Here is a 57,671-nt window from a genome sequence, read left to right as displayed (position 1 = left end):
CCTATTCCTACATTTCCATTATCGAGAATACGGAACAGCTCTGCATTACCATTGTTGTTTACCAGGAAAGAGCTGCTCGTGCCTGTGATTCCATCCCCCTTTATATGCAATTTGGCCAATGGGTTGTTAACATTAACCCCGATTGACAGATTGGATTGCTGGATGGTGAGGGGATCGGAAGATGAAGTACCTGCAGCTGAAGAGGGATTAAACCCAAAAGTAATAAACCCGGAAGTACTGCAGTCATTGAATACATGCGTAGAAAGGCAGGTCTGCGTAATACCCGAAAAGGGAGCCATATTTGACAAAGGTTCCAAAGAAACTGTTAGGGAAGGCTGAATCCAAGGTGGAACCGTCATACCGGAAGGAAAGTTCGTCTCGGCCTTCACCAGGTCTCTTTTCCATTTGATCTCCGTTCCTGTTCCATCACCGTTTTTAAGAGACTGACCATAGCTGACTACACTGAGCAATACAGCACAGCCTATAAACATAAAAGCTTTATGCATAGCAATTTTATTTCCTGATTTAGAAAGTATAATACCGGGGGAGCCTTATCCGTTAACCATTTGGGGGATCGGAAAGGGAAAAATCAAAGTTGTAGGTATAAAACGGGGAGAGTCTTGCAATTCCCTTATAAGATGGGGATAGCCCAGCATTACGCAAGGCAGATAATAATGTACGGTTCATACTAATGGTCAATTAGGTGTTAGAGGTATGGGTTACAAACAGGGCAGGATTATTTTGCAATGATAGATTTTTATTTTGATTCACCAATTTTCTATGATCGTAATACTGCGTTCCGGGATGAATCACCGAACACATTCTTATTTTTTTATTTCATTTGTAATCGTTTCATCCTAAGCATTTACAGGAATGTTTTTAAAAATAATTCGCTTACTATTTATCTTATAAAAAATTTCTAATATTTTTTTTTGCTTTTTAATTCTTGCCCTGTTCAATACCCCGGCATTTTCAACAAGCACCCCTATCCGACATTTTTAAGTATTTATTCCACGACTCAGCCGTAAGCTCACGGTTAGTGATACATGTTGCGTAGTAAAAAAAATGGATAAGTGGAAACACTTACAAATACTTAGTAAAAAAGTGCATTTTTGGATTGATTATTCATTTTTCAGGACCGTACGCCATTTGTATCAAAAACGGACAACCGATCCCCTAAATGTTACTTACCCTATTGATTATTAGCTCAATAACTTATTGGCATTTTATTAGCCATTTATAGGTATCCAACTACCTGAGACCCTCACGCGGACCAATATAAAAATTAGTTATGCTAAAGAACAATCTGAAGATCGCCTGGAGAATCTTATGGAAAAATAAAACATTTTCCTTTATAAATATAGGAGGTCTCGCCATCGGAATTGCCAGCTCGCTGTTATTGCTCAGTTATACCGCCTTCCAGCTCAGCTTTGATAATTTCCATGACAAAAAAGAAAACCTTTACCGGGTCGATCTGACTCATTTTCAAAATAGTAAATTAATCTTCCAAAGCGCAGAAAATTATGCCGGCCTGGGACCTGCTTTAAACAAAGAATTCCCCGAAGTCATTGGACAAGCCAGGCTTTATAATATGGGGTACAAAAACAATTGTGTATTCACTTATAATAATACCTTTTTTCGGGAACAGAAATTTTTATATGCCGATCCTTCTTTTCTTACCCTGTTTACGTTCCCCTTTATTGAAGGCGATCCGAAAACTGCCCTGACACAACCATACACAGCCGTCATTTCCGAATCCTTTGCGAAGAAATTTTTCGGAGAGCAAAACGGCATGGGTAAATTCATCCGCATGACGGACGATGACCGTAATTCGGAATTATGTCAGATTACCGGAATATTTAAAGACATCCCGCAAAACTCTCATCTGAAATTTAATGTCCTGATCTCCTATCCCACTCTCTATAAGCGAGGAATAAACCGTTTCGAGAATGCCTGGAGCTATAAAGATTTCTATACCTACGTATTGCTTCGCCCGGGCACCGATCCTAAAATGCTCGAAACCAAATTCCCCGCATTCATCGCCCGGCATATCCCGGAACAAAAAGCTACACATTCAGAAAACATTCTTTCTTTAGAACCCATCGAAAAGACACATTTCAGTACAAACCTGATCGACGAACCGGAACCTACTGTAAATGAAAAAGCCATATTTTTTCTCATCCTCATTTCTATTTTTATCATAACGATCGCCTGGGTGAATTATATAAATTTAGCAACCGCCGGTTCCATCAACCGGGCAAAAGAAATTGGTATTCGAAAAGTGCTTGGATCACAACGTTCGCAATTAATAAAACAGTTTCTCGCCGAATCGCTGAGCCTTAACCTGATAAGCTTTCTCCTGGCCATAATCCTGGTTTCCGTATCCCAGCCCCTGCTCGACAAGGTATTTCCGGTGGACTTCAGATTGTCTGGTTTTCTAAGCAGCAGGTATGGCCTTCTTTTTCTTGGCTTTCTGTGTATGGGAGGTTTTGTGTCAGGATTATACCCGGCTTTTGTTTTGTCTTCTTTTAAACCGGCTACCGTCCTTAAAGGAAAAATAAAGAACTCGGTAAGGGGATTAAATCTGCGCAAATCATTGGTCGTTTTTCAATTCTCCTTATCCATTCTCCTTATTATAGGAACGTTTACCGTATACCAGCAGGTGCATTATATGCTCAACCAGAACCTGGGTATAAAAGTGAACCAGGTCATGGTACTGGACAGGCCAGGTCGCTGGGATACAGCCCGTAGAGCACATAGTCGGTATGTGGAACGATTTAAAGAGGCTTTAAAAAGAGACCCTTCGGTCGAGGCGATCGGGATGTCGGACGAACTCCCCGGAAAAGAAATAAGATATCCCTCTACGTATACCGTGCGGCAAACCGGCGAAGGAAACGCTATACCCATTAATACCACCGGGATCGATGAGGATTATTTATCCGTGCTGGGATTTAAGGTATTGGCAGGCCGTAATTTCTCCAAAAACTTTAAGACCGATCAACGGGCATTGATCATCTCGAAATCCGCGGTTTCTGTACTGGGTTTTAAAAACCCGGAAGACGCAGTCGGAAAGCAGGTAACCAGTGATAACAATCTCTTTACTATAGTCGGCGTAGTTAACGATTTTCACCAGGTATCGCTTCAGAAAAAAGAGGAACCTACGGCCTTTCAATTTACAGCTGATTCGAGGGAGTTTGAATATTACCTGGTAAAGGTAAAGACCTCCAATCTAAACCAAACAATCGGCCAGATCCAAACCACCTGGAATGACGCATTTAAAGAAAATCCCTTTGACTTTACCTTCCTGGATGCCTATTTTAACCGGCAATACAAAAATGAAATACAGTTCGGTTTACTATTCGGCACTTTTTCTTTTATAGCCATTATCATCGCCTGTATTGGCCTTTTTGCCTTAGCGGCATTCATGACGGAACAACGCAGAAAAGAGATAGGTGTAAGAAAAGTATTAGGCGCCAGTCTGAAAGATCTTTTAGTCCTGTTAACGAAGGATTTTGTCAGACTGGTACTCCTGGCTAACCTGATCGCCTGGCCTTTGGGATGGTTAATCATGAACAATTGGCTTAAGGATTTTGCCTATCGCATTCATATCAGCTGGCTGGTTTTCCTGCTGTCCGGATTAACAGCCCTTCTAATTGCCCTGTCAACGATTAGTTTCAAGGCGTTTAAAGCTGCACTGGCCAATCCGGTAAAGAGTTTAAAAACAGAATAAGGGGGAATTACTTCCCCCTTATTCTGTTTTTTTATTCCTTAAAATCTCTGGCTTATTATTCAGCCTTTCGATTCAGGTTATCCATTCAGATTAATTACTCAGTCAATTTATTCAGGTCATCCACTCAGCCAATCTATTCAGGTTTCGAAAATGAATAGGGCCATGCCGATTGATTTACGCCCAATTGTTTGTCCGGGACCGGTGACATGGAAAAATTAATGGTCGCACCCTCCATCATCGCTTTATGGCTTAGCCAGTTCTTTTGATAAGGCTGTCCGTTGAATTCGATCTTATTGACATACCGGTTTGCCTCACTGTTGGCAGGAGCATTGATAACGACTGTCTTTCCATTTTCTAACTGAAGGGTAACTTTTTTAAATAAGGGAGCCCCGAGGATATATTGGTCAGTTCCCGGGCAGACCGGGTAGAAACCCATAGAAGACCAGATATACCAGGCCGAAGTCTGTCCATTATCTTCATCCCCGCAATAGCCGTCAGACGTAGGTTTGTAGAGACGGTTCATGGCTTCACGGACCCAATACTGGGTTTTCCAGGGTTGCCCGGCATATTGATATAAATAGATCATGTGCTGGATAGGCTGGTTACCATGCGCGTAATTGCCCATATTCATAATCTGCATTTCGCGGATCTCATGTATGACCGAGGTATAATAGGACGCATCAAAAACAGGAGGAACGATGAATACGGAATCCAGCATAGTAGTGAACTCTTTTTTGCCGCCCATCAGGTTCATCAATCCCTGTACGTCCTGGAATACGCCCCAGGTGTAATGCCAGCTGTTCCCTTCGGTGAAGGCATCGCCCCATTTGAATGGATTAAAATTGGCGGAGAAAGTGCCGTCTGCATTTTTACCATGCATCAGCTTATGCGCGGGATCAAAAAGGTTCCGATAGTTCTGGCTGCGTTTGGCGAAAAGATCGATCTCCGCCTGCGGCCTTTTCAGGGCCTTGGCCAGTAAATAGATACAATGATCGTCATACGCATATTCCAGTGTACGGGCGGCATTTTCATTGATGCCTACATCATAGGGCACATAACCCAGCTCATTATAATATTTATATCCTTTGCGGCCTACTGACTGAAAAGGTCCTTCATGATCTGTATTTTTCAGTACGGCTTCATAAAGCGTGTTGATATCATACCCACGCAACCCCTGCAGATAAGCATCTGCTACCAGGGAGGCGGAATTTGAACCGATCATACAGTCCCTGTGCCCCGGGCTTGCCCATTCCGGCAGGAAACCGCTCTCCTTATAGGCATTCACTAATCCTGCCTGTATATGTTCGTTCAATTCACGATGCAGGAAATTAAAGAGAGGAAATACCGCACGGAACGTGTCCCAGAATCCATTGTCGGTAAACATATAACCAGGGAGCACCTGTCCGTTATAAGGACTGTAATGCATGATCTTTCCCGCAGCATCCAGTTCATAAAATTTCCTGGGGAAAAGCATCGTCCGGTAAATACAGGAATAAAAGGTCCTGGTCTGATCCACAGAGCCGCCCTCGGCTTTCACGCGGTTCAATTCTTTGTTCCAGATGGCTTTGGCCTTGGCTTTTACGGTCTCGAAATCGTCTTTACCGATCTCTTTGAGATTAATCTCCGCTTGTTCGGCGCTGATAAAGGAAGAAGCTACCCGCGCATAGGCCTTATCTCCTCTTTTGGTTATTTTAAACCCAACTACTGCACCTACATGGTCGTCCTTGTATTCGAGTTTGTCTCCGTCCAGCTGATCACCATGAAAAACTGCCGTATTGGCGAAAGGCCGATCGAACACGATCACAAAATAGTTCTTAAAATTATCCGGCACGCCGCCGCTGTTCTTTGTTGTATATCCTATGATCTTATTTTCCGAGGGAATGATCTTTATATAGGACCCTTTATCCAAGGCATCGATAACCACATAGGCACTGTCGGTCTTTGGGAACGTAAACCGAAGACCGGCTGCCCTTTCTGTAGGGGTTATCTCTGTTGTCACATCCGGATCCGCCAGGTAAACACTATAATAATAGGGTTTGGCCACTTCCGCTTTGTGGGAGAACCAGCTTGCGCGGTCATCTTCTTTAAAGACGGGTTTGCCCGTAACGGGCATGATCGCGAATTGCCCGTAATCATTAATCCATGGGCTTGGCTGATGAGTTTGTTTGAACCCGCGTATTTTTATCGCATCGTAAGTATAGGCCCATCCATCACCCATTTTTCCGGTCTGCGGCATCCAGCAATTCATTCCCCAGGGAAGGGAAATGGAAGGATAGGTGTTCCCCGTTGACAGTGTAAAATTGGACGCTGTTCCCATTAAGGGATTAATCCATTCGACCGGATCGGTTAAATGGTCTACGGTCTGTGCCTTAAGACCGGCGAAAGAAAACAGGAATAAAAACAAGGGCCAGCAATTCTTTTTCATTTCATTTATGGTTTGGTTATTTATTTTATTTACTTCAAATCCATTAATTTCAACCTTCATTCCAAAAGCTCCCGACCATTAAAAATAGCGAACGATCATGAATCGAAACAATTTGAACAGATCAATTTTAAAAAGTATTCCTGCCCTTTTGGTCATCCTCCTCTTCGTTTTCCTGACCGTAAGTTTTTTCATTCCCGTCAAGGCAGATAAACAGGTATTTGTCGCCAACACCTTTCAAAATATCAGTTCCTCGATAATGCAGCCAAAGACCTGGGTCAAATGGGATGCAGCGGTTCGAAGTGCCTGGCAAAAAGACTCTTCCGCCTTCCATTACGATCAGGATTCAGCGCGACAGACCCTAACTATCGACATTCCCGGGAAAAAGATCCGCGTCACCCAAATTTCCTACCTGCTTTACCAATTGGAAGAAATTAAAAAAAAGGGCGATCATTCTGTTTTCGGCCTATCGATCGTTCCCTATGTGGGCAACGGTCAAAAAAGATCCGAACACAATTCCTATATTGTTTATTCCCGGTCTTCTAATCTGTTCTATAAGCTCTTTCCTTTCCTGGAAAAAATTTCCTTTGCCAAAAGAACGGTTTCCGATCTCACGGCTTTCCTGGAAGACAACACCCGTTATTATGGTTTCCCGATAGGGATCAAACAAACCACCGATAGCTTCTTTCTCACTAAAAAGGAAGACCTGTCCCCACAAACTCTTTTCTCCAGGATTCCTACGTTATTCCGGGAGATCGATCAGTATGCCCGTGAGAACAACTGCAAACCCGGAATCAAAAATATTTCCTACAGTCCGCTTGGCCATGACAGTCTCACCCTTATGGCGGGTTACAATATCGACAAACCGGTCAAAGGCGACTACCTCTACATTTTCAGACAGTTTCCCGGAGACCAGGTACTGGCCGTCGGTGCCTTCAAAGGTCCCTACCGCGACAGAATTCTGGTTTATTCCGCTATGCAGAAATATCTGTCGGACCATCAACTGATCAGTATCGGACTACCCTATGAACGGTTTTTGTCAGCCTTGCCTATTGCGGATAGCTCTTTGGTAGACCTCGAACTTTGTTACCCGCTTCGCTCTTTTTAATTTTCCCTAATACTGCAATAACCGCAAAGGTGCATTGTTAAAACCCACAATCAATGCTTTTTTTCCACCGGCCAACCGGATAGACTTAATGCTCCTTACTTCACCGGATAAGGTATCCAATGGGGCTGGCAAAGGAAATGATCCTTTGAACCCCCCTTTTCCATCACCCATATACATTTCCATTGTCATTGCATCATAACGCCCCTCGAAGGGGGTGGTTCCATAAAAATTGCCGCCAGCCAGGAAATCCAGTTTTCCATCCCCGTCAAAATCATAAGGCGCAAAATCGAATATCGGGGACCATTGTGCAGATGCAGGAAGCAAAGAAGCACTAAAGCTCCCCTTACCATCGTTGATCAGCACCTGCGAAGCCATGGTATAGATCTTAAACTGCGCAGCGCTGTCCAATTTGTCCCCGAATATTTCTTCTACTGTCAATCCTGCCATCTCTCCATAACTCAGGTATTTTTTCTTCAGATATGGTAATTGTTTTTCCAGGTTCTCCTTGTTGAGAAATGTAAAATATTTCCCGTTTTTTTGAAGGGCGACGATCTGCGCCATCCGCCGGTTGCCCATCATGTCCCCTACGTACATTTTAAGAGGGTTCGTCACACTGGCTGTCAATTTACTGTTAAGACCAAAATTTCCCAGCAACAGATCCTCAAAACCATCACCGTTGATATCGGCGGTTTTTATACTGCACCACCAGCCCGAAAGTTCTACATCGCTGCCTGTAAGTTCCTGCCGGGTAAAATAGCCATGATTATTTTTAAACAGGACAGGCGGCATCCACTCTCCGGTGACGATAAGGTCCTTCCATCCGTCATGATCGATATCGGTCCAGACCGCATCTGTGATCATGCCGGCTTTTTCCAGCCCCGGCGCTATTTTACCGGTAACTACGATAAAGTTGCCCTTACCGTCATTCTGCAATAAATAGCTGGAAGGAGGCATCCCATATATTCCCGCGCTGGCTCTTCCTCCAACAAATATATCCAAGTCACCGTCGTTGTCGAAGTCCGCCACCCGCACTACTGATTTATTCTCGAATAAGGGTGAAAGACCGGCGGACCGATTGAAATGCCCTTTGCCATCGTTCAGATACAACCGGTCTTTCAACTCCTCCGCATTGCCTGTGTATTCATTTCCCCCGCTGACTACATACAGATCCGGCGAACCATCACCATTGGCATCGAAAAATACGGCGTCCACTTCTTCGCATTTAAGATCGCTACGGAATATCATCGAATCGGCCGAAACCTTAAAACGACCATCAGGTTGTTGTATAAACAGGGAACCGCCCTGCCCTTTGGCTCCGCATACATAAAAATCTTCCAGCCCATCCCCGTTCACATCACTTACCGCCACTTTGGGCCCCAGAACGGACAGCTCGTGGGGCAGGAACCATTGGTGGTCAAAGTCAAGAAAGGAGGTATTTTCATGATGGGAATACCGGATACCTGCCTGAAGGGTGATGTCCTTAAAAACCGCTACCGGTGATCGTTTGTTCAGCATGTTCTCTATAAAAACTGCCTGATTGAACAGGGTATCGTTTCGTTTCCGATCATAGGTCAGCAATAATTTTTGATCGGCGGCTATTCCCTTTAGACGTTGAAAGGTATTATCAGGCCAGATGATGACGATGCTGTCTATGGAAGCCTTTTCACCCAGACCAAAATGTAATAGCGGCTCGCAACTGCTCATAAAACCCCTTTCCGGCTGGAGTTCCTGAAAATGGATCTTACCTCCGGTAAACAGAAAAACTTTCGTACCGATGCCAAAGGTATTCGGGGAACGTCCCTTACACTGAATAGTGAGATAATGTGTGGAGGGATGTAGTTGCCTGCTGTTATTTCTATAAATGCCGGCTTCCTGGTTCATATCATTCGTGATCAGGTCCAGGCTGCCATCTCCATCCAGGTCGGCGTAGGCCGCACCCTGTGATAGCGTTGCCTTTCCAAAGCCCCAGTCCGTTGAACGGTCTTTAAAGGTAAGGGTCGAGTCTCCTTCGTATATATAATTATGCCAGGCGCCGGAAGGCAGGTGTTTTAAGATCTCTTTATCATGAACCCTTTTGCCGGTACCGGATTGCTGTTGCGGCAAACCGGAAATAAATTTTACATAGTCCAGATCGTTGGGGCGGTTCTTTATCCCATTGGAGATAAAAATATCGTTCTGACCGTCCAGGTTAAAATCTGCGATCAGCGGGCCCCAGCTCCAGTCCGTCGCTGCAACGCCACTATAAAGAGCTATATCCGAGAATTTTTTACCCTTCCCGGTATTGAGTTGTAAACAATTACGGGCATATTGGTAGTTATAACCGAAACTTCGCTGATAGAGATAAAGACTTAAAGGATCGTCACCCAGGGAAGATTTTAATACTTTTTCGTCTTCCGGCAGCATATCCACGGTCATGATGTCCAGCCATCCGTCATGATTGATGTCCGCAATATCATTGCCCATCGAAAATTTGGATTCATGTCCGAATGCCTGGCCATTCATTTCTTTAAAGGTTCCATTTCCCTGGTTGACATAATAATAGTCGTTCTCATGAAAATCATTGCTGACATAAATATCATCGAAACCGTCGTTATTGAGGTCTGCTACGGCAACACCAAGTCCATAACCAAGGGCACTGGTGTAAATACCCGACTGCCTGGTAACATCCGTAAAATGACCGCCGTCATTGCGGTATAATTTTCCCCCGCTCTCCGGACTATATTTTTCCCGAAGGGATACAGGGCCATAAGCATCTGTCTGGTGAGTGGAATGCTGCAAAAGGAACATATCCAGATCCCCGTCTTTATCATAGTCGAAAAAGACAGCCTGGGTATTATAGCCTACTATATCGAGCCCCCATTTAGCGGCGCTTTCGGTAAAGGTATTATTGCCATTGTTGATAAATAGCTGATTCCTGGAGTGTTGAAAATAGATATGCCCACTACCGTTATGATCCCGGGGATCATAGTTACCCACTGCACAAACATAAATATCCAGGAATCCATCTCCATTAACATCCGCCATTGTGACACCAGTGGTCCAATCGGCCTGTCCACTAACGCCGGCACGACTGGTGATATCTTCGAATGTAAAATTTCCCTTGTTGAGGTATAATTTGTTGCCTCGTTCGTTGGACGCGAAATATATATCCGGCAACCCGTCGTTATTAATATCCCCGATCGTCACACCGGCACCATTATAAAAATATAAATAATCGAGAATGCTCAGGGTATCCCTGTCCACATTCTCATTTATAAAGGTAATGCCGGTCTTTGAAGCCGGTAAAGACGTAAACAAGGTGGGTGACCGATGGGAACAGCCTTCCAAAAGGATAACCAGGAGAAACATGGCAACGGCAAGTCTTTCGGATATTTTCACTTAGGTCGATTAGTTGACAATAAATGGAAACTAAAATATAAGTCTATCAATAAGTCAGGAGTAGCTGCACTGGCCGCTACTCCTGACTGAAGAAAAAATTCAACAAATTAAAATTACTGTATTATAGGCGCTAACCGATCATTTATTACTGATAACCCGGGTTTTGTTTCAGGTTGGTGTTGGTACTCAATTGGGTCTGAGGGATCGGCATGATCAGGGTATGGTTGTCCGCATCATCCGCCGGTTTGGGAGGATAATTCCGGGCCGCGGTATATTTACCAAAACGGATCAGGTCATCTCTCCTTACATCTTCCCAGGCCATTTCCCGGCCTCTTTCAGCCAGGATATTGTCCAGGGTCAGATCGGATAGCTGCCAGTTATCAGCGACATTGCCGGAATAAGCGCGGGTGCGGATTACATTGAAGTCCGCCAGGGCAGGACCCATATTTCCCAACCTGAATTCGCTCTCTGCTCTCATCAGATAGATATCCGCAAGACGGTAGACCACCCAGGCATTGCTCATATTGCCGTTACTGGCACCTGGCTGTGGCCAGTATTTGATGTTGCGCAGACCTGCATGACGGAAGTTGGCGTCCGTTGACGCAGCCGTGAACTGGGTCATTTTATCGTAATAGATCACCGGTGATTTGATACTGTTGTAATCATCTCCAATCCTGATGGTTTGACTTACGCTGGCATCACCATCATAGGTGCAGCAAACATCCGAGCTTTCCACGATCCAGTTCCGGTTTGGCGGATAATTCGTTATACCATCACCCTGGAATTGCTGTCCGATCAGATATTGGGCGGTACGCTGGTCATTGAAGGTCCGCAGTTTGTTCGTCACGGTACGTCCTTTTATGGTAACGGTGGTATCTATGTAACTGGAGGTTGTGTCGAAAAACTGGTAAAAATCATGGGTGGTCGAACCGCCATTATTTCCATATCCGCAACAGGGAATACCGAAAGTAAGGGCCGAGTTGAATTCGAGCGTTACCTGGATGATTCCGTTCCCGGAGATCAATCCATTAGAGGAAAGAGGAACTACGAAAATATTTTCCGGGCTTTGGTTATTCGCACCGTGAAAAGGATCGAAATAATTTTGTTCAAGGCTATAGGTTTTATTGGCAATCACCGAATCGCACATAGCTATACAGTCCGCCCAGCGGGGAGTTCCCGTATAAACTTCCGCATTAAGATACAATCTGGCCAACATACTAAATGCCATATATCGCGTCACCTTTCCATAGGTGGACGCATCCACGGTGGTATTTAGATAAGGAAGAGACGATTTGATATGTAATTCCAGCGAATCAAATACCTGTTTGCGGGAAAGGTTAACGACAGTGGCGGGATCCACTTTAAAATTGGTCACATAAGGGATATTACCCCAAAGATCCATGGCTTTAAAATAATAGAAGCTACGAAGCGCAACCATTTCAGCCAGATCGGCCTGAAGATTGACATCGGTGCCTGGAGGCAGGTTCTGCAGGGTATAAATGACAAAATTACAATCACCGGCGCCGTTAAAAAGATCATTCCAGGTACCGTTCAGATTACCATCCACATCGCTCTGCGCACCCTGGTGATAATACATGCGGGCCCACTGTCCTCCATCATACCAATCCGTACCCCGTGTCGGGAACACCATTTCATCGGAGGTGATCTCATTCTGGCGGCCCGTATTCGTCGGACCGACTACCTGGGTGAGCTGTGCATAAGAAGGCCCTTTCCCTGCTGCAATTTCGGCAGCGTTCTTCCAGAAATCGGCACTGGGAATAACACTGTAGGTCTTAACGTCCAATTTTGTGCAGGCTGCTCCCGAGATCCACAATAGGGCGATTACCGGAGCCCATTTTTTTATACTTGCTAATCGTTTCATTTTTAAAATTTTCTTAAATTAAGAATTAACAGGGTTTAATAACAGGAGCCCGGTTATTTAACGGATATGGATACACCAAGGGTAAAAGAACGGGCCCTTGGGTAAAATCCATTACCGGCATAGTTATTATCCAGATATCCCTGACCGGAACCAGCGCCGCCTTGGGCTCCGTAAGTGCCGGATAAACTGGTTGCCAGGTTGCTGATCCCGGCACGACTGCCATTTGCACCGCTATAGCCTGTCGTATTCGGAGCGCCATAGGGAGAAATTTCCGGATCCAGGCCTTTATATTTGGTGATCACGAACAGGTTATTACCGGCAAAGTATACCCGCATATTTTCAATACCCTTAATCCTGGGAACGTTATAAGATATTGTCAGGGTCTGCAAACGCAAGTAAGACGCCTTTTCCAGCCAATAATCCGAAGTTGTCGGTTTGTCGGTCAATCCATTCGTAAAAGTTTCCTTTAAGACGTTCAAGCCCGGGAAACGTCCGTAACTAGCCAGATTCAGCCTGGAATTGTCATAAATTTTCTGTCCATAGTTGCCATTGAAGGCACCAGTCAGGCTCAGACTCCGGTAACGCACGTTAAAATTAAATCCATAAGTGAACTTTGGTGAAGGATCCGTATAATAATAAGTAGGGTTCCCGTCGATGGATACACCTTTTACACCTGCGGAATCCAATAATTGATTGCCGCTCTGGTCCTTACCCACATAATGCGGCAGGAAAAAGACGGAAGGGTAATAACCTACCTGCAGATAGGTCAGGGGATTAAAGCTCAACCCCTGGCCACCTGCGGAAGTAAGTTGTATATGATTGGACGCCACGGCGTTTCCATTCCATGTTCCGGACAGGCTCGTCACACGGGTATGCACCGTCGTGATCTGGCCTCCCAGGGTCAGGCCAAAGTCCTTATGCCGGATGATATCGACATTTATACCGAGTTCCACGCCTTTATTGGTCATACTGCCCACATTGGCCAGTACGCTGCTGATAAAATTGGGAGGCACCTGTACCCCGTAATTAAACAGCATGTCCTTGGTCTTATCATTGAATACGGAGAGGCTACCCGTTATCCTGTGCTGAAGGAAGGAATATTCCAGACCGAGATTCTGGCCTATTCTTTTTTCCCACTTCAAGTCGGGGTTAGGGTTCTGGGAAGCGCCGTAACCTACGGGGTATGGGTTGTTGGTGCTGGTAGGATCAAAAGTATGCACTGTTCCACCCAGCAATAACTGCGTATTATAAGCGCCGATAGGGTCAGAGTTACCGGTGATACCATAACCGACATTGATCTTCAATTCATCGATCCAGGTGACATCTTTCAGGAAATTTTCCTTACTGATGCGCCAGGCTGCAGATGCGGCGGGGAAATATCCCCTCTGGTTATTTATCCCGAATTTGGAAGAACCATCCTGACGGATGCTTCCAGTCAGATAATACTTATTGTCAAAATTGTAGGTAACCCTGGCAAGAAAGGAGATCAGCTTGAATTCCTCCTTGTTGGAACTGATCGAATTAAAACTGGATATGCCGGATTGCAAGGCATTGTTCTGATTGGGATCTACCAGGTAGCCGTTACCTCTTGCATAAAAATTATCATCCTGGTAATAATTATATTCGTAAACACCGGTAGCAGTGATATTATTCTTGCCGAAACTACCCGCATAATTGATATGAATATCTCCTTTATAGGAGTTAAAATTCGAGTTGTATTTAAACCCCTGGGAGAGCAATCCGCCGGCAGATCCGGGAATCTGCGGAAGATAATAATCGTACTGGGTGTTAAACCGGCTTAAGTTACCACCGGCGCCCACCTTCAACCCTTTCAGCACATCATAATTTACGATCAGGTTCTGTTGTTTCAAATTGTCCACCGAATTTTTCACTTCATTATTCTGTACCCAGACCGGATTTACATAGTTGTAATTGTATATTGGGTTATCCACGCCATTTATTTTCTCCGGCACAGTTGGAGAAATATTATAGGCCCAATAAAAAATATTGGCATCGACATTCTGATGTTTGGTCTCGGTGTTCAATATGTTTAACTGGATATCCAGTTTATCATTCAGGGCTTTTTGCTCTGCATTGATACGAAGCCCAAGCTGCTGTCTTCCTGTATTGATGACGATCCCCTGTTGATTCTGATAATCCAGGGAGGCATGATAGGTAAAACCACCGGTACCTCCTGAAAGACCCAGGTTATGGGAATGGGTATAACCGGTCCGGGTAATCGCCCTCTGCCAGTCGGTATTACCACCCTGATCAACGGCCTGGGCTGTCGAATCTCCAAAGATTTTTTTAGTCTGGCTCAAAAAATCGTTCCGGTTCAGCAGGTCATAATATTTGGCGTCTTTGGCTACCGATACGGAGCCGTTGTATTCCAGCAAAAATGTCCCGCTGCGCCCCCTTTTCGTAGTGATAAGGATCACGCCGTTCGCACCGCGTGAACCATAAATAGATGCTGCGGAAGCATCCTTCAAAAAGTCGAAGGTGACGATATCCGCAGTAGGAATGGAAGACAATACTTCATAATTATCCAGGATCACCCCATCCACTACCAGCAGAGGAGTCTGACTGCCTAATAACGAAGTTTGCCCCCGCAGCCGGATGATCGGGTTGGAATTCGGATCGCCATCCGGTTTGGTAATTACCAGACCCGGTACTTTTCCCTGGACCGCATCCATCGGGGTAGTGATAATACCCTGGTTGAAATCTTTTGCTGAAATACTGGAGACGGAACCGGTGACATCCTTTCTCCGTGCAGTACCATATCCCACGACTACGACGTCATTCAGGCTGGTTCCCTCAAATTTGAGGGTCACTGAAATATTGGTACCGGAGCCGATATTCACCTCGGTGCCTGTAAAGCCTATACTGGAAATCTGGAGGGCTTTTGCTCCGGCGGGTGCTGTAATCGAAAAATTACCGCTTGAATCGGTTGAAGTCCCACCTTTAGATCCTCTGACGGTTACCGTGGCCCCGAAAACAGGATTACCCTTGTCATCGTTGACCCTCCCCGTAACCGTCTTTGTTTGTGCAATGGATTGATGAAAAATTAATAAGAAGAAAAGACTCAGAAGCGTGAGTTTTTTGTAGACATGCTGGTACATAAGCAAACGTTTTTGGATATTTAAATATAGAGACATCAATAAAATGCGTCTGTTATATTTTTAAGAAAACAAGGCTAAATGGCATTAAATTAAACAGATTAACGATTAGTAATTTGTTGAAAATCAATATGCTACGAACAATAAATGACGTCACATCAAAAATCTACGAAATCGGTTAAGTAATTACACTTATTTTTTAATGCAAACGGTTGCGTAAAAAAACGATTTAGCAACCGATTGCAATTTGCCGGGAGGCAGGAAGGAATAATAATTATTTTTTAGCCCTCATTTCATTCAGGGTATCCAGAGGGGCAAAAGGAACGGAATACCCTCCTGAGTCGAGCAAGACCTTCGGAAAGTGCATTTTGAGAGCCGGCCAATCCTTGCCGGTTACTTTTGTGTGAAAAAGGAACAGGGATTGTAAGTGTTTTAGGGGAGAGAGAGAAATTACACCGTTGGCGGTAACGTTAGTGCCTGTCAGATTCAGAACATGAAGATTGACGAGCGAATTCAGGGAGACCAATCCTTTGTCGCTGATCCGGGTATGATTCAACCCGAGAACGGTCAGGTTTCTGCATTGACCGATAGCTGTCATGCCGCTATCTCCAACCGCCTGGTCTCCCAGGTTAATCCAAACCAGTTGTTTTTGCAAAGGCAAAAGCAAGGAAAGGTCTTTATCCGTAATATGACCGGCATTAATAAAATTAGCCGACAAATAATTGCTGCCCCGGGCGACAGGTATCAGTTGGACTTTTTTTGCTTTTAGCAAATCCATGTCTTTTTCCGCAGCCGCTACCACAGGGGCTTCAGGTACCAGGGAATGAGCCTTTGTTCCTCTTCCTCCACTGGCATTCCCATCCTGTCTCGCCAACAGGTAGGAGGCAATTCTGGCTGTACGCGGCAATTCTTTCACCTTCACGGAAAAATCCGATCCATTCCCTATCCACCATTGCAAAATCGCAATATCGCTTTCCTTTAAAACAGATTTTTCTTTTGGAGGCATATGATGCTCGTCTTCAGCAGGCAGCAAAATTCTTTTCAGCAATTCACTTTTACCCATAAGAGATGAATCCTTATGGGAAGAATCCACCCTTTTCCCCGATCCGGCAATAACGGGTCCGTCTTTTCCTCCCCGGAGAATCCAGGCGGAGTCATCGAGACGGAGCTTGCCTTTTTGTTTTTGCGGCCCATGGCAGCTATAACAATTAGCCTCCAATACCGGACTAATTATATCCCTGTAAACTATTGCTTGCTGTATATCGGGAATCGGTTTGTGGATTACTGTGGCAGGACCGGCTTGCCCATTCAGGGCGGAGGTCAGATAATCCGAGCCATGGGTCAAAGATCCGCCCAGGTGTCCGGTAACGGTGATCAATATCAGCAGCAGGACGGAGAGCGCCCCGGAAATCAGTTTACGGGATTTGTCCTTCCCATTGCCCAGGAAACCTGCGTTATTGACCAGACCCCCTGCGTCTTTGTTCTTTTGTTGATTGTTTGTCAGGTCCAGTAAAGCCACCACCGAAATCAGGCATACGCCCAGGCCCATCCATTTATGCCAGGCCACCAGGCTCTCGTCATACTCCCCGCTCAAGGACAATAGGTATCCTGTAAGGCTGGACACCAGTGCCGAAAACAACCCCGCTATAAACACCAGTTTTATTACTGCATCGGAAATACCAAATTTCGGATAACGGGAAAGAACCTTTAACAACAGGCCCATCAACAAAATTCCAATAGGTAAATGAACCAGGACCGGATGAAAACGTCCAAAAAATTCTATTATCAATAACATCAGGAGGGTAGATATCTTTTACGTAAAAGGTGCATCATATAAACATTTATCGCCCACTGGTCCGCCAGCGGTTGTCGCGTATAGGGAAGAGCGGGCATATAATCCGGAGGGCCGAATTCTGTGAGTATGGTCAGACGCCCGCCCGTACGTTTTTTTTGAGCGACTACTTTATCCCACCAGCCCAGGTGAGCCTTCACGCAGTCTTCCCATTCCGGCGCCCGGGGGTCGTTGACCTGGGGACCGTCAGGATGACCGATACGGGAATGGATATGGTCTACTCTTTCCAGGGCGAGGTCAACTGTAGCCTGCTGGTCTTCCAAAAGGCTGTTATGCACATTCGTCCAATGAGAAATGTCCAGCGTGATCCGAAGCCCGGGATTTTTTTCGATAAAATGCCGGGTAGCCGGTGCTGCAAAAAGCATTCTCGACCGATGGGTCTCATGCAGGATCAGAATACCGGTCCTGGCCGATAATTCAAGCGTATGATCTATAAAAGCCTGGTTCTCGTCAACACTGAAAAAATCCCTTCCGGAATGACAATTGATGTAGATAGGTCGCTGGAAAGTATTATGTGCCGCATCACCGATCATATGCTTAAAATGATCCAGGTGATCCCGGAAATCAGGTTGATCCCCGGCCACCAATAGCCCAAGATCCAGCTGATATTTTTTTAAGGCGGTGAACAAGGCATCCTGCCCGGCTTTTTCCTTTGGCCACCAAATCTCGATGCCTTCATATCCTTCATTTTTTACTTTGGCGCAATAGGTGTCGATACTCCCCTTGAAACCCCAATCCGTTGCCAGGAACTTTAATTCGAAGGAGCCGGCCTTATGAACTGCCGGTTGCGTTGATATCAATGGATCCGGAGCCGGCATTTTTTCCTGAGCCAGGGAGTCCAAAGAAGACAGCAGCAGGGCGGTGGTGGCAGATGTAGAAGATTGAATAAAATTTCTTCGGTTATACTTCATGTTTGTCGAAATTAAAGGGTCGGTTGCTATAATTGAACGTTCGGCCTGCCAATATTCTTATGCGATCACTTCTTCAATTATCTTGCCTCCCACATCAGTCAGCCGAAAAGGCCTCCCCTGAAAAGGAAAAGTGAATTTTGTGTGATCGAAGCCCAATTGATTTAAGATGGTAGCCTGAATATCGAAAGCGGTAGTTTTACCGCTAATGGCGCTATAACCGATCTCGTCGGTCTCGCCATAACTAACTCCTCTTTTGATCCCTCCGCCCGCCATCCAAATCGTAAACGCATCTACATGGTGATCCCTGCCTTTAAAAGGGTTTTGTTTGCCATCCCTGTTCTCCATCATCGGAGTCCGGCCAAACTCTCCGCCCCAAACGACAAGGGTTTCTTCCAGTAATCCCCGTTGTTTGAGATCCAGCAACAGGGCTGTCTTGGCCCGGTCTACCTCTTTACATTTGGTGATCAGCCCCATATCGACTGAAGTGGAGGGATCGGTCCCATGACTATCCCAGCCCCAATCAAACAACTGCACGAAACGAACTCCCTTTTCGACCAGTTTTCTGGCGAGCAAAACATTATTGGCGAAACAGGCTCTGCCCGGTTTAGTACCATACATTTCATGAATATAAGCCGGCTCGTCATTAATATTCATGACCTCCGGTACGGAGGTCTGCATTCGGTAAGCCAGCTCATATTGGGAGATCCTGGATAAAATTTCCGGGTCCTGATATTCGTTATATTCCCGTTGATTGACCTCGTTGATCGCATCGATAGCAGCTTTCCGGATATCCCTTTCCATTCCATCGGGATCCTTTATGAATAACACAGGATCTCCTTCGCTGCGGCACTGAACCCCCTGGTAAACGGAAGGCAGAAAGCCGCTGCCCCATACGCTTTTGCCGGCATCGGGGAAATGGCCTCCGGAGGTAAGTACTACAAACCCCGGCAGGTCCTGGTTTTCCGTTCCCAATCCATAAGTGGCCCATGAACCGATACTGGGTCTGCCCAATCTGCCCGATCCGGTATGCATCATCAGTTGGGCAGGGGCATGGTTAAATTGATCCGTCGTGACCGCTTTAAGAAAACTAACTTCATCGGCAACTTTTGCAAAATGAGGAAGATAATCACTCACCCAGGCCCCGCTCTGTCCCCTTTGTGCAAAGTTGGCCTGAGGGCCCAGCATTTTCGGGACTCCGCGGATAAAAGCAAAACGTTTGCCTTTCAACAATGATTCGGGACAATCCTGACCGTTGAGCTTTTGCAGATCGGGCTTAAAATCGAACAGTTCCAGCTGAGAAGGAGCACCGGCCATATGGAGATAAATCACACTCTTTGCCTTGCCAGGGAACATCGGTGGTTTTGGAGCCAGGGGATTGGCAGCATCGAAAATAATTTCATTTCCTCCGCCTCCGCCGGTACCACAACCCGGTAAAAGTGATCCTAAAACAAGACCACCCAGCCCCATTGCACTCTCTTTCAGGAAATGTCTGCGGGTCAGATGATTTATAGCTCTTGTGTTAGCCTCCTTTACCAGTCGTTGGTCATGTATTTCTTTTCGGGTCATGCTGAATAAGATTAATGTTCAATTCATCCGGTCAGGAAACAAGGTTAGTTTTAATTTTTCGTGATTACTTCATCCAGGTTTAATAATGCCCCTGCCACTACCACACAGGCCGCCGTTTCCGGGTTAGCATGGACGCCAGGCTCTCCAACGACTTCACAGGCCAGTTCGGGCTTTTGGGAGTAGGCGGCATACGCTTTATCATACAACTTTTTCAATATGACCAGGTTTGCTGGTTCAATCGGCCGGAAGGTTAACAATTCATACCCTTTAGCAATCATTTTATCTTTATCTCCGGGTCTGCTTGTTTTGTCGCCAGAAGTCATGTCCGCATATGCCTCCATCATCCGGAAGGCCAGGTGCCTGGATGCCTCAATATAAACAGAATCATTGAGGGTTACCAGGGCCTGAAGCGGGGTATTGGTGCGTATGCGCCTTGCCGTGCACACTTCCCGGGAAGCACCGTCAAAAGTGATCATGGAAGGATAAGGGGCCGTACGTTTCCAGTACGTATAGATCGCCCTTCTGTACTGGTTCTGACCAACACTGGTTTTCCAGGTATTGCTGTTATAGGGGGAAAGCCAGATCCCCTCCGGCTGCCAGGGCATTACGGGAGGGCCGTACATGTCGGCGCTCAGCAGGCCACTGGCGGTCAATGCCTGGTCCCGCACTTCCTCTGCTGAAAGTCTGACCCTTGGGCCTCTTGCATATAATTTGTTATAAGGATCTTTTTCACGCAAGGTTTCAGTGAACTTCGAATCCTGCCGGTAGGTGGCTGACATGACCATTTCCTTCAAACATTTTTTTATGCTCCACCCTTCCTCATGCATGAGCTTCCAGGAAAGACAGTCCAATAATTCCCGATGCGTAGGCGCCGCTCCCTGTGTACCCATGTCTTCCAATGTTTCCACAAGGCCCGACCCAAAAAGCTGTTCCCAGAGACGGTTGATCAAGGTCCTTGCCACCAGAGGATTACGTTTGTCGGTTAACCAGGCAGCCAGCCCCAACCGGTTACGCGGTGCATCTGCCGGAAAAGGATTCAGGGAATGTGGTACGTCCGGCAGAACGGTTTTCCCTTTTACCAGCCAGTTACCTCTGACGAAGACATTCGAAACCCGGTGCATATCCTTCGGATTATCCATCATAACCGGTATCCCGGCCCGGTCTTTTCTTAATAGCTCCCACCAGGTCTTTTCCAGGGCGGCATACCCGGGACGACCCCTGCCCGGCAGGCTTTTTCCAAAATGGAGCCAGTCGAACAACAAACCGTTATCCGTAAGATTCCGCATAAGGGGATTACTATAGGCAAGGTAGAGGTCATGCGGGCCGCTTGCCGGTGGCAAACTGATCGAACTAATCTCCCAGCCCTTACTAGTTGTATCTATTGAAATCTTTTTCAGGACCGGTCCGTCAAGACTGTCCAGATGGATGGTCAGACTACCACCCTTTCTATGAGCTTCGTAACGGAAAATCAATTCATCCCTGTTAGTCAGGTCAACCTGCTGTAATCTCGCGGAGCTGTGATTCCGGAAAACCAGGTATTTAGTGTCCTGCAGGGCGCTGTTCACGTATTGGTCCGCCCGCAAGCTATTGACGGAAGGCTGCCAGGTCTTCAGGAACAGCACCTGCTGCGCCGCTTCTGTCGCTGTGCCGTTCAATTTCACCCATTCCGACACGCTTTGCAGCTTCGCGCTGTCTGAAAAGCTGAATTCCCGAAGCAGCGGATAATCGTCATAAGTATCTTCGTCGCGGGTATCATTGAAAAAAGCCATGAAACTATAATAATCCTCATGCTTGAAAGGATCGTAGGGATGACTGTGACATTGCACACAGGCAAAAGTGGTTCCCATAATGGCCTGCCAGGTAGTATTCACCCGGTCGAGCACTGCCGCGGTACGAAACTCTTCATTGTCCGTACCGCCTTCGCTGTTGGTCATGGAATTCCTGTGGAAACCCGTTGCTATGAATTGATCATCGTTCTTAACGGGTAAAAGATCGCCTGCCATTTGTTCTGTCAGGAACCGGTCATACGACATGTCGCCGTTGAAAGCCCGGATGAGCCAATCCCGGTAATGCCAGATCCCTTTTCGTTCTCCATCCGCCTCGTATCCCTGGCTATCCGCATAGCGGGCAAGGTCCAGCCACATGGCGGCCCATTTTTCACCAAAATGGGGAGAAGCCAGCAGGGAATCCACCAGCCGTTCATAAGTCTTTTCATCAGGGGCTTGTAAGAAGGCCTTCGCCAGGGAAGGCGTGGGCGGCAGACCAACCAGGTCGAAGCTAACCCTTCTGAGGAGCGTTGCTTTATCGGCTTCCACAGAAGGCGTAAGTTTGTTTTCCTGCAGCTCTTTGAGTATAAAATAATCAATATCGTTCTTTACCCATTCAGGTTTGGCTTTGTAATTCCATCCGAAGAAACTGTGACCGGGCTTTGGGATTTCCACTTCTTTTACAGGAACATATGCCCAATGATCCCCCCAGACCGCGCCTTCTTTGATCCACTGGCGAAGGATATCGATATCCTTTTTTGCCAGCGGCTCCTGTTTGTAGGGCATCCTATCTTCCGGATCTTTTAAGGTAAGCCGGCGCATGATCTCACTATGTTCGGGATCATGGGGAATAATAGCCGGTTTCCCCGACTTGTTCACGGCAAGGGCCTCAGAACGGAATAACAGGCTGAAATCGCCCAAACGCTTCACTCCTCCATGACAGACGATACAATTTTTATTGAGAATAGGTTTAACCTGGGTATTAAAATCTATCCTGCCGGGCGTGACAGCAAAATAAAAAAGGAGGGCAGAAAGAATAACAATACCGGTAACCAGTATACTAATTTTATTTCTCCTTAACCTGCTGATAGCCATATTTTCCATAAAGCAAACCTTTGTAAATTCCCCAAATGGGAGACAACAAATCTAATCTACTACTTTTTTATGGGGTTTTATCAGATAATGCCTCATTAATACTCACACAAACGTTTGCATAAAAACGGGCGGACGCAGTCAATGAATTATCCCTACCTTGATCCGGCAAAAAACCTGCCGACCAGGAAATAAACGTTATTGCCCCTTTATGAAAATCGATCTTTATCATTCCGTATGTCTGATTACCCGCCATCACCTATTTGTTGTATCCTTTTTTTTCGCTGCACTGCATTCCCCCGGCAGGATTATTGCGCAAAACGACCATACCCTCCATACCGTCCTGCACGATCATTTAACTAATCATGTTGCTATAGGGAAACATTCCCGGGAAAACCAGGCAGCAAGCCCAGCCGATGAAGTCGATCCTCTGATCGGAACGGACAAATCCAGCCATCGGACCGTATGGGAATCCAACGGGGCTACATTCCCCGGCGTCCTGTTACCCTTTGGCATGGTCCAGATCACTCCGGATTCTTATCATTATAAGGATACGCATATCGGTGGATTCAGTTTCCTGAACCATCACAGTGGCTGGAGCTCGGGGGGTAATTTCCTGATCATGCCCTTTACCGGACCGGAAAAAAAATCTTCTTCCTTTTTGCATAGCCGGGAACAAAGCCATCCCTGGCAATATGATGTGGACCTTCCTGATTTTGACATTCACAGCTCATTTACGGCAACCGTCCATGCGGGGTTCGGAAGATTTGTTTTTCCCGCATCCGGCCAGTCCCATATTCTTATATCCGATGTATCGGAGGTGAAGATTATTTCAGATAGTATTTTAACCGGCCAAAGTCATGGAATCTGGTTCATTGCCCATACGAGCAAACCCTTCCATATACAACATTCGGGTAAGGAAGGGGACTCATCGGATAGTAATTCATCGGAGAGTAATTCATCGGAGATCCGTCTGGATTTTACGACCAGGGCCGGGGAAATCATCGATCTCCGGATCGGCTTTTCGCTGACTTCTATCGCTGGGGCTGCGAAAAATTTGCTGGTAGAAATACCTGATCATGATTTCGAAAAGATAAGCCGGGAAAACAAGCAGATATGGAACCGTCGCCTGCGCAGCATAGAAATAAAAGGAGGAGATGCCCAACGACGCAGGGTATTTTATACCGCCCTTTATCATTCTTCTTTTATGCCCGCGATCCTTTCCGATGCCGGAGAAATCCCCAGGCGTTATTCGCCAACTTATCCCTGGGACACTTATCGCAGCGAGCATCCACTGATCGCTCTTCTCGATCCTTTGGCGGAAGGCGAGATGATAGCCTCCACCCTCGATACCTATGACCAGACAGGATGGCTTCCGACGGGCAATATGCTGGGCAATCATAATGTCGAATTAATCCTCGATGCGTATAATAAGGGGATCCGGAATTTTGACGTCGTCAAAGCCCGGCAGGCCATCCGCAAAAGTTTGTTGGATTCGCCTTATGCCCGAAGGGATATGTCGTCTTATAACAGGCTCGGGTATGTGCCGGCATATGTCGTCAACAGTGTTTCCCAGACCCTGGAATTTTCCTACAACGATTGGGCAGGCGCTAATTTTCTGAAGACTGCAGGTGAGACTCCTGAAGAAGACATTGATGTTGAAACACTTTTGCGCCGTTCCTATAACTACCGGCACCTATACGATGCTGCATCGGGTTTTATGCGGGCGAGGAACGTGGACGGAAGCCAGGCAAGCGGTGGTTATTGCGAGGGCACGGAATGGACCTATTCCTGGTATGTTCCCCATGATGTAAATGGGCTTGTCAACCTCATGGGGGGAAAAGAGGCTTTTTCCAAAAAACTTTCGGAGTGCATGGAAAAGGGCTATTATGTCCACGATAATGAACCTCCTTTTCATTATGCTTATCTGTTCGACTTTGTAAACCAGCCTTGGAAAACCCAGCAATGGGTCCGTCATATTTGTGAGGCCTCCTATTCTGCCGATCCCGGCGGTCTTCCCGGCAATGATGATCTGGGCGCCCTTTCCAGTTGGTTTGTACTCAGCGCGATGGGTATTTATCCTGTCACACCGGGTCGTCCTGTATATGAGATAGGAAGCCCGCTGTTCAATGAATGTGTTGTTCATCTGCCCAATGGAAAAGATTTCAGGATCCAGGCTCCTTCAAATTCATCCGCCAATAAATATATTCAATATGCCACCCTGAACGGCCAGCCTTACCTGCGGCCCTGGTTATCCCATATGGATATCCTTGCCGGTGGGACATTGGTCCTCCATATGGGGCCGGAACCAAATAAGAAATGGGGAGCCGCTGTTGAAGATGCGCCACCTTCCCAGACAACCGGGCACCCGGATTTTACAGTAAGTCCTCCCCTGCTATCTTCTCCGACGGCTGAGGCCGGAGAAGTGGTGGAATGGTCTTGCAAAGTCAGTAACACCGGACTGGCTGCAGGAAGCCGGCATCTGGCGATATTTGTCGACGGCAAATATTATGCTGACGCAAAGGTCCTGGTGAATGCGCAAGATACGCAGCATGTCATCCTCCCCATCGTTCTTTATTACGCGGGTTCGCATGTTATTACGATCGGAAAAGAAAAGTCTCCACGAAAGCTTTTTGTAAAAGCAAAAGAACCGGCATTTGTCTATCGGGATCTTTCGGTACCACTGCCCTCAGTCTTTTATCGTAAAGACTGCTTTACCGTTAGCGCAAAAATAAAAAATACCGGGAGCCGCAAGGCCCGGACCTCTGCGATTCTTTACCTCAATCATAAACCCTTCCGGACAAAAACAACCACCCTTGAGCCGGGGCAGGAAAAAGAAGTTAGCTTCCCTATTTCCGGAAATGATTGTACGCCAGTTTCTGAGATCGCCATCGGCGATCTTTCCCCTTCAACAGTCCGTATCCTGGAGCCGGGAATGCTGCCCTCTGCGGATACTACGCTGTTACACAGACTGGGAGCGGTAATGGTCCTGAATTTTGATCAGGGGCCCGCGCAGCAGGTAACAGATATTTCCGGTGAGGGCAATAATGGAAAGGTACACGGTAAGGTCAAATGGGTTGAGGGTTTGTTCGGGAAAGCCATTCAGACCAATGCTATGCAAGGCAGTTATATCGAGATCCCTTCCGGCAAAGAATTGGATTCATTGGGGCATAACGAAACGATGACTATGATGGCCTGGATCTACCCCATGGAAGAGGAGAACTTTTCTGATATACTCTGCAAAGGCGACTGGAATTCGCTTCAACTAAAAGGAAGCAATACTTTTATTAACTTTTACAGCAACGGATGGGAAGGTCATGAGGCCTTTTCACCTGTACCCTCCGGGTGGAACCGTCACTGGCATCATATCGCCGGCGTAACCCGTCAGGCTTTCGAGGAATTGTATATTGACGGGCGATTGGTTGGGGTCAAAAAGATGGAACCCCGTGATCCGAAAGGGGAAACTGGTGCTGGTGATTATTCCGGCAGTCATTTATGGAATATTGGCCGGAACGGGTCCGATCCAACCAGGGTTTTTAAAGGATATATCGACGATGTTATGCTTTTCCGGAAGGCATTGACCGTGGAGGAGATAAACAAGGTGATGATGCATGCGCCTTACTAACATTTCAATTAGTTATCAGGTGTTGCTTACCTTTGGGTCCGGAATTTTATTTTATTACATAATCTATTAAAAGGAGGATTTGCCATTTTTGTATTAAATTGTCCCATCATTATTAAGACTACTTCTCCATTTAACAAACACTACTATTATGTTCCAATTTGCTTGTCCATCCTTTAAAAAGACAATTTTTGTTTCGGCCATCGGCCTCCTTGCAGGGGTCCAGCAGGCGAACGCCCAGGCTGATTCTGCAGATGCCCATGAATTGACAGAAATTTATACGCCAGTTCCACCTATAGTGACTCCCGGAACTACTTTTGCCGACGCTCCATCCGACGCCATTATTCTTTTTGATGGCAAGAACCAGGATGAATGGTTAGGGAAAGATGGAACAGCTCCTTCCGACTGGATCATTTCCAAAGGAGCCCTGACGGTCAATAAAAAAGCCGGCGGCATTCAGACCAAACGTTCTTTTACCAATTATCAGTTGCATATCGAATGGAAGGTGCCAACCAATATCACCGGCGAAGGACAGGCCAGAGGCAATAGCGGGGTTTTCCTGGCTTCTACAGGTCCCGGCGACGAAGGATATGAATTACAGGTACTGGATTGTTACAACAATAAAACTTATGTGAATGGTCAGACAGCCGCAATTTACAAACAAGGCATCCCATTAGCCAACGCCTGTAAAAAACCAGGAGAGTGGCAAGCCTATGATGTGATCTGGACTGCCCCAACCTTCAATACGGATGGCAGCCTGGCCACGCCCGCTCATGTGACAGCCTTTCATAACGGAGTGCTGGTACAGAACAATTTTGAATTAAAAGGTGTGACCCGTTATCGCGGAAAACCTTATTATAAAGCACATGGCGCCACTGCCATCAAATTACAGGCACATGGTGACAAAAGCGAACCGATCAGCTTCAAGAATATCTGGATCCGGCCGCTTTAAAATAAATCAATGGTTATGAACCGTCAGCAAAGCCTGCCGCCGCTGAATAGCGTCGATGGCCTTGATATAGGTCTGTAGTTTGTTACGGTGCGAGGCCACATCGGGCGTATCTACCGGTTTGCCGAAATTATCCATCAGGAAAGATTCGTCCCCGCCGAATTTTGTCTGGGCTACACCATGACAACCCTGGCAGCCGCCCATCGTATAGCCGTGTCCCTGATAAAGGGAATTGGCTTTTCCGTCGAAGGGTGTCAGGATGCCGCTCCCATGAAAGTCAGCCAGCGTAGGGTCCGACTCGATCACATAATTGGCCATAAAATAACTGAAGGTCGTCGAGTCATTCGTTAGCGTCGTTTGCACGCCTACCAGGCGATAATTCTGCCATACGGAGTTGGCGTTTCTTTTGGCCAACTCCCTGTGAACGTATTCAGTGGATGAATCCGCCACTTCGGGTACAGGGTGCAGCCTCGGATAATTCACCACCAATGGACCCTCATTCTTATTGGTATCTATCTCCACATAACCCATATGATGTTTCTCCACATTTATGTGCTCCCAGGTGGCAAAGACAAAATTGGGATAGTTCAGCGTCTTATGAATAATATGGATACCTATTAATGCATATTGCTCATTGCTGTAATATACTTTATCATTGGGGCCCTTGCTGTAGGTTATCACCATGCGGGTAAAAAATGTAGACGCATCTTCTCCCGCTGCCAGCTTCCGCCAGGCTGTCTTCACCTCTATCGAACCCGTCTGCCCCGGAATATGGATAATTTGTGCTCCATGGTGGATCACCGCAGGCCGTTTACCACATGGGAGACAAATTACATTTTTCTCCTTCGGGCAATTACAGGGCGCACCATTAATGCCGGGATAGTAGGATGAATCCTGCGTGATATTGTCGGCCGTATTTTTGGTCGCAGCTGTTATCAGGACTTTTTTGGGATAGTTGTTATAGATATATTCATACTCGTCCCTGTTCACCTTGGCCTGGAACAATACCAGGTTGTCCCTATTGAAGGTATCTACCCTTCCATAGAGATAACAGGAGCCGATCTCATTGTTCTCATCCAGATTGTCCCAGAGATCCAGATAGCCGCCTTTACCGGGTGCCAGCGAGGGCTGGGCTTTAAAGCTATAATGCGGAGGAGCATCGAAAGGTAACATATTGTCATTATAGGGTCTCAGCTCCGATCGGTGCGCAAAGGTCTCCCATACTACAAGATCGGGAGCTTTCTGTGTCGAACTGGAATAATTCCAGATCGTATCCGGATTGTCCCGTTTGTGATCCTTGCTAAAAGATGACCTCCAGTTCAAGGCCAGGAACTCATTCCAGGCAAAAGACACCTTCTGTTCGTCGTTAGCCTGGAAAACCAGATCATCAGGCGGCTTGGGTTGAAATTGGATATCGAATGTATAGGAATGTGACACTTTCACGGAATCTCCGACCGCCTTCACCTCCGTTACTTTTGTGCCAGGTCCCTGGTTGCAGTTGGTGTATAGGATTGCGGCCAGGAAAAGAGAAGCGGAGACAATGATAATCTTTTTCATTGGATAAATGTTTTAGGTTTTATACATTACTGTTACAGGCACGTTATAACACAACGGTTACAGGCACGTTAAAACACGACGGCTGCAGACAGACCGGACCGGGACGACCGGACATATTGTCTTTGAGGGATAATACCTTTAAAAAGAATGAGGTGGAATGGAAGAAGAATAATTCCTGTGCATGGAACGAACGAATACAGGCTAACCAAAACTAGTAAAGGTTTCTATGAAAAGCAAAAATATTTTACAGGGCTGGTTGACCAACCAAAAAAAGTTGCCAATCCCCTTTCATTGTTGCCAATGCCCTTTCATTTCGAAAACCCGACCTCACATTGTAAAGCCTCCAGCGCTCCCGACAGGTAGACCAACGGAGCATTCCAGTTAATGGCGATCTCATTGGAGGCATAGGCCCCGCCTTTGTCCAGGTAGGCCGTTTCGGGTTCAATCAGATCGTATTTTTCATGATCCTGTCTGCCAGGATTGGGTCCGCCTACGAGTAGTCCGGGCACCGGAGGTTCGATACCATCCGCCATGGAGGGCCGGTGGTGAGGATGCCAGGGGGAGTAAGTGCCCATTCCCGTTACAAAACAAAAGCCGGTAGCATTCCTGCCTGAAAGATAGTCCAGGTTAGCCAGTGCGTTATCTATGTATTTTTTATCCCGGGTCAGCAACCAGGCATTGATCAGCAGCATTCCCTGGTTGGCCGCTACCGCATTGCTGCCCCAAACGAAATCATGTGCAGACTGCCCCATTGGTGTATGGAAGGCATTACCGGCAATCTGTGAAAGAAAACCATCCGCAATTTGGAGCAGGCGTTTCCGCAAGATCTGCAGGAAGAATTGGTCCTTTTCAGAATTTTTTGTTTGGCCTTTGTCATCCAGGATACGATGATAACGCAGCAGGGTATACGCCCCCATCATCTCTACATTACCCCAGGATGGCAGGTTCATCCTATCCCCACTTCTTTCCTCCAGTACCTTTTCATACTCCTGCTCTACCCTTTTATTGTTTTTATTGTTTCCTGTTTCTGATTTCATTTTTCCAAGTCGTTTTGCATTGACCCATAGTTCCGCAGCAGCCCAAAATCGTTCATCCTTAAAGACCCGGTCGCCATAGGCGCCGGTGGATATGGGAGGAGTGAATTGGCTGTTCAATTCCTGTTGATCATATATTGTCCCGGGATTCTTTTCTGCCCATAACCAGGCCGACCTGGCAGCCCGCATACAAGAATCAGCCAATCCGGGCAGCTGGAGTCTGAACTTTTCCAGAATACGCCCTGACTGTGCCATGACGGCCGCAAAATCCAGGGTACCGGCCGTTCCTTTTTGGACAACATATCTCGGAGCCTTTGTTAACCCGGGCATCACCATACCATCAAAAGCGGCATTGGTACATTTATGATATACACCGCCATCTGCCGGATCCTGCATGGTAAGCATCCACCTCAGGTTATACAAGGATTCATTCAACAGGTCAGGAATCCCGGAACCAATCGGTGGAATATAGGTGTGCAACGTATCGAAGTAAGCCGGAAAATCTTCATAAGCGTCCAGAAGGGTGCCCATGGTAATCCCTGAATTCACTATATATTTATTGTAATCCCCCGCATCATACCATCCACCCGGAGACGAAATAATCGTTCCTGCGGGTCGTTGAACAGAAGCAGCGGATGAATGCACCAGCACTTCCGTATCCGGATGTCCTGCCGGTCTGCTCCATTGTCCGGCATAAACGGCATCCAGCGGCATTGCGGATCGTTGATAATAGAATGCTTTTAAAGAAGCCGCTGCCATTTGACCAGACACCTTTTTGCCGATCCGGAACAGATAGGATTCACCTATCCCTGGAACAACAACCCTATAGGTCCCTTCCCGGGTCAACCCATTAAAATCTGCCGAGCGTGTGAATAAGGAGGAGTTGGTCGATTTGGTGAGTGGACCTAAGATTCCTGTAAAGGCAGTATCTCTTTTGTTTTCAGAAAGGATATAAAACAAAGATGCACCGGACCGGTGAGCGGAATCGCTGATCACAACAGCCATTTTTGGTGCATGCGGGTAATAACCCAGTTGATTGATCCGGATAAGATTCTCGTGTGGAAGTTCAACGATCCAACCCAATAAAAGGGTGGAGAATAACATTCCCCCCAGGACCCATTTAAACACCATACTTTTTTTCATGACATCCTTTTTTCCAGGGTAAAGATTATTTTTTATCCGCTACCAGGTAAACAGCGCTGCGAGCCGGCACGGATATGTTGATGGTCCCGGAAAGAGTTGCCGAATATGCTTTAAGATCGCCATAGTTCAAAGGGCCACCCGTCGCCGTAGAAGGGCCGGTACCATTGACGAATACCTGTCCGGAGAACTCCCCGTTATCCGTACCACCTGTCAGCACGTACCAATAGTATTTACTTCCAGCCGGGAAATGTTGAAAATTGACGGCCACGATATGATTGGTCAATCCCGAATTGATGATCACCGTTCCTGCCTGCCCCGAAGTATAGGTGGAGGAATAACTGACCAGGTCGTTGTTGACGGCGTGGATAGTATCGCCGACCATTCTGTCCCCGAAAAACCGTTGAAAATAATACAGATAATAAAAGGCAGGCCGGGGGTTCCAGGCCGGGGCTCCGGGTTCATCACCCGAATTGAACATCCCCTGATCATCTCCGTTCCCCCATCCGTTAGCCAGATCCCAACGGCTGGCTTCTCCAAACTGGTTCTTTATGATCGCCCCTATTGTTTTGGCCGCATGAAGGCCCGCGATATTGGATACATTCTGTTTGGATCCCACAGCCTGGATATTCCATTCTGTTAAGGCAATCGGTTTACCGGCCACACCGGAAGACGACAATTGCTGCTGCACATATTTCATGGCGGCTGCCGGAATGGTGGTAGCCGTATTTAGAATATCCGCAGCGCTAGAATTGGCATTATAGGCTGTAAAATAATCATGAACGATAAAAAAATCAGCCGTATTCGCTGCCTGGGTCAGCACGCCCTGGTTCCAGGTGAGTAAAGCAGGATATGCACCCTGATAAGGGGTTGCATCGATCAGGGTAGCGCCGATATAAATAGTGGCGCCGGTTTCTTTTGCTGCCGCCCGCATGGAATCCGCGAATACCTTTACATGTTTCCCGTACAGATCCCCGGTGATGATCGCCGGCTGTCCGTCCTTATTCTGGCTTACATCGATCTGATAACCCGCTTCCCAGTTACCATAGGTCTCATTGCCAATTTCCCAGAACTTTGTCCTTCCCTGATCGTAACGTACCCAATCTGCCGCTAAATGCGCCGCTGCGGCTACCGGATCCGCACTGGTTCCGTACCTGGCATACCCATAGTTCACGGTAATAATCCCCTTGCTGTTTGTTTGGGATAAAAGGCTATAATAATTGGTGAGGGCCAGGGTCCAGCTCCCGGTATTTCCGCCAAACCAATACCCGCCGGGTGAAGCAACGCCGGACGAATTCAGTAAATTGGCCGGCGCATCGGCGGGGGCGGCCGTCGTTGCATTCCAGAAATAAATATCACTCGCGCTCCCCGCCGGGGCACGGATGATATTCGGCGAAAGGTCTTTGATATAACCCATCAGGGCCGGTTGGGTAACGATCTGGCCCATCCACAGATTTGAGTTATTCCCATACATATATTTTTGCACCTTGGTGATCACCTTATTTACATTGATGGTGAGCGTATCGGTGGCCGCTCCGGCCGGAACGGTTCCTGAAATAACAGGAGGAGGGGAAAAGGATTTATCCTGCCAATCGTCCTGAAAAAAACCGATGGAGGATGCCAGGGGCGGATCAACCGGGTTATACAAGGAGTCCGTACCCGGAGGATTTGGAGTACCATTGCCATTGTTATTTGTTCCGGAAGAACTGGTCTTTGAGCAATCGATGCCTGAAATCAGGATTACCGACAAAAAAAATCCGGTGCTAAAAAAAGTTTTCATACTATTCAATATTTACCCTGCACTATTCCGATGCAACGATAGCCTGCTTGCTACCGTTGCATCTTCCTAGTGTATCTGCTAAACTGAAACTGCCGTTTTAAAAAAAGGGAACCACTGTTCCCTAAGGGAATGCTGCCCCTTATCTGATCTTCACCACCCGTATGTTGTCGATCCCGAATGCAAATGAGTCTCCGGGTATCGTAGTGGTTCCGTCATTGGAATACATGATAAAAAATAATCCGCCGCCGCCCAGCAATTTTGAAAAACCGGAAGGGCCGGCACCTTTCGGTGTATAGGCATTGGTTGATTTGTTCGAAGAATTCAAGGCCACTTCGAGAAATTGAGAAAGCGGTATCGTTACGGTTATCCAGCCATTGGAAGAGAATTTACCGCCTGTCGCTTTTTTCCAGGGAGCAAATTCGGCCAGATAGGACCAGTCGGGAAAGGAAGTGCCTACCCAGATAGAGCCCGCCGTCCAATTCTTTACGTTTGCCTCGAACTTCATGGCATAATTACCAATGGGATCGCTGGTATTATCTACCCAGGTACCTGTGTTGGTGATGATGGAATTCGCATCCTGCCACCAGGAATTATCACCGGGTGGTTTATTGCCCGCCGGATTGATCTCCACACAATTTCCCGTTCCTCCCGGAAATACCGTAGGATCGGTCACAATTTTGCCGACCCATTGTTGTTGTGACCATCCATAATAAGGATTGTCTGCAGGAGGAGACCATATATCGCTGGTCCCGCCGTCAAAATTGGCGATAACGCCCTTTCCGGGAGACAACCAGTTATCGAAGATAAATGGTGAAGCTCCTGTTCCGAAAGCGCCATATACCCGCAAGGTATCCCCTGCCGTTATTCCCGCCGGAACAGTTACGGAAATCAGCGTTGGACTGATGACGGTATAATCACTCGCAGCAATCCCGCCGGGGAATTCCACTTTGCTGATCCCGTAGAAACTACTCCCGCCGATAAAGAGAGTGGAACCTGCCTGGGCATTTTCATTGGAGACAGCCACTATGATCGGAGGAGTCAATATCAGCTGGAAATCAAAATCAGCCATCCCATGATTGGTTACCACCCGTATGGTATTGGAAACTTTATCCAGCGGCGGTGCGGTAGGCGAATTGGAAGGGATGGTAATGATGATATTTGTACTAGTCGTCAATGCAACCGTGAAAGGAGCATCAAACTCATTAAAATAGACATGCTGCAACCCATCGAAATTCGATCCCTGAATAACGATCAGGGTGCCCGGATAGGTTTTTACAAAAAAACTGTCCCGCGCAGTGGAATCTACTGCCCTTACATGAGTTATAACCGGTTTGCCGGAATTGCCACTTTTCTGGCAGGAGACCTGTATGATCCCGGCTGCTACCAGCAGGATCAGTATGGTTCTTTTGGTGATATGAAAAGCAATCTTATTCATACTTATTCTTTTATTTTTTGAAGCTCAATTGTTGTTTGAAGCTCAATAATTAGGGAGTTTGCTAAAATCGAACGGAACCGTGGGTGACAGCAGGTTGGGAGCTGCGATCAGCTCGGCCTCCGGCCACGGCAAATAAACCGTAGCATCGGTGATCGGGTATGTACTCCCCGTATAAATCGCCGTGTATTGGCGGGGGCTTTCCGTTCCGGTATTGTAAGTTACCGTATAATGTCCCCTGTCCTGGCTGCTGAAATAGTTCTTCGCTTTATCTGGTGCGAAATAATACCATCTTACCCAATCGTACCAGGACAGCCCTTCAAAGGCAAATTCAATTTTCTTCTCCTGGAAAATTTTATCGAATGTTATCTCGGTCACCGGTGGAATACCTGCCCTGCTCCTGACTGCATTAAAATACTGAAGCGCCGTTGCGTCCGATGTAGTAGTAGCATTACCCAGTATGGCCTCCGCATAGATCAGATATACCTCCGCCAAACGAAGCATATACGTATTCTCATAGGCTGCCATGGTCGTCCCCCCTCCATTATCTGCGGGTGAACCGATCACATATTTTTTTATATAGGCATGATCATTACCGCCACCGAAAGCGCTGGTGGGAATCATGGTTCCTCCGCCACCGGAACCATCCGGAGCTTTAGTCCCATTCAATTCCGGGTAAGAATCCCCGGGCAGCATGAAGGTCGCCTTCCTGCGTACAGAATCCTCCGGATGTGCCAGGTAATATTGTAAAAGGCTGGCGGATGCGCCAAATGCCGCACCCCAGCCATCACTGGTTTGGGTAATACTGGAAGTGAAGGCAACATAGGCCTGGAAAGTATTATTCACACCCCAGGTTGCCCGGGAAGGCATCCATAAGAGGGAAAAAAGCGCTTCGGGGTTTGGCGTACTGAAAGCCGTACTATTATAAGAATGCGTGAACAAATCATAATAACTGGGCACCAGGGATCCACCGCTGTTGGTAATCACATCTCCTGCAAAATATTTCGCGCTGTCCAGGTCAGATTGGCTACGGCTGCCTTCGCTCATTCCTACTCCTGAACGATACAGATAGGCCTTGGCCAGCATACCTTCGGCAGCCCATTTGGTGACCCTTCCCTGCTGATAAGGGACCGCAGGAAGATTGGCCGCCGCATAGGCAAAATCCCGTATGATCAATCCCCAGACGCTGGCCACATCGTTTCTTCGAATGCTTGTATCCGTCAATTGTTTGATGTTATCATAAATAATCGGAACAGGTCCCCAGTTACTGACTATATAAGAATAGGCGACCGCGCGCATAAAACGGCATTCAGCGACGCCCATTCTTTTGCCGGCCATGGTTGCCGTCGATTTGGCATTCACGATATTCGAAATGATGATATTGCTTTGCGCCACAATTTTCCAGAATGCGCCATAACCTGAAGGCAGGATATCATCGGTTTTTGGAACAGCGAATTTTACATAACCCAGCCTGTCTGCATCGTCGCAATTCAGGTTGCCGCCATGCGCCTCCCCGAAACTCAGATAGGCTTTATCGTTATAGTCGAACCAGACGATATTATATAAGGGGGCGGTACCCGCCATTACTTCTGCGTCGGTCGCATAAAAATTACCGGAGGTTATCGCATCCTGCGGGGGTTTGTTCAGAAAATCCTTATTGCAACTTTGAGTACTTATCAAGGTTGCTATGATTATAAAATAGTTAATGATCAGTTTCATAATTAGCTTTTTAAAACATTAAAAATCAGCAACCAGGTTAAAGGAATACATTCTCGTATTGGGATACCGCCCATTGTCGATACCATTCAGCACCGTAGGATTGGCATTGTTCCAATAATTAAAAGGACCTATTTCCGGATCGAAGCCGGTGTATTTGGTTATGGTCAGCAGGTTCTGCGCGTTTACCGAGACACGGAGACCTTTCATGGCGATCTTCGATACCCAGGCAGACGGGAAGTTATAACTCAGCGAAATGTTCTTTACTCTGACATAGGTACCTTTTTCAATATCCCATTGTTTGATACGATTATTCCCATTGGCCGAACTGGTATATACCCGGGGAACATTGGTTTTGGGATTCAGTAAGGTGGCAGTAAGCGCATCGGCCGCATTATAACTGCTGGGACGGGCAAAATCAATCACCGAAGCATAATAATTATTAAATGCCCCCTTGCTGCCCGGCATCGTATTCAGATAACGCTGCAGGTTGAGAATATCGTTACCTACCGAACCGAGGATAAAAATGTTCATTTCAAAACCTTTGTACGAAAAGGCATTGTTAAAACCAAAGTTGTATTTCGGCCAGGGATTACCCAGAATAACCCGGTCCTTTTGATCGATTACATTATCCGGTTTCCCATTAGCACCGGATACATCCCTGAATTTGATATCTCCAACCCAGGAGCCCGTACCGGGGTCAACCGTCACTGCCGCATTGGTTGTCTGATTGGCATGCCCGGTGATATCCTGGTAATTCTGGAATAAACCGTCGGCAATATAACCGGTGATCATCCCTACCGGCTGTCCTACTTCGGTCAGAAATTCGGCCTGGCTGTTATTGGAATTCGTGCCGTACACGACATTAAGCGGTCTTAACAGGCTGGTCACTTTATTTCTATCCAGGGAAAAATTCAGCCCTGTCTTCCAGGTGAAATCTTTATTGGTGATATTTACCGTGTTGATGGTAATACCGAACCCCTTATTCTCCATGGCCCCGATATTGGTCACCGGCCAGGCAAGACCACCCTGTTGGGTACCGCCACCGAAATAGCCTGGATAAATAGTAGAAGCCAATAATTTGGTGGATTTTTTTAAATAGACATCACCGACCACTTCAAGGCGGCTCTTGAACATATGCAGATCAAAGCCGACATTAGTCGTTTTATCTGCCTCCCATTGGAGATCCGCATTCTGATAATTAGTTGGGATCTGGGCTGCCCCGAAAACGGAAGGAATGGAGGCCAGTACGGCGTATTGGGCATTGGAACTTACCCCTGAATTTCCAGAAAGTCCATATTCCACCCTTAACTTTAATTCATCCAGGTTATTAACTCCTTTCATAAATTCCTCTTCCGATATTTTCCAGGCCGCAGATACGGAAGGAAAACTACCCCATCGTCTGGCAGCTCCGAAAACAGATGAACCGTCATACCGGTAAACTCCCTGAAGAATATACCGGTCATTAAATATATAATTTACCCGGGCGAAATAGGATTCCTTGGATCCGCCGCCTTTCGAACTGTTCGTGATCAGGTTCTTGTCCTGGGCGGCAAAATTGAGGGTATGGAATGAATTGTCGATGAAACCATCTCCCTGTCCGAACAATCCTTCATATCCCCATGCCTGCGCTTCATGTGCGGCCATCACCGAAATACTATGCTGGTTGATACGGGTATCGTATTGCAGCCTGGAGTTGACTCCCCACCAGTAATTATTACCTGAATTCTGTGAAGCAAAGTTGTTATTATTGATATTCCCGCCGAAGGTATAGGTAGGGTTATAAATATAACTGTTAGTTATTCCGTAACTGCCGTTGAACTCATTACGAAAAACAAGACCCTTTATAAAGGTAATATCGATATAAGCCCCTCCGAGAGCGCCGACACCCCTGTTATAATTGGTATTGATCTGTGCAAGGGCAATGGGATTGATAAAATTGCTGGCATAAGGAGCACCGATCGGCGGCCCTCCCCAGGAGCCATCGGGGGTTTTGATATCGATAGCAGGGCTGTTATCGATGGCTGTATTGATCAATGAGTTATTGGATACCACGATCTTTTCTTTGGTGGTATTAAAACTAAGATTGGTCCCTATCTTCAGCCATTTGCGGGTGTTATTGTCCAGGTTCAGCCGGACTGAGGCTCTGGAAAAACCAGATCCCTGGGCGATTCCATCCTGGTTAAAATATTCACCTGACAAATAAAAGGTAGTCTTTTCATTACCGCCGCTCAGGGAAAGGGTATGTTTTTGCAACAAGGTCCGCCGGAAAAGCGCAGACTGCCAGTCGGATCCGTTACCTAATAAAGTGGGATCGGCATACTCAGCCTGAGAATTGGAGCCGCCGGCTTTTTGCAGTTCATTTCTGAAAACGCCATATTGTTTCAGCTTCATGACAGGGGCGAATTTCGGCAGGTCCTGCATGCTCCATAATGTATTCAGTGATATTTTTGAATCCCCTGCCTTACCCCGTTTGGTGGTGATAACGATTACCCCGTTCCCTCCTGCAGATCCGTAGATCCCAACAGCAGCGGGTCCCTGTAATACGTTCATTGATTCAATATCGTCGGGATTGATCCCGGACAGGGCATTGCCGTATTTTGCCGGTGGGTTATAGGTGCCTGCAGCACCGCCACCGGGGTCGGAAGGTTGGATCTGGATCCCGTCGATCACATATAAAGGCTGGTTGGAGGAACTTATGGAGTTAACCCCGCGGATCATCACACTGGGAGCACCCCCCGGCTGCGCATTACTGGAGGCGACGAAAACATTGGCTGCTCTTCCCTGCAAGGCCTGGTCAAAAGTAGCATTAACGGTTTTGGAAATGTCTGCCGCAGTTACCGTGACCTGGGAACTGCTCAGATCCGTCTTTTTCATCTTTCCATAACCAATGATGACCACATCTTCCATTTTGCTGTAGTCTTCCGTCAGCGTAATCCCTGTTGTTTTGAGGCTACCTGCCTTGATGGTTTTTGACAGGAAACCGATACTGGAAAATACCAGTTCCTCTTCCGGAGAGGCCATGATCGTAAACTCCCCTTTTTCATTGGTAACGACCGAATTCCTGGTGCCCTTAATGGTGATCGAAGCACCGATGACAGGCAATCCGTTCACCTTGGAAAATACCTTGCCGGAAACTGGCCGGGTTTGCGCATTTGTTCGCTGTGCATAGCCGGGCATCTGTGTAATAAACGAAAAAAGGAAAGCCCATAAAAAGACCTTCCATTTTCTAATAGTTTGAATTTTTCCCATGGTCAAGCAATTGTTGGTTATAAAATTGGCAATCAAATACCAAATCCAGCGAAACCGTTCCTTCTTCCTTTCCTGGATTTGATCACCATAAAGGTATCGTTTGTTAAAAATGCTGAGGGTGTGGTTTGTTTATGTATGGGGATTAAAATGTTAACCGAACCGTCAAAAACGGTATTTAAGCAGTACTTTATGTTAACTGATTTGCGTTTCCTTTCGTTTTTTTGTCTGATAGGCAGATGGAAGCATACCGTATTCGGTCTTAAAATAGCGGGAAAAATATTTGGGATTGTTAAATCCTGATTCATAAGCGATCTCTGCAATGGTCAGGTGGCTTTTTTCCAGTAATTGAGCAGCCCTTTTCAGCCGGATGGACCGGATAAATTCGATAGGGGTTTTCCCGGTGAGGGAAAGCAATCTTTTGTAGAGGGCGACCCTGCTTACGAACAGGTCCCGGCTAAACTCTACCACGGAGAAGTCTGGATTGGAAATATTCCTTTCCACGGCTTCCAGGGCAGTCCGGACGAATTTTTCATCCGGAGAGTCTACCTTGACATTTGCCGGGTTGGCCTCTACCTGTTTCTGATAGGTCTTGCGGGAAGTTTCCTGCTGAGCCAGGAGATTCCGGATCTTGGAAAGGAGTATCCCGAAATTGAAAGGTTTGGTCATATAATCATTGGCGCCGGTCTCCAGTCCTCTTAACTGTTGTTCCTCCCCCATCAGGGCAGTCAGCAAGACCACCGGGATAAAAGAAGTACGTTTATCGCCCTTGATTTTCCGGCAAAGATCGATACCGTTCATTTCCGGCATGCTGATATCACTAACGACCAGGTCCGGATGTGCCCCAAGTGTTCGTTGCCAGCCTTCTTTCCCATTGGCCGCTTCGACAATGTTAAAATATTCGCGAAGGTTATCTTTTAAATAAAACCGGAAATCCTCATGGTCTTCCACCAGCAGGACCGTCGGCTTTTTGGACTGGGAGGGGTTAAAGCCATCAGGGTTTGACTTGCTTTGGTTGCTTTGGTTGCTTTGGGAAAGATATTTTTCCGTATACGGGATAACAAAGGAATTTTCGCCGGCCTGACTGTCGGACTGACCTTGGGACTTACTTTCGGACTTACTTTCGGACAGACCTTGGGACTGAACTTCGGTCTGATCTTCGGCCTCTTCGACAAGGGGCAGGACCTCGGCAGCAGGATCCAGTATCCTTGCTGGCAGGATTACCGTAAAACAACTTCCTTTACCTGGCTCGCTTTCAACATAAATGCTGCCCTGGTGCAGCCGGACAAATTCCCTGGTAATGGCCAGGCCTATCCCGCTGCCCTGGTTGACCATCGAACCGGGAATATCATTCTGAAAGAAACGTTCGAATATTTTGACCTGTTTGTCTTTTTCAATGCCGATACCGGAATCCTTAACTACGACCTGCAGCAATCCATGTTCCCTTGGGTCCGGGGTCGGTAACAGGTTCAGTTCTACGCTGATCTTCCCTTGCTGCGGGGTGAATTTAAAGGCATTGGAAAGCAAGTTAAAGATGATCCTTTCCAATTTATCCTGGTCGAAACAGGTGTATAAAGATTTGACCGAGGTATGAAAGGAGAAATCAATGCTCTTTTTTTCCGCCATATCCGCAAAGGAAAAAGATAGTTCTTTAAGAAAACGGATGATATCCCCTTTGCTCCTGTTCAAATGAAGCTCCTGCTGCTCCAGTTTCCTGAAGTCCAATAATTGATTGACCAGATTGAGCAGCCGTCTGGCATTCCGGTGAATAAGCTGGAACTGGCCCTTCCGGCCGGGGTTTTCCGTTTCCCGGATGATCTTGTCCAGCGGGGTCAGGATCAGGGATAAGGGAGTCCTGAATTCATGACTTACATTGGTAAAGAACTTAATCTTCATCATATCCAGCTCATGCAGACGGTGGGCTTCCTCCCGCTCCTGCTCGATGGCAAAACGCATTCTTGTCCTTTTTACGATCATCTTTCTGGCCAGGATCAATAGGCCGATCAGCGAAAGGCCATAAAGTATATAGGCCAGGGGTGTTTTCCAGAAAGGAGGAAGAATGTGGATATGCAGGGATAATTCATCCGGGTCCCAGCCGCCTTTGTCATCTGCCGTCCTGACTTTGAAAATATAATCCCCGGGATCGAGATTCGTAAAGGTCGCTTCCCTGGTCCGACCATTGGCGATCAGCCATTGTTGGTTAAACCCTTCCAGCAGATAGGCATATTTCACCTTATCCGGATTGGAAAAATCCAATGCTGCGAATTCAATCGAGAAAACATTTTCATTATATCGGAGGTCCAGGCTTTGGGTTTCGGATATAGCCTTATCCAGAACGACATGGCCATTAAGTTTCTCTCCAATACCCACGGTTTGATTAAATATGCGCAGATCGGTAAAGTTGAGCGATTTGTCTTTATTGCTGCCGCGGATATGCCTGGGATCAAAAAGGTTAAAACCATATGCGCCTCCGAATATCATTTCTCCCCTGCTGGTCCGTAAAGCGGCATTTTCATTGAATTCCCTTCCCTGTAATCCATCCGACTCATCATAATTCCGGAATTGACAGGTTAGTGTCCGGGTGGATGGCTCAAAGGTTACCAACGCATTTGAAAGACCATTCGGAGTGCTGAGCCATAAATTATGTTCTCCGTCTTCCAGGATATCCAATACAGTATTATCCGGAAGACCGTCTTCCGTCCGAAAGGTCCTGAACTTGCCCGTCATCGGATCGAATACATCCAGCCCTTCCCTGGTCGAGATCCAGATCAACCCACGGCTGTCCTGACGGGTGCCCCATGTATTGTTATTACTCAGGCTTCCGGTAGGATCCTTATTATCGTGCCCGTAATGTTTAAAAAGACCGGTGCCCAATTCCAGTACATCGATCCCGTAAGCGGTGGCAATCCATAAATTGTCTTTCGTATCTTCCATCAAACCGGTTATATAGCCGCATTGGACCGAATTCGGCAGAAAAGGTTTGTAATGAATGAACCCGTTCTTTTCCCGGTCAAAACGGTCAAGCCCCTGCGAGAACGTACCAACCCATATACGTTGGCGGGAATCTTCCAGGAGCTCCCAAACCCTATCGTCCGCAATACTGGAAGTATCTTTTTCAGTATGCCGGAAATGCCGGAAGGTCTTCCCATCGAACTGATCCAATCCTCCAAAATAGGTGCCGATCCACAACTTTTCTTCATGGTCCAGCAAAAGGCATACAATAACATCGTTGGTCAGACTGGCCGGATCAGCAGGATCATGGAGGTATTGGATGAATTTACCCGTCTGTCGGTTGAAATAAAGCAAACCGCCTCCATTCGTTCCGATCCACAGGTTACCTTTCCTGTCTTCCACAAACCGGTTCACATCATCATAATTTGTATTGCGGGTATTGCTTACCTGGTGACGGAACAGGGGAAATTTCATGATGTCCTCATGATAATAACTGATCCCTTTTTTATAGGTCCCCAGCCAGATGATGCCATCCCTGTCCTTGTAAATCGAATTAATAGTATTCTGGCTGATGCTCTTCGCATCATCCTCCCTGTTCATGATCGTTTGAATGGAAAAGTCTTTTTTATCCAGCAGGTTAATCCCTCCATGATCGGTGGCGATCCATATCAATCCCCGTTCATCCTGAATGATACCGTTGACGATATTCGAATTCAGTCTGCCTGCGCTTTTACCCGCCGGCTTCCCCTTTTCCACGTTGATGCCTTTATCAATGTGCATAGCCGTGTTCGTTGCCGCATTATAATAAAAAACACCCTTCGAGCTGGACATGGCATAGAACCAAAGATCGTTCTGCTGATCGGAAAAAACCTGAAAATTCAGTCCTCCTTCAGCAACAATTTTTTGCAGAGCCGTCGTGCGGTACAGGATCCTGCTGGTTGCCCCATCCATTTTTTCAAGTACACCATCCCGGTAGACGATCCACCAATCTCCGGTTGCATTGAGGGTAAATGAAGTGATATTGTTGGAATATAAGGAAGCCGGATCGCCGTCCCGGTGAAAAAAGCGGGTAGTAGATTTGTCAGCAGGATTATACTTATAGATACCGGTGGCAGACGACAGGAACCAGAAATTACCAAGACTGTCTTTTTTTATATCTATTAAGGCCCCGATCGTATTACCATCCGGGATATGAATACCCTTCAAAAAATTATCCGGGTTACGGTCGAACCGTTCCGTCCGGGGATCATAGATATTAATACCGTTCCGGGTAAATACCCATAGTTTATGCTGGGGTCCTTCCAGGATCTTTTCAATAAAATCATCGCTGATGGAAGTCGTATCCCGGAGGTCGTGCCGGAAGACTTTAAATTTATAGGCATCGTACCTGTCAAGCCCCGACATCGTACCGATCCACAGGAATCCCCGGTCATCCCTCAACAGGCAATTAACTTCATTATGGGAAAGCCCCTGTGTAATATCGACCCGGGAAAACCGGTAAGAATCATCCTGCGCCCGCAGACCTGCAACAACCAGAAAAACAGGCAATACCCCTGCCATTACCTTTCGGAGGTTTAATATGGCTGCTATGTAACGCAAATGGGGTCTCAATTCAATGCAATTAAAGAAAAGTTTTTCGAAAGAACGAACCTAAGACAACAAACGAACAACAAATCGAAAACCACGGGAACAGCAGATTTTTACCCTGGAAGGGTTATTTGCCGTCTCCGGGCTCCGTTACCGGAATGAACTACTTTTTCTTTCTCCCTTGTAATGTACCGTTGCAGCTGCCTTCCCTTCAAAGTCCAGCGGCTTGGGTTTGTCCTTTGAGATCCAAACGATCCGGAATATCCTTTCTTTCAGCATGCCCGGAAAAGCCCCTTCCCTTGGTCCGATAGTCAGGGTCTTTTCCGCATCATTATAACGGAATAGAATATTCGTAAATTTCCCTTTTTCATAATTATAATTGGTATTCTCATCTTCATATAAAGTGAAGGTCCCGTCCGCACCGGTGTAAACAAACAGGGTAATGGGATCTGCCGGTTTCTCAGCCGTATATTGCAAGGCCGGTCCGAAAGGAAGGATAGACCCCTCTTTTACGAATACGGGCATTCTTTCATAGGGCGCTTCGGCCTTTATCCGGCTGCCTCCCGAAAAATAGTTTCCGGAATACAGATCGTACCATCCCTGACCGGAAGGCAGGTAAACTTCCCGGCTACGGTCCCGGTAGCCAGTGACCGGAGCTGCCAGCAGAGAGGGGCCCAGCATGAATTCATCACCCGTAGCGACGGCCGCCGTATCCCCGCCAAAATCCATCACCAGCCCCCTCATCATTGTATAATCCTTTTGCCAGGTCAGTCCGGATAAAGAATAGAGATAGGGCAATAAGCGGTAACGGAGCTTATCGTAAAACAACATCGATTGGTAGGCCGGATGTTCCCGGGGCGCTACATTAAATATTTCGCGGTAGGGGAATTGTCCATGCACCCGGAACAAAGGGCAGAAAGCGCCGAACTGGTACCATCTTGTCATTTGTTCCCGCCATTCTTCCTGATCTGCGGTCTCCGGCTTTTCGAAGCGATGTTCTACAGCAAATCCACCGATATCCATGGTCCAGTAAGGAATGCCTGACATAGAAAGATTGAGACCAGCCGTTATCTGGGTTTTCATATCCGACCATCGGGCGGCGATATCCCCGCTCCATACAGCTGCCCCGTAATGCTGCGAACCCGCAAAGGCAGAGCGGGTGAGGATAAATACCCTACGGTCGGGATTGACGCTGCGTTGCCCGGTATAAATACCTTTTACATTTTCCAGGGGATAGGCATTTAAATATTCGGCCGCCGTACCCAATGCCGTTGGCGTCATCTGTTCCTTTCTTTTTTCCGGACTTACATTGGACAGGATATCCGGTTCGCTGGCATCCAACCACCAGGCATCGATGCCTTTACTATACAATTTTTTGTTCAGCATGTCCCAGAACCCTTTCCTGGCTTCCGTATTGAAAGCATCATAAAAAGTAGACATGTACCCCTGTGCGATCCAATCCCGCTGGCTGTCGGCAATATTGCGCCGGTAAAGCCAATGACGGGCATCGAATTGCCGGTAGGCGGGTATCCCTTCATAGAACTTTGGCCATACCGAGATCATGAACTGGGTGTGGTAGTCCTGATGAAGGACCCTGATCATACTGTCGGGATCCGGAAAACGGCCTGCATCGAATTCCTGGCTACCCCAGTCATCCTGTTTCCAATAACTCCAGTCCAGTACGATATTGTCCAAAGGGATCTTACGATCCCTGAATTCCTTTACTGTTCCCAGGATCTCCTGTTGTGTCTTATACCTTTCCCTGCTTTGCCATAAACCCATGGCCCATTTGGGAGGGATCACCGCCTTTCCGGTGATCTTCCGGTAACCGGCAATTACACCATCCATATTCTCGCCATAAATAAAATAATAGTCCAGTTCCTTACCCGCCTCCGATAAAAAGCTGAAATCGTCCCTTCCAGTTTCAGGAACCGGATCAAGCCATTTAAGGGATAGATAAGACTCTCCCCCATTGGGCATCCATTCGATCCTGACCGGTATTTTTTTACCCTGTTCCATTTTTACCGAAATCACGGTAAGACAGGGATTCCAGGCTTGCCTCCATCTGTCCAGCAATAGTTTGCCCCCGATCCAGACCTTTAAATAACCGGCATATGAGAAACGGAACAGATGTTCACCCGTAAATTCCGATCCCAGTTCACCGGTCCAGGTTACCATTCCTGTACCCGCTTGAAAATCTGCAGGCAGGCGTAGCTTCGTATCCCCCAGATAAGGATAATCGATGACAGATTCTGCTTTTTCAAAAGCCACCTTTCCGGGATCATTTTTATCGTTGCTGTAAGTAGTTGTCAACCAGCCCTGTTCACCCGTTGCCGAAAATAATTTAAGCGAGGAAAGCGGTTTGAAGGGCCGGATATCGCCAACCATCGTATGCGAATAATTATCCCAAAGGATGCCGTAATTCTTATTGGACAGTAAAAAGGGTATAGCAACCTCTGTATTGTTCTGGAAAAGATCTACCTGTCTGCCTTTATAATTGAAGACCCCATCCTGATGTTGTCCCAATCCAAAAATGGCTTCATCAGGCCTGGTCCCGAAGGTCTGCCGGATATGCCAGGATGGCTCTCCGTCAAATACAGCCGCTTCGAAACTTCTCCCACCGTTCTTTTTTTCGGCAATGATTCCCTTCCCGGTCCGGTCTGCAAAACCAACCGCACCGGTAGCCAGGTTGATCGTTGCTTTCAACAGGGAGGTCGAAAGCGTTACCGTATTCTTATCTTCGGAAATAGCCCATTTGACCGATGGATCCGTTTCATATACGGTAATCAGACTTTTTTTTGCCGCGAATTCCCGGGAAGGGCTTGAAAGGACCCTGATTATATTATCAGCGACTACCTGCAATTTAACGGCGGTGGTATTTCCCGAAACCAGAGGGTCGGGATATACGAGTACCCCGTCCGCTGTCCTGGAATATGTTCCTTTGGGATTCATTTGAAAAGAACGGTCAGAAAGAGATTGCGATCTTGTGCTTTCGGACAAAATAAGGAGCAGGAACAGGGGCAGGGGTAAAAATGTTAACAGTCGCTGTGGCAGGTTTAGACAAAGCAGCTTTTCGTCCGGCATAACAATCATTTTACAGTCAGTCGGGGCCGGTAATTGACTCTCCCTCAGGATGAACAGGAATAGCCTCCGGACCGCTGGTCGGTTATCGCAAAAAAGAACAGTGTAAATGTATAGGTATATCAAATCATGCAGCTGCCTGAATGTATATGTGTAGGGTATCAAATGTTAACCTGTTGGTTCAAATTAGCAGGAAAAGGACAATAATGTTAAGCCATTAACCAGTAAATAGTTGGCAGAAGTCCGGAGAAAAAGATGTGGGGAGCCCCGAAAGAACAAAAAAAAATGTAAATTACGTAAAACGATTCTTCACCAAAACTGGTATTATGAAAAAGGTAGCTGATATTCTATTGCATAAAGGCAGAGGCATCACTTCTGTCAGTCCTGAAACCACGGTCCTGGAAGCCCTCAGGATTATGGCCGATCAGAATATTGGCTCTGTTCTGGTATTAAAAGACCATCAATACCAAGGTATTGTGACGGAAAGGGATTATTCCCGTAAAGTTATCCTGAAAGGTAAATCTTCGACAGATACCCAGGTGGCTGAAATTATGTCCACTGACCTGCCTTCCATCAGCCCGAATGATACGATTGAATTTTGTATGCAATTATTATCCGATAAAAACATCCGGTATCTCCCTGTTTTTGACAACGGGACTTTATGCGGGATCATTTCAATCAATGATGTGGTCAAAGAGACTATCCTTACCCAACAGGAAACCATTACTCACCTGAAAGACTATCTGCATTCGTGAATATAAATTGACCGGTATTATCCGGGAAAGTATTTTTCAAGAATTTCTTTGACCCGCAATTGAATCAGGGGTTTGTTTTCATAACCGGCGATCAGGGGTATTTTGGCCGCTTTTCTTTTATCGTCAGGATTCAGGGAAGTAGTCAGCATGATCATGATCACTTCGGCCTTTTGTTCCTCTGGTAAGGCTGAATATTTTTCCAGGAACTCCCAGCCATCCATACCCGGCATATTGATATCCAGAAAGATAAGGTCTGGATGAGGAAAATGCCCTTTGGATCTTCCATAAGGCCTGTTACCCATAAGATAATCCAATGCATCCTGGCCGCTCTCGGCAATCTGTATATGGTAAGCGGATCCTGCTTCCTCCAGGACCTTCCTGTTCAAGTAATTGGTAGGTTCATCATCATCTATAAGAAGGATGCAGTTTAGTTTCTGGTGCATGTAAGATAAGGTTCAAACAAGTTGGATAAGGAGGAATTGGTTAGATTATATTATAAATCTATTATTTTTTCATCTAAAAAAGAATTCCCGGGGCAGGAATATGCGTTCCGGGAGCAGGATTGCAGGAAACTTCACGAAGGATTAACGGGATATTGGGGTGGGAAATTTGTAAATTTGTAGTGAAAAACATTCATAATACGGTCAAGGACCGGACTTTAAAGAAACAGCCGTATGACAGGCCTGACTATCAAGGAAGAGATCGTGGAAAGGGATATTATCGACACCGCCAGAACCCTTTTTAAACAATTCGGATTCAAAAAAACAACAATGGGCGATATCGCCCGAAGTCTGGGTCGCGGCAAAAGCTCTCTCTATTATTATTACCCAAGCAAGGAAGATATTTTCGAGGCGGTAATACGTACGGAAATGGACGAATTAATGGAGCAGATCTACAGTTCGATCGAAAAGGCATCCAGCTCAAAGGAGAAATTAATTATCTATTGCCGTTGCCGTCTGAATAAACTGACGCAGTTATATTACCTGAGCGATGCCTTAAAAAGTGAGATAGCCGAATTGGATTGTGTCATGTCGGATATGAAAAGCAAATTCGATACCTCCCATGTGGAATTAGTAAAAGATATCCTCGAAGAAGGGGTAAATAACGGTGAATTTAAAAAGGTCAACCGGGATAATATTGAATTGGTGGCCTATCTGATGGTCAGCAGTTTCCGGGGATTGGCCATACCGCTAATGGTATCCCAACAGCGATATCCCCGGCTCGATCTGCAGATCGATTCCATTGTCGATATTATGGTGGAAGGAATAGGAGCCCCCCCAACCCCCTGAAGGGGGAGTAGTGAGACCGTTTTAAGATTTTCGAATAGTTGGTTATAATGGTCAGGAGATCGCAGCGATGAAACGTTGAGCGAGGCGGTGGAACCATCCCGTCCTGTCGTAAAGATAATTGAACAAGGCAATCCCCGAAATGCCGCACCCGATCCCGGCCAGAACATCCAGCACATAATGGTGACTGCTATACACGGCCGCAAACCATATCCCCAACATGATAACGGCAAAAAGAACATTGATCCAACCCAGGCGCGTCCTTAACCCATAATAAAGTACCGTCAGGGGATAGGCCGCATGGAGAGAAGGCATTGCCGCAAATACATTGGAACTTTTTGCATACAGGGAAGAAAAAACAGACACTCCGAACATCCGGTCGAACCTGGCCAGTCCTGCCGTATTACCGGGAGTATGCGCGTGGAAATTGAAACCATAGAGTTGTACATACCAGGGCGGCGCAGCGGGATAGATATAATACACAACGAATCCCAGCAAATTCACCAGTAAAAAACTAAAAGAAAAACGGAAAAAATTCTCCTTGTTCTTATAAAAGAGATACCCGGCAAAGGCCAGCGGTAAAGGGATCCAGCACAGATAAAACAAACCTGCCATTCCATCCAGGAAAGGAAGGGCATGTAGCTGCCAGTATTCATTGGGCGTCAGCAGCGCCCCAGGCAGCCCTTGCGCAACATCCGTCTGACGCAAACCAAATAAGCCTTGCTCTGCATGGTAAAGACTTTCGATATGAACGGTATTAAAACGGTAATTCGGAAAGGCTTTCATGGAATCGAAGAGAATCCAAAAAACGATAAACACAGAAAAACCCAGGATGAACCGGCGTGTCGGTTTGGAAAGATAAAAAAGCGTATTAAATAAAATCACCAGGAAAAGCTGATCCGTTTTGAACCCGATGAGCAAGGCCGAAAAAATCAAATAGGCCGCCGAAACAGCAGTTACGGTCAAAAATGTTTTATGAGGGCGCAGAGAAGGAGAAAGATCCATTAGCGCTAAATTTTTATTCGTTGCAGCAATTCCTGTCCGTTGTCGGGATCTATTCCTTTCAGTTCCAGGTATTCGACATTTGGCGACCAGAAAGAACCGCCGGGGTTGATCTTGATGAAGATCCTGTTCAGAATGGCCTTTTTGTTGCCAAAATTAGCATAGACATGATGCCTGTTGTCGGCGGGTGACCGCATCAGGTATAATAACAGTTTTTTATACGATATAAAATGCAATTCGAATTTATCATTTCCCAAACGCCGGGATTTGATGCCGTAGGCGAAATTCCGCTGCAGGAAGGATAACTCCTGCCGTTGCCGCTGTTCGGTGTAACGGATCCACAATACATGCACCGGATCATCCTGGTTAAGCGTCCCATCCGTTTCTTCGTTCAATTCGCAAATGATGGTATTGGTATTCGGAGTACGTTGTAAATAGAATAAGGAATTGTGTACATGCGGAGGTACCGGAAAACTATCCCGGATTGGCGCCTTTGGCTGGGCAGTGGCACCCACGCTGATTCCAAGTGCGGTAAGTGCAAAGAACAGCAGTAAAAGCATTTTGACAGGTGAGCTGTCTTTCTCCTCAGGGAGGGCGGCCGCTTTGCGATCGCGTTCTTCCAATGTTTTTTTGGCATCCCGCAAACGACCGATTGCCGTACCATTCGCCAACATGGCCATAATGGTCAGGGGAATGGTAAAGATGGAGATGGTCTCGAATATAGGAAACCCGGTACCCGGCCAGTGTATTTTAAAATTTCCGCCTATCCAACCCGAGGCTATGCCGCAGGCCAGGGCCGAAACGCCGGTGATGATGACCCGCTCGGGTCTTTGCATCAGGCCATCCTTGCATTCAATACCCAATCCTTCCGCCCTGGCCCTGGTATAACTGACCATCATACTGCCGATCAACCCGATAAAGGCAAAAAGGGAGCTCAAAAAATAATGATGAGCTACCAGGTAATAACAGATCCCCAAAAAAAGGATCAGTTCGCTGTACCGGTCCAATACCGAATCATACAAAGCCCCGAATTTGGAGCTCATATTACCCAGCCTCGCCACCTGGCCATCCAGCATATCGAAAAGACCGGCAAAAAGAATAAGTGCACCTGCCCAGCCCACATAAGAAAGGTCCCCTCTTTTACCTTCCTCGGCCCCGGATATAAAAATGATCGCCACCCCGATATTAAGCAGTAACCCAATGGTTGTCACCATATTAGGGGTAAGCCCAGCACGGATCAACAGCTTCACCAAAGGGTTGATTACCTTATAAATGCCGGATTGTAATTGATTGCGGATACTCATTAGGCCGTGACTACTGTTATTTCAATGACTCCTGTAAGGAAAAATACTTCCAAGCTGCGAATTTACTAATGTTAAAAATGATTTTGGTAAATGGTGCATTAAAAATCAAATTTCAAGCGGAAACGGATACCCCATTTGGGAATATCAGGGTGATCCAGGTACGTAAATCGTTTGATAAAGTCCAGCCTGACCAACTTGAAGATATTAGTTACGCCAAAACCAGCTTCCACATAAGGTGTACTTGACATGGCGAAAGTCTCAGTTTTCCCGTTGGTCGTCGGAAATTGCATCTGATCAGGGGTCTTCGAAGGATCATTCTCGGTACGCAACCCGCCCCATAAGGCTTTTCCTTCAATCACCTCCCTCCACTTCAATTTCTTCAGTAATGGTATCTTATTGAAAAAGAATCCGTTAAAATAATGATCGATATCGATGCTCACGCTGTGATCACTGACAAATTCCAGAAAGTTCATCAGGTTATAGGAATTGAGCTGATAAGCATATGCCTGGTTGGCGTGCGGAAGCAGGGCCAGGGGGAAAGGCACTTTCCCGGTCAGATAATTACCATCGACGGTAATATCCGTATAGCCCAGCTGGGAAAGGTAGAAACGTTTGTAAATATTCAACTCGAAATTATTGTAGTTGTATTCCCCTCCGAACAATCCTTTAATGCCCGCAATATAACGGAAGTAAAAAATGGGATATTTATTCACGATGGGTGTACGGTACAATTTACCAATATAGAATTGTTCATGAGGCGCCCAGCGGAATTCAAGGGAAGCTTCCCCTGTCGTTATGGCCTGAATAGAATCTCCTCCAACAGCCGGATTTTTTATATAGGCAATACTGCCCGCCGGTGATTGTTTCCAATATTTCAACCCTACATTATAAGAAAGATGATCCCCGAACTCATACTTGTAATTCAGATTGAAGATATCGTTGTATAACCATTTATCGTTATTCCCCCGTTTGAAGGAAAGCAGGAAGTTATCTTCCTGGACAAACTGCAATTCCTGGCCCGGGATCTTCGTGTCATGCTGATAAGAGGCCCGGATATAATTCAGCGGAAAACTGTAGACCGATTTGTTATTCAGCGAATAGGTGCCGCTGAGGAAATATTTCCATTTCTGATCTTTGAATCCATAAGCAACATAAGCCTCGGAATAAAACCGCGTGCTGAATTTAACCGTAGTCCTTCCTCCGAAACGTAAACGGAAGCCCTCAACAGGGTTGAAACTATAAAATGTACTGACAGGTCCGACTTCAAAAGGAGGCACTTGTTTGTAACCGGCGAGCAGCAAGGTGCCCCAATCCATTAATCTCCGGAAAGAAGGCATATTCTTCAAACTGTCGATATTGGCATATACTTTCGATTCGGCAGTCGTAAGGGTATCATGCCGGAAAGCGGTCCAGAAACTATCGGTATGCTGGTTCGCATGGTCCATCATGACCAGGGGCGGCCCTTTGAAAACACTGTCAGCGACAGGCTGATTGGTGACAAAATTCTTGTAGGAGACCATTCTTTCCCCGAATAACCCTCCTCCTTTCTGGGTGATCCCGAAATCACCGATTACATCACTTTTGGAAAGCAGATAACGCCCATCGGGCTGTTTCTCAAAGTCCTGGATGATCTTCATTTCCCGGACAAAGTTGAAATTGATGCTTTTGCTGACGAGCAAACGCAGTTTCTGGATCGCATAATTCCCATCAAGGGTAACATACATGGTCCCCCTGAATAAAAGATCATTAGGGTTCCTTGGCCGGAAGGAAAGTCGAACCAGCTTAATACCGTCTTCCACCACCGTGTCGTTGATGAAATACATGTAAAAAGTCGGAGCCATATCGGCGATCGGGCTGAGGAAAAGATTGGTGAATACCGATATATTATTATCGTAGACGTTAAAATCCTGGTATAAACGGTTCAGGTATTGACTGAGACCCGCCATGTCCACAAATTCACCATAATCCACTTTTCGCTGCGCCGTAACGATGGATTTATTCTTTTCAGGTTCTTTGCGGAAATAGTTTTGCGATAAGGTTTCTTCCAGGTAGACCGGGAACAGGGCCTTTCCATCCAGTTTGGTCGTATCAGAATTGTCGAAAAGGAATTGGTATTTATGGGTTATTTTGTTGTCACCGATAACCTTTTTACCGGGGGTACGGCTGAGAGAGACCTGCAATTTTTCATACTTTTCAAAGGTGGCGAAGGAATAGGATTCCATCCGGTTCTTCGATTTGTTATCAATGACCTGTTTGATAAGCTCAACGGCAGGGTTACCCTTATTCCGGTATTTCTCCTTTTTATTCTTTACCGTCACATGACCCAATTCCCGGTACTGAGGCTGGAGATTAATAACAAGCTCCTCTGCCGGGGGTGAATCAAAATGAAGGGTGATCGTCCGGTATCCGACCATGGAAACGGTAATATCAAGAACCTCCTTTTCGGAAGGGATCCGGAAGGTGCCTTGTGCGGTGGTCCTGGCCCCGCCTTTCTGTCCTTTAATCGATATGCTGGCATTGGACAAAGGAGCATGGGTCGCGGAATCCCGTACGGACCCCGATACTGTAATTCCCTGAGCCAAACCGAATAAGCTACCTGATAGGATACCTATCACCATCCCAATAGCCTTGAAACTAAATCCTACCTTTTGCATCCTGTCTTATTTAAATACGAACCTTTTCTGCAGTATATAATTGTAAAAAATGGCAATTCCAACGGCAGTAACAATCTTAGCCAACAGGAAGTTCATTCCGGCATAGTTTCTCAACAAAAAGAGTACGGAACTATTTAATATCAGGTTGCCCGTCCAAACCGTTAAATATCGGGAAGCTTGTATATGCCATTTTTTATCGCCAGCCTGGAAAACCCAATTCCGGCTGATCAAAAAATGAGTGATCCCCCCTGAAATAGTGCCAATTACACCTGCCGCAAGATACCATATCCCCACGATTCTGAACAGGAAAAGGGATATAAGGAAATCCACCAGGGTAGCCACCAGGGAGGCTACCTGCGCTTTTGTAAAGGTGCCCATTCTTACCATAACTTAGCAACCACTATAATTTGCAGGATCAGGTTGGCATACAGACCTGCCAGCATATCATCCATCATAACTCCCCACCCCCCCTTCAATTTTTCCATCTTTCTTATATACAACGGTTTAACAATATCGAAAAAACGGAATAAGACCAGGCCGGAAAGGATATAGGGCCAGCGAACCGGGATGAATAAAAGAGTCAGGGCCATTCCTGCCACTTCATCTATGACTATTTTGGAACTATCCTTTCCCCATTTAGATTCCATTTTCGTAGAACTCCATACGCCAGTGAAGAAAATCAGGATAGTGGCAAGGACCGGTCCGTAAGCATAAGGTTCTCTGCCGTTAAAGGCAAAATACCATCCGATACAGGTGACAATGGCGGCATAAGTCCCACCACCTTTGGCATAACCGATTCCCAGACAAGAGGAAAAAAGCTGATGGAATCGTCCCATCAGGCAGTAATTTCTTCCAGATAATCCAACCCGTCGGAAGTTACCAGTTCTTCACCCATTAATTTGCGAAGCGCATTCTGAAGCGTATTCAACTGTTTGAAAATATCATGTTCAGGACGGAATCCAGGGCTTGTCTGCGGAGATTTGAAATAAAAGGACAACCATTCCTGTGTACCGCTAAGACCCGCTCTTTTGGCCAGATCGCCAAACAGGGCCAGATCCAGCACCAGGGGTGCAGCCAGGATGGAATCACGGCATAAGAAGTTGATCTTGATCTGCATGGAATAACCCAACCATCCAAAGATGTCGATATTGTCCCAGCTTTCTTTATTATCACCGTGCGGAGGGTAATAGTTGATCCGGATCTTATGATAGAGTTCGCTGTATAATTCGGGGCTTAGATCAGGGCGAAGAATATCTTCCAGTACACTCAGTTTCGAGACTTCCTTGGTCCGGAAATTATCGGGATCGTCGAGTACATAACCATCACGATTTCCAAGGATATTTGTAGAGAACCAGCCTTTTATGCCTAAAGCCCTTGCCTGTAAGCCCGGAGCCAGAATAGTCTTCATCAGCGTCTGGCCGGTCTTAAAATCCTTTCCGCCGATGGGAGATTCGGTTTGTTTGGCTAACTCGATAAGGGCAGGGATATCGCAGGTAAGATTAGGAGCGCCATTCAGAAAAGGAATGCTCATCTTAATGGCAGCATAGGCATAGATCATACTGGGGGCGATATTCGGATCGTTCTCCCGCAGGCCCTTTTCAAAGGCCTCCAGACTTTCATGAACGGCCGAAGTTTCGATATATCTTTCTGTCGATCCGCACCAGACCATTACCAGGCGTTCGCAGTCATGAGCATATTGAAAACGGTTGATATCGTCCATTACAGCCTGGGCCAATACATATTTATTCGTTTCGGACTTAACATGGGTTCCATCCAGGTTCTTCACATAGGATTTGTCGAATACCCCTTTCATGGGCTTTATAGCTTCCAGTTCGGCACGCAGGGTCTGTAAAGTACCCGCTTCCAATACTTTGGCGCGGCTGGCCGCTTCATATACATTATCTTCATATACATCCCATCCGCCAAAAACGATATCGCTCAGCTTAGCCAGCGGTACGAAGTCTTTAATTTTGGGGTAATTATTCCCGGTCTTCCGGTTCAAATGGATGTTCCCCATTTGTGTAATCGAGCCAATCGGTTGAGCAATTCCTTTCTTTATAGCTTCCACACCGGCAATCAGAGTTGTTGCTACAGCTCCTAAGCCGGGGATCAGCACGCCTAATTTACCAGTCGCTTCTTTTACTTCCATGTTCTTTTAATTTAAAGTTTATAAATCAGCTTGGATTCGCAAAATTATCGAATTATTGATTTTTCGAACAAAATTGTTTTTTGGTCGAAAGGCTGCTATATAAGGGTAAATATTCGAATTAAAGGCAATTTAATACATAATACAAAGATAATGCATAACCTGTCGGCGGGTTGGGTAGGATTTACCGGTGAATATACCTTTTTGATAGGTGGTTGGATTTCTCCACCATGGGGTCAATGAGGGCCTATATGCTGATTTTCCTGTCTCTGGCCAGATTCTTCCATTCCCCGTCCACCTTTGCGTCCTGTACGGTAAAGGCACGCTCGTACAGGGCAACTGTAGGGCAGATATGAACAGGAAGTCCGTATAAGATATCGCCAACCTTATAGGTATGGTCCGGACCGGCCTCTGCGACAAGATGTTCCTCACTCTGCCCAATCATTTTTAATTCGGGGGCATTGAGAAAAAATACCCTGCGCGCCAGTTCATTTTCGGCGGAAATGGATTTATGCCCGAGATCAAGGCATAGTTTGCCAGAACCGGGCAAGGAGATCACCCGGGTAACTACGAGCGCTGCAGGCTCGAAGGGCTGATCGGGGCAAAGCTCGCTATATCCTTTGTCCCAATATATATAGGTACCCGGACTACACTCGACGTCCAAACGCCGGGCATGTAGCGGAAAGGTAGGAGACCCTCCTACTACCAGGACTGGTTTGTCCAACCCTTCTGCGGGTAGACCATTTTGTAGACGGGTCTGAATTTCTTTTTGTATTTCTTTTTCTATGTCATCACTGAGCGCGGATACCCGGGCAAAAGCAGCATCACATTTCTGTTGACGGATTTCCAGATCCGTATCCCGGATATGTCCGTCATAGGCATGCAGCCCGATGGGTTTAAGACCCTTAACCTGTAATGCTTTGATATATAACCGGAGTGCCGCCTCCCCCGGCTCGATGCCGGTGCGGTTCATTCCTACATTGAGATCGAGATATACGGGTACTTCCAGGTCGTGGTCGGAGAATATCACCCCCATCGCATAGGCAGCTTCGGGATCGTCAAACAGGCATGAAAATTTTGTTCCGGGATATTTCCCGATCAGGGCAGCCAACCGGTTAATTTTCGGACCAATGGGCTGATAAGCCAGCAACACATCGGCTGCCCCTTCCATCGCCAGCATTTCCCCTTCGGCAATGGTCGCACATTTAAATTTATTGATCCCTGCTTCCAGCATCAGCCGGGTTGCCTCCGGCGATTTATGGGTTTTCACATGAGGACGAAGACGGTTAAGATCGCCTCCGATCATCTCTTTTAATTTACGGATATTATCCTTTACCCGCTGCGGGTAGATCACCAGGGCCGGAGAGTCCAGTTTGTCCGCGTTATCGATCCTGTACCAGGCGGGAGCCATGCCGGATTCAAAAACACTGGTATGTTTGGCGTCGGGGCCGGGAGGATTTGTCTTTTGCCAGGAGATTGCCATATAAAGGGCGTTATTATGTTAAAAACTGAATCATCTTGTGACACAGTCACAAGGGCCGGATAGGCCCAGACATTCGTTATAAGCGCATGGAGAGTTACTTTTTAGAATAACTCCCATGC

The 57,671-nt window shown here is 46.6% G+C and carries 31 protein-coding genes (1 of these 31 running past the window's edge); 6 read left to right on the top strand and 25 right to left on the bottom strand.

Annotated elements, in window-relative coordinates:
• On the bottom strand, nt 1-506 hold the 5' portion of the coding sequence (locus ACX0G9_RS22990; protein WP_459067313.1) for a hypothetical protein. Its footprint begins 400 nt before the window's first position; 506 of the gene's 906 nt are visible here — the first part of the coding sequence; its start codon is at nt 504-506; its stop codon lies off the left edge, out of view.
• Nucleotides 507-1,291: 785 nt separating this feature from the next.
• Between ACX0G9_RS22990 and ACX0G9_RS22985 the strand changes: the two genes are divergently transcribed.
• Nucleotides 1,292-3,730 (top strand): ABC transporter permease, encoded by a 2,439-nt coding sequence (locus ACX0G9_RS22985; protein ID WP_459067312.1) that lies wholly within the window; start codon nt 1,292-1,294, stop codon nt 3,728-3,730.
• A 133-nt stretch (nt 3,731-3,863) separates the two neighbouring features.
• On the opposite strand, the gene ACX0G9_RS22980 is transcribed toward ACX0G9_RS22985, so the two are convergent.
• Nucleotides 3,864-6,155, bottom strand: a complete 2,292-nt coding sequence (locus ACX0G9_RS22980; RefSeq protein WP_459067311.1) for a GH92 family glycosyl hydrolase — start codon at nt 6,153-6,155, stop codon at nt 3,864-3,866.
• A 97-nt stretch (nt 6,156-6,252) separates the two neighbouring features.
• Between ACX0G9_RS22980 and ACX0G9_RS22975 the strand changes: the two genes are divergently transcribed.
• Nucleotides 6,253-7,260 (top strand): hypothetical protein, encoded by a 1,008-nt coding sequence (locus ACX0G9_RS22975; protein WP_459067310.1) that lies wholly within the window; start codon nt 6,253-6,255, stop codon nt 7,258-7,260.
• Nucleotides 7,261-7,266: 6 nt separating this feature from the next.
• Here the strand turns inward: ACX0G9_RS22975 and ACX0G9_RS22970 are convergent, their stop codons facing one another.
• The 7 genes from ACX0G9_RS22970 to ACX0G9_RS22940 all read right to left on the bottom strand — a co-directional run bounded on the left by ACX0G9_RS22970 (nt 7,267) and on the right by ACX0G9_RS22940 (nt 22,835).
• The gene (locus tag ACX0G9_RS22970; protein ID WP_459067309.1) at nt 7,267-10,638 is read right to left on the bottom strand and encodes a VCBS repeat-containing protein; all 3,372 of its coding nucleotides are present in this window, start codon (nt 10,636-10,638) and stop codon (nt 7,267-7,269) included.
• Between the two features lie 145 nt (nt 10,639-10,783).
• Nucleotides 10,784-12,520, bottom strand: coding sequence for a RagB/SusD family nutrient uptake outer membrane protein (locus tag ACX0G9_RS22965; RefSeq protein WP_459067308.1), 1,737 nt, complete (start codon nt 12,518-12,520; stop codon nt 10,784-10,786).
• Nucleotides 12,521-12,573: 53 nt separating this feature from the next.
• Nucleotides 12,574-15,639, bottom strand: coding sequence for a SusC/RagA family TonB-linked outer membrane protein (locus ACX0G9_RS22960; protein WP_459067307.1), 3,066 nt, complete (start codon nt 15,637-15,639; stop codon nt 12,574-12,576).
• Between the two features lie 271 nt (nt 15,640-15,910).
• Nucleotides 15,911-17,431 carry a c-type cytochrome domain-containing protein gene (locus ACX0G9_RS22955; RefSeq protein WP_459067306.1) on the bottom strand — a complete coding sequence of 507 codons (1,521 nt, stop codon included), beginning with the start codon at nt 17,429-17,431 and terminating at the stop codon, nt 15,911-15,913.
• A complete protein-coding gene (locus tag ACX0G9_RS22950) occupies nt 17,431-18,399 on the bottom strand; it encodes a sugar phosphate isomerase/epimerase family protein (protein ID WP_459067305.1) in 969 nt (322 codons plus the stop codon). Before ACX0G9_RS22950 ends, ACX0G9_RS22955 begins: the two co-directional genes overlap by 1 nt.
• A 57-nt stretch (nt 18,400-18,456) precedes the next feature.
• A complete protein-coding gene (locus tag ACX0G9_RS22945; protein WP_459067304.1) occupies nt 18,457-19,965 on the bottom strand; it encodes a DUF1501 domain-containing protein in 1,509 nt (502 codons plus the stop codon).
• Nucleotides 19,966-20,015: 50 nt separating this feature from the next.
• Nucleotides 20,016-22,835 (bottom strand): DUF1553 domain-containing protein, encoded by a 2,820-nt coding sequence (locus ACX0G9_RS22940; protein ID WP_459067303.1) that lies wholly within the window; start codon nt 22,833-22,835, stop codon nt 20,016-20,018.
• A gap of 199 nt (nt 22,836-23,034) precedes the next feature.
• On the opposite strand from ACX0G9_RS22940, the gene ACX0G9_RS22935 reads away from it, so the two are divergent.
• A complete protein-coding gene (locus ACX0G9_RS22935) occupies nt 23,035-26,448 on the top strand; it encodes a GH92 family glycosyl hydrolase (protein WP_459067302.1) in 3,414 nt (1,137 codons plus the stop codon).
• 148 nt (nt 26,449-26,596) lie between these two features.
• Nucleotides 26,597-27,397, top strand: a complete 801-nt coding sequence (locus tag ACX0G9_RS22930) for a 3-keto-disaccharide hydrolase (RefSeq protein ID WP_459067301.1) — start codon at nt 26,597-26,599, stop codon at nt 27,395-27,397.
• A 6-nt stretch (nt 27,398-27,403) separates the two neighbouring features.
• Here the strand turns inward: ACX0G9_RS22930 and ACX0G9_RS22925 are convergent, their stop codons facing one another.
• The 8 genes from ACX0G9_RS22925 to ACX0G9_RS22890 all read right to left on the bottom strand — a co-directional run bounded on the left by ACX0G9_RS22925 (nt 27,404) and on the right by ACX0G9_RS22890 (nt 46,925).
• Nucleotides 27,404-28,951 (bottom strand): hypothetical protein, encoded by a 1,548-nt coding sequence (locus tag ACX0G9_RS22925; RefSeq protein WP_459067300.1) that lies wholly within the window; start codon nt 28,949-28,951, stop codon nt 27,404-27,406.
• 308 nt (nt 28,952-29,259) lie between these two features.
• Nucleotides 29,260-31,128, bottom strand: a complete 1,869-nt coding sequence (locus ACX0G9_RS22920) for a glycoside hydrolase family 9 protein (protein WP_459067299.1) — start codon at nt 31,126-31,128, stop codon at nt 29,260-29,262.
• A gap of 25 nt (nt 31,129-31,153) precedes the next feature.
• Complete coding sequence (locus ACX0G9_RS22915) at nt 31,154-32,905, bottom strand: alpha-L-arabinofuranosidase (RefSeq protein ID WP_459067298.1); 1,752 nt, start codon at nt 32,903-32,905, stop codon at nt 31,154-31,156.
• A 139-nt stretch (nt 32,906-33,044) separates the two neighbouring features.
• Nucleotides 33,045-34,340, bottom strand: a complete 1,296-nt coding sequence (locus ACX0G9_RS22910) for a glycan-binding surface protein (protein ID WP_459067297.1) — start codon at nt 34,338-34,340, stop codon at nt 33,045-33,047.
• A gap of 42 nt (nt 34,341-34,382) precedes the next feature.
• Nucleotides 34,383-36,056, bottom strand: coding sequence for a RagB/SusD family nutrient uptake outer membrane protein (locus ACX0G9_RS22905; protein ID WP_459067296.1), 1,674 nt, complete (start codon nt 36,054-36,056; stop codon nt 34,383-34,385).
• An 18-nt stretch (nt 36,057-36,074) separates the two neighbouring features.
• Nucleotides 36,075-39,305 carry a SusC/RagA family TonB-linked outer membrane protein gene (locus ACX0G9_RS22900; protein WP_459067295.1) on the bottom strand — a complete coding sequence of 1,077 codons (3,231 nt, stop codon included), beginning with the start codon at nt 39,303-39,305 and terminating at the stop codon, nt 36,075-36,077.
• Between the two features lie 192 nt (nt 39,306-39,497).
• Nucleotides 39,498-43,814, bottom strand: a complete 4,317-nt coding sequence (locus ACX0G9_RS22895; RefSeq protein ID WP_459067294.1) for a hybrid sensor histidine kinase/response regulator — start codon at nt 43,812-43,814, stop codon at nt 39,498-39,500.
• Nucleotides 43,815-43,991: 177 nt separating this feature from the next.
• Nucleotides 43,992-46,925 (bottom strand): TIM-barrel domain-containing protein, encoded by a 2,934-nt coding sequence (locus ACX0G9_RS22890; RefSeq protein ID WP_459067293.1) that lies wholly within the window; start codon nt 46,923-46,925, stop codon nt 43,992-43,994.
• Nucleotides 46,926-47,248: 323 nt separating this feature from the next.
• On the opposite strand from ACX0G9_RS22890, the gene ACX0G9_RS22885 reads away from it, so the two are divergent.
• Nucleotides 47,249-47,677 carry a CBS domain-containing protein gene (locus ACX0G9_RS22885; RefSeq protein ID WP_459067292.1) on the top strand — a complete coding sequence of 143 codons (429 nt, stop codon included), beginning with the start codon at nt 47,249-47,251 and terminating at the stop codon, nt 47,675-47,677.
• A 17-nt stretch (nt 47,678-47,694) separates the two neighbouring features.
• Here the strand turns inward: ACX0G9_RS22885 and ACX0G9_RS22880 are convergent, their stop codons facing one another.
• A complete protein-coding gene (locus ACX0G9_RS22880; RefSeq protein ID WP_459067291.1) occupies nt 47,695-48,120 on the bottom strand; it encodes a response regulator in 426 nt (141 codons plus the stop codon).
• Between the two features lie 231 nt (nt 48,121-48,351).
• Here ACX0G9_RS22880 and ACX0G9_RS22875 point away from each other — a divergent pair, with 231 nt between their 5' ends.
• Nucleotides 48,352-48,966, top strand: a complete 615-nt coding sequence (locus ACX0G9_RS22875) for a TetR/AcrR family transcriptional regulator (RefSeq protein ID WP_459067290.1) — start codon at nt 48,352-48,354, stop codon at nt 48,964-48,966.
• Nucleotides 48,967-49,017: 51 nt separating this feature from the next.
• Here the strand turns inward: ACX0G9_RS22875 and ACX0G9_RS22870 are convergent, their stop codons facing one another.
• From ACX0G9_RS22870 to ACX0G9_RS22840, 7 genes are all read right to left on the bottom strand, one after another.
• Nucleotides 49,018-49,968, bottom strand: a complete 951-nt coding sequence (locus ACX0G9_RS22870; RefSeq protein WP_459067289.1) for a phosphatase PAP2 family protein — start codon at nt 49,966-49,968, stop codon at nt 49,018-49,020.
• A gap of 5 nt (nt 49,969-49,973) precedes the next feature.
• Complete coding sequence (locus tag ACX0G9_RS22865) at nt 49,974-51,269, bottom strand: DUF4833 domain-containing protein (RefSeq protein WP_459067288.1); 1,296 nt, start codon at nt 51,267-51,269, stop codon at nt 49,974-49,976.
• 98 nt (nt 51,270-51,367) lie between these two features.
• Entirely contained in the window at nt 51,368-53,923 is a 2,556-nt protein-coding gene (locus ACX0G9_RS22860) for a DUF5686 family protein (protein WP_459067287.1), read from the bottom strand.
• Between the two features lie 6 nt (nt 53,924-53,929).
• The gene (locus tag ACX0G9_RS22855) at nt 53,930-54,301 is read right to left on the bottom strand and encodes a GtrA family protein (protein WP_459067286.1); all 372 of its coding nucleotides are present in this window, start codon (nt 54,299-54,301) and stop codon (nt 53,930-53,932) included.
• 2 nt (nt 54,302-54,303) lie between these two features.
• A complete protein-coding gene (locus ACX0G9_RS22850) occupies nt 54,304-54,759 on the bottom strand; it encodes a phosphatidylglycerophosphatase A family protein (protein WP_459067285.1) in 456 nt (151 codons plus the stop codon).
• Entirely contained in the window at nt 54,759-56,072 is a 1,314-nt protein-coding gene (locus ACX0G9_RS22845) for an inositol-3-phosphate synthase (RefSeq protein ID WP_459067284.1), read from the bottom strand. Before ACX0G9_RS22845 ends, ACX0G9_RS22850 begins: the two co-directional genes overlap by 1 nt.
• 244 nt (nt 56,073-56,316) lie before the next feature.
• On the bottom strand, nt 56,317-57,552 hold the full coding sequence (locus tag ACX0G9_RS22840) for a D-TA family PLP-dependent enzyme (RefSeq protein ID WP_459067283.1): 1,236 nt from the start codon (nt 57,550-57,552) through the stop codon (nt 56,317-56,319).
• Between the last annotated feature and the right edge of the window lie 119 nt (nt 57,553-57,671).

It is taken from the genome of Flavitalea flava (assembly GCF_054461575.1).
This window is presented reverse-complemented; position numbering and strand designations above follow the sequence as displayed.

What these genes read in the sequence shown, in the direction of transcription:
- ACX0G9_RS22950 (WP_459067305.1), bottom strand. Translation starts at nt 18,399, where the DNA reads ATGAAGTATAACCGAAGAAATTTTATTCAATCTTCTACATCTGCCACC.
- ACX0G9_RS22855 (WP_459067286.1), bottom strand. Translation starts at nt 54,301, where the DNA reads ATGGGCACCTTTACAAAAGCGCAGGTAGCCTCCCTGGTGGCTACCCTG.
- ACX0G9_RS22865 (WP_459067288.1), bottom strand. Translation starts at nt 51,269, where the DNA reads ATGAGTATCCGCAATCAATTACAATCCGGCATTTATAAGGTAATCAAC.
- ACX0G9_RS22880 (WP_459067291.1), bottom strand. Translation starts at nt 48,120, where the DNA reads ATGCACCAGAAACTAAACTGCATCCTTCTTATAGATGATGATGAACCT.
- ACX0G9_RS22965 (WP_459067308.1), bottom strand. Translation starts at nt 12,520, where the DNA reads ATGAAACGATTAGCAAGTATAAAAAAATGGGCTCCGGTAATCGCCCTA.
- ACX0G9_RS22945 (WP_459067304.1), bottom strand. Translation starts at nt 19,965, where the DNA reads ATGACCCGAAAAGAAATACATGACCAACGACTGGTAAAGGAGGCTAAC.
- ACX0G9_RS22925 (WP_459067300.1), bottom strand. Translation starts at nt 28,951, where the DNA reads ATGAAAAAGATTATCATTGTCTCCGCTTCTCTTTTCCTGGCCGCAATC.
- ACX0G9_RS22930 (WP_459067301.1), top strand. Translation starts at nt 26,597, where the DNA reads ATGTTCCAATTTGCTTGTCCATCCTTTAAAAAGACAATTTTTGTTTCG.
- ACX0G9_RS22915 (WP_459067298.1), bottom strand. Translation starts at nt 32,905, where the DNA reads ATGAAAACTTTTTTTAGCACCGGATTTTTTTTGTCGGTAATCCTGATT.
- ACX0G9_RS22960 (WP_459067307.1), bottom strand. Translation starts at nt 15,639, where the DNA reads ATGTACCAGCATGTCTACAAAAAACTCACGCTTCTGAGTCTTTTCTTC.
- ACX0G9_RS22890 (WP_459067293.1), bottom strand. Translation starts at nt 46,925, where the DNA reads ATGCCGGACGAAAAGCTGCTTTGTCTAAACCTGCCACAGCGACTGTTA.
- ACX0G9_RS22870 (WP_459067289.1), bottom strand. Translation starts at nt 49,968, where the DNA reads ATGGATCTTTCTCCTTCTCTGCGCCCTCATAAAACATTTTTGACCGTA.
- ACX0G9_RS22980 (WP_459067311.1), bottom strand. Translation starts at nt 6,155, where the DNA reads ATGAAAAAGAATTGCTGGCCCTTGTTTTTATTCCTGTTTTCTTTCGCC.
- ACX0G9_RS22920 (WP_459067299.1), bottom strand. Translation starts at nt 31,128, where the DNA reads ATGAAAAAAAGTATGGTGTTTAAATGGGTCCTGGGGGGAATGTTATTC.
- ACX0G9_RS22900 (WP_459067295.1), bottom strand. Translation starts at nt 39,305, where the DNA reads ATGGGAAAAATTCAAACTATTAGAAAATGGAAGGTCTTTTTATGGGCT.
- ACX0G9_RS22875 (WP_459067290.1), top strand. Translation starts at nt 48,352, where the DNA reads ATGACAGGCCTGACTATCAAGGAAGAGATCGTGGAAAGGGATATTATC.
- ACX0G9_RS22860 (WP_459067287.1), bottom strand. Translation starts at nt 53,923, where the DNA reads ATGCAAAAGGTAGGATTTAGTTTCAAGGCTATTGGGATGGTGATAGGT.
- ACX0G9_RS22905 (WP_459067296.1), bottom strand. Translation starts at nt 36,056, where the DNA reads ATGAAACTGATCATTAACTATTTTATAATCATAGCAACCTTGATAAGT.
- ACX0G9_RS22885 (WP_459067292.1), top strand. Translation starts at nt 47,249, where the DNA reads ATGAAAAAGGTAGCTGATATTCTATTGCATAAAGGCAGAGGCATCACT.
- ACX0G9_RS22910 (WP_459067297.1), bottom strand. Translation starts at nt 34,340, where the DNA reads ATGAATAAGATTGCTTTTCATATCACCAAAAGAACCATACTGATCCTG.
- ACX0G9_RS22895 (WP_459067294.1), bottom strand. Translation starts at nt 43,814, where the DNA reads ATGGCAGGGGTATTGCCTGTTTTTCTGGTTGTTGCAGGTCTGCGGGCG.
- ACX0G9_RS22935 (WP_459067302.1), top strand. Translation starts at nt 23,035, where the DNA reads ATGAAAATCGATCTTTATCATTCCGTATGTCTGATTACCCGCCATCAC.
- ACX0G9_RS22940 (WP_459067303.1), bottom strand. Translation starts at nt 22,835, where the DNA reads ATGGAAAATATGGCTATCAGCAGGTTAAGGAGAAATAAAATTAGTATA.
- ACX0G9_RS22840 (WP_459067283.1), bottom strand. Translation starts at nt 57,552, where the DNA reads ATGGCAATCTCCTGGCAAAAGACAAATCCTCCCGGCCCCGACGCCAAA.
- ACX0G9_RS22845 (WP_459067284.1), bottom strand. Translation starts at nt 56,072, where the DNA reads ATGGAAGTAAAAGAAGCGACTGGTAAATTAGGCGTGCTGATCCCCGGC.
- ACX0G9_RS22975 (WP_459067310.1), top strand. Translation starts at nt 6,253, where the DNA reads ATGAATCGAAACAATTTGAACAGATCAATTTTAAAAAGTATTCCTGCC.
- ACX0G9_RS22985 (WP_459067312.1), top strand. Translation starts at nt 1,292, where the DNA reads ATGCTAAAGAACAATCTGAAGATCGCCTGGAGAATCTTATGGAAAAAT.
- ACX0G9_RS22850 (WP_459067285.1), bottom strand. Translation starts at nt 54,759, where the DNA reads ATGGGACGATTCCATCAGCTTTTTTCCTCTTGTCTGGGAATCGGTTAT.
- ACX0G9_RS22955 (WP_459067306.1), bottom strand. Translation starts at nt 17,431, where the DNA reads ATGTTATTGATAATAGAATTTTTTGGACGTTTTCATCCGGTCCTGGTT.